Origin of the sequence: Nitrosospira sp. Nsp1 (assembly GCF_900100985.1) — a bacterium.
GTDB lineage: Bacteria > Pseudomonadota > Gammaproteobacteria > Burkholderiales > Nitrosomonadaceae > Nitrosospira.
In genome coordinates this window covers 1-55,510 of sequence record NZ_FMUF01000010.1, presented here as the reverse complement: position 1 = coordinate 55,510, position 55,510 = coordinate 1, and the positions used below count along the sequence as shown (strand labels likewise).

Sequence of the window (55,510 nt, the reverse complement as noted above, 5' to 3'; positions counted from 1 at the left end):
CAATCTGTACATTCCCAATACCGGAGTTGACCACCGCGCTCTCAAGAAAAACCCCTTATTCCTGATGCATGAGTTCGGGCATTGCATGAAGCTGCTATGGACGGACAAGCTCGGACAGATTTCACTGGCCGTCACTACGCTGTTCTGGGGAGCCGGAGCAACCCTGCAATTTATTGTGTTGAAATGGGCCGATATCGCGCTCGGTTATCCATTAAGCAAAGCCGCACAATTACAAGGCGTGGTCGCCGTAGGGATCGCGGTAGGCGCTGTCATCGCGGCACGGTTGGTGTCGCTCCGGCAGTCGGTAAAAGTGATTCCTCTTGGCATCGCCATGGGGATCGTCGTAACAGCCATGGTTCTGGCGCGCGACCTGTGGATTGCGGTTCCACTTTTAATGCTGATCGGCGGACTTGCCGGATTTTTTGTCGTGCCGATGAATGCCCTGCTGCAACACCGCGGACACATTCTGATGGGTGCAGGCCACTCCATAGCGGTTCAGAATTTCAACGAGAATCTTAGTATTCTCACCATGCTGGCCGTGTATGCGATGCTGGTGAGTTTCGACGTCCATGTTTACACCGTTATTGTTCTGTTCGGCCTGCTCGTGGCTGTAATCATGACCCTGATACGTCAGTGGCATTTGCGTAACCAGAGCATTGAAGATTCATTACATCTGATCGGTGCAAATAAAGGGCACTAGCTGCCTGTCGGACTTGGAGAATCGCAGCGAAAAAGTGACTGAGTGAGGGCCAGACACTTTTGCAACCGATTTCCTTTAAGTCGGACAGACTGCCAGGGAATCCAGGCTTGCTAAGTGGCTTGCCTAAGGGGCTTGCCTAGGAGCTTCCCAGCGCATCAATATTTTTTTGCTATAAAATAACCGGCCTGTCGGACAGTTCATTTTCACCGCCTTTCCGCTCCGCAGGGAAATGCGTCTGCAAGTGATTGCCGATAGCCCGGATTCCCGCAATTACCCCTGGTTCGAATTGACCTCGACGAAAAGCATCTTCCATTTCGCGACAGATCTTTTCCCACTCCTCAGTATCGACCTTGCTGCTGATTCCACGGTCCGCAACGATTTCAACATCGCGATCCGCGAGCAATAAATAAATAAGCACACCATTGTTATCCTCTGTATCCCAGACACGAAGTTGGGCAAATGCCTCTATGGCTCGTTCACGTGCCGACTGATCTCTAAGTAGAGGCCACGTATTCAATGCTGCCTCCACCGCAAAAAGTATCTCTCCGTCATGGCTGACTTCAGTTCGGCTGATGGCTTGTTCGATAGCGATCAGCACAGCATCCGGAAATACGCGCCGCACTGCCAGAGAACCGGTAAAACAATGCCGCAGTATGCGTGCAAGATTCATCTACCATCTCCCTGATGCGCCACCGCCGCCAAAACCGCCCCCGCCACCACCAAAGCCGCCGCCCCCGAATCCACCGCCACCCCTGCCTCCCATACCGCCGCCCGGCCAGCCGCCGCGGCCTCCTCTGAAGACTCCTCCGCCAGGGCTGCCGAACAAGCTTACGAAAAACGCAAAGATAGCCGCAATGATGCCGATGACTATCGAAGAAAAAAGCAGCCAGCCCAAAAATCCTGCCGAAGCGCTTACGATGCCGGCGCCGATGAAGCGCCCAAAGAAGGACTGCAATACTTTTGCAACGACGATGAGCATGATAAAAAGGGGAATAATATTATCCATCACGGCATTCCCCGAGGGAGCACGTTCGCCGCCTCTGGCTTGCGGCGGCGGCAACGGTTCTCCTTCGACCACGCTCATCATTTGCTCGACACCGGCATCGATACCGGCGGCAAAATTGCCCTGCTTGAATTCAGGAACAATCACTTCGTCGACGATGCGCTTTGCCAGCGCGTCCGGCAGCACGCCTTCCAGGCCATAGCCCACTTCTATACGCACCGTCCTGTCCTGTTTGGCGATCAGCAGGAGTGCGCCGTCATCGATACCTTTTCGTCCAAGTTTCCACGCCTCGGCAACGCGAATCGAATATTGCTCGATAGTTTCAGGCTGAGTGGTGGGAACGATCAACACCGCAATCTGACTGCCTTTTCTGGCTTCAAACGCAGCCAGCCTCTGTTCCAGTTGCGCGGTCTCATTCGCCGCCAGTGTACTGGTCAGATCGGTAACGCGGGATTTAAGCGCGGGAACGGCCACTTCTGCCATCGACAAAGAAACGGAAAAGAGCAGCGCGAAGAATATAAGAGCTTTTTTTCCGGTTTGTCTCATAAAGAAAAGTTGAGGCGTGGTTCCAAGTTCCAGGGTCGGGTTTATGGATTTCCGCGAAAAATCTGTTTTCCCGTTATGGCTTGCTGAAATCCACCTTGGGCGCAACCGAGATTTCTTTCTCGTTTTCAACGGCGAAGCTAGGCTTCACTTTGAACCCGAATACCATTGCCGTAAGGTTGCTGGGGAACGAACGCACGGTGATGTTGTATTCCTGGACCGCCTTGATGTAGCGGTTACGAGCCACGGTGATACGATTCTCGGTGCCTTCCAGTTGTGCCTGCAATTCACGAAAATTGGCGTCCGATTTAAGTTGCGGATAGTTCTCCGCTACCACAAGCAAGCGCGACAGGGCACTTGTCAGTTCCCCCTGGACACTCTGAAACTTCGCAAACGCCTCCGGGTCGTTGATAAGCTCCGGTGTAGCCTGGACGCTTCCAACCTTGGAGCGGGCGTTCGTTACGCCCAGCAGCACATCTTTTTCCTGCGCGGCGAAACCCTTCACTACGTTTACAAGATTGGGTACCAGGTCAGCGCGACGTTGATACTGATTCAGAACTTCCGCCCAGCCTGCTTTGATCTGCTCATCGGTAGACTGCAAGGTATTATAGCCACAGCCGCTCAAGGTAACGGCAAGAAGCAATGTCAAAGACCGCAGAAAATTAGCCATGGAATTCTTCCTGAAAAAAGCGTTGCTTCACATAGGTGGTAAATGGGGATTAATTATCCTAATGCAAGGGACCTCTGAATAAGTCCTCCATTGAGCGCTCATTTACCAACTGAGCGCAAAACGACGCGGACCGGAGCGCTGACGTTACCGAACTGCAAAGTAGGTCGGGCTCTGCCCGACATCCGTTTTTGATCGTCGGGCAGAGCCCGACCTACTCCTCCGACCATTCGCGTCGTTGCTCCCTTGCCTTGCGGGACGCGGCGCCACGAAGCCGCAGCCGCCCTCCTGTTCTGACAAATCGTGTGACTTATTCAGAGGTTCCCAAAGTCCCCATTGTACGTCTGGCGAAACACAAATCCTCCCACGCCTTCGCTTTGGCGGGCAATGTCCTCAGCAGGTAGGCGGGGTGATAGGTGACAATAACGGGAATACCCGAATGCTGGTGCAGTCTGCCGCGAAGGCTGCCGAGACTGGCATCGGTGTGCAGCAAATTCTCCGCCGCGACTTTCCCCAGCGCAATGATAAGCCTGGGCTTGATCAATTCGATTTGCCGCGCGAGATACGGTTCACATTGATGCGCCTCATGCGAGGTGGGGGCTCTGTTGTCGGGAGGGCGGCATTTTACGATATTGGCGATGTAAACATTCTGGCCGCGCTTCAGATCAATTGCCGCTAACATGTTGTCCAGCAACTTACCGGCCTGCCCAACAAATGGCTCTCCGGTAGCGTCCTCCTGCGCACCGGGCCCTTCACCCACATACAGCCAGTCGGCGTTTCTGTCACCTATGCCGAATACCGTGCGCGTGCGGGATTGAGACAACGGGCAGGCAATACAACCTTCAACGCTGGCCTTGAGTTCATCCCAGCCCATCCGCGAAATTTGCGTGCGTCTGTCTTCCTTTGCATCAACGTGGAGACCGGGAATCGGCTCACCGGTGGCCTCGGCTTTCTCAGCAGAAGCGCGACCGTGCATCTCGGTCCTGGTACGCCACAGTGGCGCCAAACCCAGTTCTCTGAGTATGTCCTTGCGCCTGGTTCGCCCGGCAGCCGTCATAACACCAGTTCCATAACCAATGAATCTTCACGCCCACCCATCGCAGGGTAATAATCCCTGCGTTTGGCGATCTGCGTGAACCCGATCCGTTTATATAGCCGGGCAGCGATATGATTGGATTCCCGCACATCGAGGAACATCGTCAACGCATGCTGTTCCCTCGCGATATGGATGAAATGCCGCAGCAATCTTTCACCCCAGCCCTTCCCTTGCGCGCCTGCTGCAATGCTAAGGGTCAGCAGATGCGCTTCCTGCGCTCCAATTGTCATCACGCCGTATCCAAAGACGTCTCCTTCCTGTTCCAATACAAGGGAATGATAACCGGCCTGGAGCGAATCGCTGAAATTACCGCGTGTCCAGGGAAACAGAAAAACCTCACGTTCGAGTGCTACCACCATATCCAGATCTGCCGGAACCATCCGTCTTATCTGCGGCATCTCCTGGAATTGCGCACTCATCGCTCCTTCTCCTTCAAAGCTACTTTATTGCGGATGTAGAGTGGTGCAGCATCGGCAGGGTCGATACCCAACCCCTTTCTGAATTCTGCCGCAGCCAACTGAACTATGGCGCGGGCATTCGGCCTGAGGCCACTGATAACGTGATCGATAGATCCTTGGTAACGGCTGCGCAGTATTTCCCCATACATATCAAAACCGCTGCCGCAACCTGTCCAGTCGTCTCCCGAAACCAGGGGCGCATTGTGTGGCAAGCACAGCGCCGGTTCACTCACCGATAGCCACCCGTCTGCTGTTCTCTTATACACGGCATGATATATCTCGCTCATGCGGGCGTCGAGCGCGGCAATTACGCCGGCAACTGTTCCTTTTTCCCCGGCGTCCTGCGCCAATGCTTCCAACGTGCATATACCGATTACCGGCAGGTCTGCGCCAAGGGCCAGACCTTGGGTTACGCCGCACGCAATGCGCAAACCGGTGAAAGACCCCGGCCCCGAGCCGAAAGCAATACCGTCCAGTTGCCTCAGCGTCAACCCGGCCTCGTCCAGCGTGCGCCTCACCATGGGTAGAATCAGTTCGGAGTGACGCTGTTCCGCAAGAACCTCCTGGTTCAGGATCTCGCTATCCCGCAATAGCGCAACCGAGCAATATTCGGTAGATGTATCGAGAGCGAGAATTTTCAAGGTAAAATTGAACGAATATTTAAGTATTATACGAATGCAAGATTCTGCCGACGGAAACTTCTGTTGAAATCGGGTTGTCAATTGATGAGCAACCCTTTACTCGGTTTTACTTGGTTGTACCTGGTTTTACTTTACCACCATCGCACGGAGGAGTCATGAGCATCACGTGGATTTTGGTCGCAAACGCAAGCGCTGCATATCTTTACGCAAATTACGGACCTAAAAAAGGACTACAGAAACTCAAGGAATTCAGACATGATGCCAGCAGGGAAAAGGGGCAGCATCTGGTTTCCGACCGCCCCGGACACAACAAGAGCCACGGCAACGGCTGCGGCTCCTATATCTCCTCCACCCATCCAAAACAACATGAAGCGCGAACCTTTGCCTGCCAGCTAGCCAGGGAACTGGAGCATGGCCGCACCACCAACAGCTATCAGCGCCTGATCCTGGTTGTGTCAACCCCGTTCATGGGCCTGATCAACAGCAATATGGGAAGCCACGTACGAAATTTGGTAAGCGATACTTTTGAAAAGGACTACACCAAGGCTAGCGAGAAATATCTGACAAGACATCTGGAAAGCTGCATTTATCTTTGATCATAGAGGAACTGAAGGAACCCATGGCGTCGGGTTAGGTGATACTAACCCGATCCGCTCTTTTATATTCCTACTCCGCTGACATATTCGATAGTTTCCAGCCTGATAAAGAAGCTCTACTGGAAGTAGAGCCCAATAAGCAAAGTACATTTCGCTGCATGAATTTCTTCAGCAGTAATGCCATGCCTGATATGCTGCCAAAATCAGAGTTTGTTCAGAAACCTCCCAAGGGCCAGCAGCCAATCGGCGTATAAACCGAGCCGTTGGTAGCCTGTTCCGATTTAACCAGCATCCATTCCCGCACCCGCCAGGCTATCGGCTTGGCCAATTCAGGCAATGCCGGGCAGAAGGCATTCCTCATCAGGGTTATGTGCGGCGCATAAGCTCGCTGCTCCAATGGAAACCCGGCTGTGGAGATTGCATCCCGTAGCGCACCCTCCAGATTGACAAGCTCGTGGGGAACCTTGCCTGGCGCAATATAAACAATGTGGTTATGTTTCCAGTAGCGAACCTCATCAATAACCAAATCAAAAGCAGGCAACACGGATTGCTTGACGCTATCCGCCACATCGCGTAGCACTTCCAGCCTGTCGGGGTATACTTTTCCCACAAATACCAGCGTGAGATGAATATTTTCCGCTTTTATTTTCCTTCCGCTGCAGAGCGATTCCAGCCGCAGTTGTTTTGTCAGCCCAGCCAGTTGCTTTTGCGTATCGTTGTCCGGCCATATTGCAAAAAAAATGCGATGGGCTCTTCCCGCGCGCCCGGTATTGTCTTCAGTTATCGGCATTGTCCAAGGCGATCAGGCATACTGCCTCCGCCTCTATTCCCTCGCCCCTTCCAACCGGGCCCAAGCGCTCGGCGGTTTTAGCCTTGACGTTGATATCCTCTGGTTGCATCCGAAGGTCATGTGCAATGTTGCTCAACATAGCCGGAATATACGGTGCCATCCTGGGTGCCTGAGCTATGATGGTGGCATCAATGTTCACGACTTTGTAACCGCGTTCCGTCAGCAAACCATAGACGTTATGCAATAGCACGCGGCTATCGATGTTTTTGTAGCGCGGGTCGGTATCCGAAAAATGCCTGCCGATGTCGCCCAACCCTGCCGCGCCCAGGAGCGCGTCACATATCGCATGCAGCAGCACGTCTGCGTCCGAATGTCCGAGAAGGCCCTTCTCGTACGGGATGGTCACGCCGCCAATGATAAGCTTGCGGCCGTCAACCAATTGATGTACATCGAATCCTTGCCCGATTCTTAACTTCTTCACCCTTTTACCTCTCTTCAGCTCTATAAATTTCTCTTTCTCCACCACTACCTGGCGGGCAAACAGTACAAATGTCAGTGGTGTTCTGGACTGGATTCGGGCCAGACCCGGAATGACGAAATAAATTTATGCTATTTTCTCACCGGAGATGGGATTAATAGCTCGTATGGGTAAACAGAACACTCTGATCTTCCCATTCAAAAATTTTTCAGTATCAGTTCCGCCAACGCCAGATCCTGCGGATAAGTCACTTTCAGATTGCGCGCATCGCTCAGGACCAGCTTGGGTTTCAAGCCGAGCGCTTCAACCGCGCCCGCGTCGTCCGTCATGGTCATGCCGCCTGTCCTGCTTAAGGCTTCCACCAGTAGTCCGTGACGAAACATCTGTGGTGTTTGGGCCTGCCATAAATTCTCTCTCGATTCGGTACGCTCAACCCGGCCACCGCCATCGCTGCGCTTCAGCGTGTCCGCCACCGGCACCGCAAGCAGTCCTCCTACCTCATCATTAGCCAGTTCATCCATCAATTTGTCGAGTTGTGTGTTACTTAAACAAGGCCGTGCCGCATCGTGCACCAACACCCAGTCGTCATTTTTCATGGCAGAGTCTTCCCCTGCCGCTTTCAAACCATTCAGCACGGTTTCCGCACGGGTCGTGCCGCCGCACTCGAGCACGACCAATTTGTCGGAAAATTCCGACCAGTCATGCCGCATCCATTCTCTATCGGCGGGTGCAAGGATCACAAACACGGAAGTGATTCGTGAAGACCCGCACAACGTCTTTAATGTGTGATGGATCATCGACTTGCCTGCCAACCGCAAATACTGTTTGGGAAGCTCATCACCCATGCGTGAACCGGAACCTGCTGCGGGAATTAGCGCAAAAAAATTTGTCATTTTTGATGGAAGCAGCTCAGACTGATCTAATGGGTGTGATGGAAGATAAAATATGTGGATCAAACATCGCCGAAGATTTGAGGCCGATTGGTCAAAATCCCATGGAGTCAAATCCTATAAAACAGGCTGTAAGTAGCACTTCGCCCGAATCATGGCCCCGCGTGATTCGAGGGCTGAAGGAAAAAACCACTGAATATGTTCGCTAACGTACCGAATGCCCTGCCCCAGCAAAGGACCATAAAAAGGACGAGGTGACCATAAGCTCGACCATGACTCATTGTCAACTCTTTTTCAGCAGATTTCGGGCAACAAACGTCAGCAAGCTTCCATTCATACTTTTGCAATAAAATCGGCTGAATTATCTCAGGCGCATTCTACACAAGATAGCGCGAGTTTTCTCACAAAAAATGCGTTTGTCTTATTTTTTCAACCACGTCGCAAGGTTGACCTACAGATAGACCGTGCGCGATAGTCATCTGGATTCACGAGCCGGTTGATCCCGATGCCACCTGTAAAATCTTACAGCTATCCCGGAACTTAATCTTGCCTTCTAATAGCTATATCGTAGAGCTTGAAGTACAGGGTGGTTACGAACGGGCCTTGGCATCATGATGAAACAGGTTAACTAGCAGTCTCTCAGCTTTTAGGGGAAATATGATTGGACAGTCACCCGCTTTCGTAAGGATTACTCAGCTTATTGAGAAAATCGCGCGTTGCGATGCACCCGTTGTTATTGAAGGCGAAACCGGCACCGGGAAAGAATTGGTCGCGCGGGCTATTCACGATAGGGGAACCAGGGCCGGCTATCCATTTGTTCCGATCAATTGCGGAGCCATCCCCGACACATTGATCGAGAATGAGCTATTTGGCCACGAGCGCGGTGCTTATACAGGCGCCCAATCGAAGCGTCTCGGCCTCATCGCTCATGCACAATCTGGAACGCTCTTCCTGGATGAAATCGATGCACTATCTCCAAAAGCGCAAGTTACCCTATTGCGATTTTTTCAGGATCAGCAATATTCTCCGCTGGGCGGCGGTATCGCGCACGCTGCAAATGTGAGAGTGATCGTTGCCAGTAACAGAAACTTGACCCAACTGGCGGAGAAGGGTGAATTCCGGCTTGATCTGCTGTTCCGTCTCAAAATCATGCACCTTACCCTGCCGCCGCTGCGAGAGCGCCAGGGCGACGCCGCGCTTTTAGCAATCCACTTTCTGCATGCGTGCGCAGCGCGCTTTAGCTGCGGCGAAAAAACACTTCACCCCGAGACGATTGCCTGGTTTGATAACTATGGTTGGCCGGGCAATATCCGCGAACTGGAAAACCTCATTTATCGCGAGTGTTTGCTCGCCGATGGGTTAACTATTAATATCGCGCCACTAGCGTCCGCAGTTGTGGAGCGTCGGGCTGGGTTTGACCGGCGCCGCCCGAACTTCATCTATTTAAATTTCGCTGAGGCCAAAAATCATGCGATTGCAAAATTTGAACAATATTACCTCGCTCAAGCCCTGACCAAGGCGGGCGGTAATGTAAGCAAGGCTGCGAGTCTGGTAGGGAAAGACCGACGCGCATTTGGAAAGCTGCTAAAGAAACATCGTATAGATAAGAATATTCATTGCGTTTAACGTTACCTCCTCTGCTTCCAGCATTTTTCTGGACTGTTCATCGAAGCTGCCTTAGACATACCCATACCGAATAGCTCAGCAATATATACGGCCAAACTGATCGTATCGTTGTGATTCAAATTTAGCTCCTTTCGTTAAATTTCCCCCGCCATCGTGCAATGTTGGGATGCTCCAGCCAAAGGCTGAGCAACGCCCATGCCTGCGCCTCCAAGTCACAAGAATATTAAATCATGGGTCGATTTCAACCCGCTATGGGTACGTTTTCACCCATGGCATATATACCGTTGATTTAACTTGATTTCTGCCCGATAGAAGCCGGTTTCCGCCCGCAGCAAACCATTTCACTTGAAAAAATATGACCCATACCTGAGTAATTTATTTTCTCAACTTATTGAATATTCTGCATTTTAATTAATGATGAGGCTGGGCATGGATATTGCTGAGAAAAACTATGTGGTCGGAATATCAGCGATTTTATCAAAAGGATAAATCGTCGGCTTGCTCGCTCGCTAATGGCAAATGCTTTGGCGCTGATCGCCATGCGTGAACCGAAACCACCGAAACCGCTACAGGGTTAACACTAAATATTTGCGGCTTATTAATAAATTTAAGCCTGGAGTGGATTTCGGATGATGAACGATAAGGCACGTCCGACTATATGAGCATGATAAAAAAATTACAACGTAGTGCAGTGGCGCACGGATTTTCTGCCTCACACAAAACATCATGACCAAAATTTTGCGGTAGGAAACTCACCAGGACTCATTGCCAACTTCTAATCGTCAAGCGTAGTACTCAAGCTCTTGGCGAAATATTTTTAACCTGGAGCTGATTAAGTACCCATGGGCACACAGCACATCACGACTTTTCCTGATGTGCGAAAAAAAATCGCCCACTATCCACCCCCGGAAAAGAATGAAAGTTTATCGATGGAAGCCATGGAAATCAGAGCACATCTGCATACCTTCGATAGCGGCCTTATTCGCCACCGTGATAGCTTTATTGAACTCAGCGCCCAATGTTCATGCGGCGGAACGCTGCGTGCCTTCAATTGGGTTAGTCGTGTCAGCGCAAGGGGCTGTTGAACTGCGCCGTGTCAGTGAAACTCGCTGGCAACCAGCGAAACTCAACAATTTGCTTTGCCCGGGCGATACCGTCCGCGTTCGCGAGCGTGGTCGCGCAGCTCTGCGGCTTCGCAACGAAAGCACGCTCCGACTCGATCAGAAGACCACTGTTACACTTTCCGAGGCGGGCCATGATAAGACCGCACTGCTGGAATTACTCACTGGCTCGCTCTACGTCATTACGCGCACCCCCAAGCCATTCAGGGTGAGAACGCCCATTCTCGTTGCCGATGTTAAAGGAACGGAGTTTTTTCTCGAAACCGATCAGGATAGCGCTACGCTGATGATCTATGAAGGCAAAGTTTCCGCCAGCAACGAGCACGGCGGCATTAGCCTTGCCAATAACGAAGCGGCGATCATCCCCAGAGATCAGGCGCCACACAAAGAAGAAATCGTCCGCCCGGCTGACGCCGTTCAATGGGCTTTGTATTATCCAACCATCGTTGGTTATCGGATTGATGAGGCAAACACCGGGGAGTCGTCGCCAGCGTTGCTTGCATCCATTGAACTTTACCAGCAAGGCAAGCTGAGTGAAGCGCTGGCTGCGCTCGATAACGTGTCGCAGAGCGAGCGTTCTCCGCGCTTTCTGACTTATCACGCAGGCCTTCTGCTATCCGTCGGGCGGGCCGATGAGGCACGAGCGGATATCGAACAAACGCTTAAACTTGAACCCGGCAATAGTGACGCCTATGCGCTGCAAGCCATCATTGCCGTGGTACAAAACGATAAGGACCCGGCCCTGACCTTAGCCAATAAGGCAGTCGAGCTGGATCAGACCTCCTCCGCTGCCAGGCTGGCGCTTTCCTACGCGCAACAAGCCCACTTCAGAATCGAAGCTGCTCTCCAAAGCGTCCAACAAGCCGCGGAGATTGATCCGCAGAACGCGCTTATCTGGGCGCGACTGGCTGAATTACACATGTCCACTGGCTATCTGGACCGCGCCTTGGAAGCTGCACAACGCGCGGTGGATTTGAACCCCAATCTCTCAAAGACGCGTACGGTACTAGGATTTGCCCATCTGACTCAAATCGACACCGAAGCAGCCAAGGCAGCCTTCACCCAAGCCATAGAACTCGATCAGACCGATCCCATGCCGAGGCTGGGCATGGGTCTGGCGAAGATACGCGAGGGCGATCTCGAGGAAGGCCGTATCGAGCTAGAAATTGCAGCCAGCCTCGATCCGGCAAATTCGTTAATCCGCAGCTATCTGGGCAAAGCGTATTTCGAAGAGAAGCGCTATAAGCTTGCAGAGACGCAATTCGATCTAGCCAAGGCGCTCGATGCAAAGGATCCTACGCCGTGGTTTTATGATGCGATCCAGAAACAGACGCAGAATCAGCCAGTGCAGGCATTATGGGATTTACAGAAATCCATTGAGTTAAACAATAACCGGGCAGTGTATCGCTCGAAGCTGCTGTTAGATCGGGATCAGGCGGCGCGGAGCTCCAGCCTAGCACGTATTTACGACAATCTAGGTTTCGAAAAGCGCGCACTCATGGAGACGGCAAAATCCTTGAGCCTCGATCCCGCCAGCCATTCGTCCCATCGCTTCCTTTCAGATACTTACGCCGATATTCCACGGTACGACATCGCCCGTGTAAGCGAGTTGCTTCAGGCTCAGCTCCTGCAACCTATTAATGTCAATCCCGTTCAACCTCGCCTGGCTGTAGCTGACCTCAATATCATCACGGGCACCGGTCCGGCAGTGGCAGGTTTCAACGAATTTGCCCCATTGGTTGAGCGCAACAAACCCCAGCTCGTTGCTTCGGGCATCTTTGGCAGCCACAGCACCATAGGGGATGAAGCCGTGCTCTCGGCACTCTATGGACGCGCTTCCGTCAGTGTCGGTCAGTTTCATTACAATACTAAAGGGTTTCGCGATAACAATGATCAAAAGCATAACGTTTACAACGCATTTATTCAGTACGCGGTGACCCCGAGGTTTAATGTTCAGGCAGAGGTGCGAACACGCCAGACTGAACACGGCGATTTATTGCAGGATTTCAAGGTCCGCAACCCCGATACCACGATGGAGCACAGTCGGCGACAACTTCATCAGGACTGGGCACGAATAGGAGCAAGATACTCATTATCACCGAAGCAGGATTTTATTGTTTCTGGAATCTATACTGATCGAAAGGAGAATGTATCAGAAGTGGATCCTTCGCCCGGTGGTCTTACTGTTAATAACCCACGGCGGGATCGTGGATATCAAGCTGAAGTTCAGTACTTGCTACGAGAAGATCAGTTCAACGTGACTGCCGGCGGCGGAACTTATCGATTCGATGTAGAAAGGGAAGAAACCTTTGGCCCCTGTCCCCCTGGCGATACCTGCGATACCTTATTTCCAAATGTTAAGAGCAAGAGAGATAACGCTTACATCTATGCAAACCTCAATCTCCCAAAAAATATAAATGCAACACTTGGCTTAGGTTACGATTTCTTTAAATATGACCTCGATAGGGAGGATTTTCGAAGATTGAGTTTTGAACCTGAGGATGGGGGTGATAAAAGTTTTAGCTTTCATAAAGTAAGTCCAAAAATTGGCGTACAGTGGGATATTGTTGATAATCTACGTCTGAGACTTGCCTGGTTCGAAACGGTCAAGCCTGCCCTAGCTGCCAATCAGACCCTTGAGCCTACTCAAGTGGCCGGTTTTAATCAAATGTTTGATGATGTTAATGGAACCAGGGCTCGACGGATGGGGCTGGGCCTAGATGCGCGTATTGCAAATAAGCTATACAGTGGATTTGAAGTATCGGCACGCGACCTTGACGTTCCGAAATTGCGGACATTTTTGTCTTTAAGCGAAATCGTAAAGCAAAAAGAGAAACTCTACCGTGCCTATCTCTATTTTCTTCCCCATCCATATTGGGCAATCAGGGGGGAATTTCAGTTTGAGAAATTTACCCAAAATCCCGATAAAGCTGGCGACGATCCTTATCGAATGGAAACGTTAAGCCTGCCTGTTAGCCTCAATTATTTCGACCCTTCCGGAATATTTATGAAACTGATGACAACGTATGTCCGGCAAAAGGTGGCGCGATTGGATTCCGCAAATGCCGGGGTGAATGGCTTCACGTTACTCGATACTGCGATTGGCTACAGACTTCCTAAACGAAGAGGTATTCTCAGTCTCGAAGGCAGAAATCTTTTGAACGAAGATTTCTTTTATAGAAATATAAACTTGCAACATCCCGAGCAACAATTATACAACTTGCGTTATTCCCCCGACCGCACTTTTTTTTTACGGCTTACTTTGAACTTTTAAGGAGATTAAGAAATGACGAGCAAAGAAACGTTGCCATCTCTTGAAACGACCGTGTATGAGGTTTTTACAGGAACAGTCAAACTTACTACCTTGGAGGCGCTAGGTATACAGGACGTATTAATTGTGGTCACCGACAATACAATTAATCATCAGAAGCATATGCTTCAAATCCAGGGATCCATAGAAGAGCAACCTCGACCGGGAGGCAAAGTAGAGTATGCGCTTCGCATTTCGTCAGCTGACGGGACGCCAGAAATTGGACCACCCTTGCCAGGAAAACGAAAAAAACGAAACGAAGTATGCGAATACGAAGGTTGCGACTGGCTCGTACGATCTGAGCGACATTCAGGGGGAGATTGGATAGAAAAAACGAGAAGGTGTATAGGCGACTCGCCTTGTCCTTACAATAAGATAGTAAGGCAGCCCTGAACAATTCGATTTTTAGGAATAGACCATTGTACAGCGGCAGATGGCTACGCCACCTGCCGCTCGTTGCCACTACATTCATACTAGAATCAGGTTGAGAAGAAGCGAAGAATTTCCTCAAAATCATCCGCAGGTTGTTGCCCGCATAACAGGAGATTGAAGACGAGACGGGGTCTAACTCCCCTCACTCATTCCTGCACAACCAGTTCACCTAATCTTATCACTGCTGATCGCAGCGGCGTTGGCATGGTGCGAAATGGACACGCCTAATATCGGTGCGAACATTTGTGTGAGATAGAATTGTGAGCACTCAACAATATCATAGGTAAATCTGTAGCCATTTTAAGGTGCAAAAACGCAAAACAAAAAACCAGATCGCGGCTCTACTTCTCCGCATTACCGACTCTATTCGCCGCCACATGTTTCTTTCGTATCCCTTCCCCTCGGGCGCGCAATGATGCCGCTTCTTTAAAACGCCCCATCTTATTAAGCAGATCAGCATAGCCTTCCAATGTATTCGCTACATCAAGATGGTCGGATCCAAGCGCTTTTTCCCAAATCTCCAGTGAGCGCTGATATGACGGCTCAGCCTTGGCATATCGTCCCTGGTTATAGTAGAGGGTTGCCAGATTGTTGAGGCTAACCGCCACATGAGGATGATCGGGGCCAAGAGCTTTTTCCCAAATCTTCAGTGAACGCAGATACAACGGCTCGGCCTTGGCGTATTGGCCTTGCTCCTGGTAGAGTTCCGCCAGATTGTTAAGATTTGCTGCCACATGGGGATGATCGGGGCCGAGTATGTTTTCCAGGATCTTCAGTGAACGCAGATACAACGGCTCGGCCTTGGCATATTGACCTTGAGCGTAGTAGACGGTAGCCAAATTGTTGAGGCTTGCGGCCATATCGGGATGGTCGGGGCCCAGGGTCTTTTCCCGAATCTTGAGTGAGCGCAGATACAAGGGTTCCGCCTTGGCGTATTGGCCTTGGGCAAAGTAGAACCCGGCCAGGTTGCTGAGGTTCGCCGCTACATGAGGGTGGTCGGGGCCGAGGACTTTTTCAAAAATCGCCAGTGAACGCAGATATAACGGTTCCGCCTTGGCGTATTTGCCTTGGTCGTAGTAAAGCTTGGCAAGGTTGTTGAGCCTCACCGCCACATGGGTACTCTCGGGACCGAGAGTCTTTTCCCCAATTTTAAGTGAGCGCTGGTACAAGGGTTCGGCCTTGGCGTATTGGCCTTGCGTGTAATAGAGGGTTGCCAGATTGTTCAGGCACACCGCCAGATCGGGGTGGTCGGGGCCCAGGGACTTTTCCAGAATTTTAATTGAACGTTGAAGCAAGGGCTCGACCTTGGCATATAAGCCCAGATCGTGATAGAGCCCCGCCAGATTGTTCAGGCTGACGGCCACGTCGGGATGATTGGGGCCGAGGGTTTTTTCTCGAATGGCCAACGCCTTTTCATAAAACGATAGCGCTTCCGGATAGCGCCCCATTTCATGGTTGATTCTGCCCGCTTTGTTGACATAGTCGGCATTATCCGGCTGAAGTCGCGCGGCTTCGAGGTAATATCTGCGCGCCTTGATGTAGTCAATTTTGCTCAAGGCCAGTTCACCTAGCTGGAATGCAGCTTCTGCGGCGCGCTTCGTATCGGTTCCCAGTGCTTGCTCGAACAATTGCTCCGCCTTCGCCGTATCTCCTTTGACGAGCGACTCGCGGGCCTGTGTAAGAACCTCTTCCGGAACGTCTGGCGCAATGTCCTGCAAGCTTTGGTCTGCGTTGGCCAGGGTTGCGTTGTATTTCGCGCTGGCTTCTTCAGGAAACCGCAGGTCGGCTTCTGCTTTCTTGATCTTGAGCTCAAGCGCGGTGATTTTTTCCTGGTCTGCCTGTTTTTCCTTCGCGAACTCCAGGCTCAGTTCTGTAATCGCCTCATCCTTTAGCTTCCGGCGCCATTCCTCGAATTCCGTGGGGGATAGACCGATGTTTATATCGCCCCCAGCGGTGACATTTACGTCGCCCCCGGCGGCAATGCTTCCTTGCTTCGCTACGATAGTCGGGCCCGAGATTGGCGTGGGTTCCTTATCGGAAAAGTGGACGTAAAGCGTCCAGATACCAGCCGCCAGCGCCGTAATGCCTCCGCCGATGAACTTCCAGGTACGTTGGTTCGTTTCGCTGGTTACCGCAGCTTGCCATCCCTGGGACTCTCTGGGTGCGGCTTCAGCAACCAGCTTAGCCGCGACACCCGCCTTTTCTATTGCTTCGATCACGCGACCCGCATCGTAATCGAACCGGGATTCGCTGATCTCGATCGCGTTTCGTCCAGCGAGTGCAGCAATATCTGACGGCAGTTGTTCAGTCTTTGGAACCTCCGCGCCGCCTATAAGAATAGGTATAACCAGTTTCTTTTGATTGAGCGCTTCGCGAACCTCCGCCCTGACGGAATCTTCTGGATATTCGAGCCGGCGTTGGCCTGCCGCATTTTTAACGTTAACCCAATTTTTACCGATGACGGCAACGAGGACATCGCATTGCGAGATTCGCTCTTCAATTACCTTCGCAAACTCGGCACCGGGCGCAATGGCATCCAGATCGCGGAAGACCTGTTCTTTACCGAAATGATGGGCTAAACGATCATATAATCGACCAGCGGAAGCAGCGCTGTCGTCTCGCCGATAACTGATGAAAATGCCAGCCATTAAATTCCCCATCGTTGACGACGACCGGTTTCAGGCGCCCTGGTATGCACGCGCTATAGGATTCGACCGGGCGTTAAGCGGACAAAATACAAGCAAGAAATTCCAGTGAGACGCTGATTATTAAATTCATAGTAGATCGGGCTCTGCCCGACAACGTTTTTGATCGTCGGGCAGAGCCCGACCTACCGCGCTTGTCAATAAATTTGCTCCAGACCTGGTACGCCAACCCTGGAATGACGAAAATTCCTCGCATTTGCCTCGGAATGAACGGGTTCAAATATCCGATGTCATGATAGTATCCGCCCGGACAAAAAACAAAAAACCCCGCAATAGCGGGGCGAGTATCGATTCCATGAATTGGCCTGAAACTTCCTACAGATTACAGAAAGTCAGTTCAAACTCTACATCTTCTTCATATATTCTGGTTTTCTGCCTTGAACCCGAGATGACGAAACGAATGTTAAGCGCATATTTATTGGCACTGATTTCGGGTACGCACGGCAGACTCTCGTCTACCTTCAGGCACAGCATATGCGCTACTCGCGCCGACCCCATCTGCTGATATACACCCCGGTGAGCGGTGTGCCGGATTGTCTTGCCACTGTTTCGCAACAGGTGTAATACGATGCTGAAGCCATTTTCCAGCGGCAACATCGGTGCAAGCCATTCGTTAAGATCGCTGCGCCGCACCGCAGGATCCTGATGCAGCCAATAGTGATAAGAAGGCAAGTCGAATTCGCATGCGCCTCCTGGTATTCCGACACGCTGCTTGATGCTCATCAGCCACTCATTGTCCCGCATGTGTTCACCGATTTTCCCCGACATGCCCAGCATGCTTTGGGAGGCGGCCTGTATATTGGTTAACACTTGATTAAGCGCGCCTTCTGAAATGTCCGGCCTTCTGCGCAGCACCTCCAACGCGTGCTTCTGCCGCTCCAGTTCCTGCAGCAGATCCGATTTCATATCGGCACGGCTCGTTACATCCAGTATTTCAAACAGGGTAACGAGCGCGGAGTGGTGTTGAAAAGCGTCCTTTTTTGCAGAAAAGAAAGCTATCTTGTCAAACAGGTCCTCAAGCCGCAGCAAGGTGCGGATGCGCTCATTAAGAGGTTGCTCGTAACAAATCACGACGATGGTCTGAAAGGGAGAATGGAACGGACAGGGTACGTGATATCGTGCTGGAAAACAGAATTCTAAATCAAATAGCGTGCAATAAACGTAAAATGCCGGTAGAACTCAACTTTTATTTGCCAAAGCGAGATATTTCTGGTGTAACGCGTTTACCTGTCGCTCCAGATGCGCCATATCCGCGTCGTTGATGATTACATCATCCGCTTGTTGTAATCTTTCCTTACGTGAAAGCTGCGCGGACATGATTGCGCGTATAGCACGCTCGTCGAGCCCGGTTCGAGTCGTCGCGCGGACGATTTGATCATGCTCACTGCAATCCACCACCAGGATGCGCCGGATCAACTCGTGGTATGTGCCAGTTTCAAGCAGCAGCGGGACCACTATCATCGCATATGGGGCACAGCAATGCGCGATACGGCGAACCACCTCGACGCGTATAAGTGGATGGAGGATAGCCTCAAGCGTGTGACGAGCGTCGCTGTCCGAGAATACCAGGCTGCGCATTTCTTCCCGTTTGAGTGCGCCGTCCGCAGTGATGAATTCTTCCGTAAAGGCGTGCCGAATATCAGCAATTGCCGCACCCCGCGATTGGGTAAGCTCACGCGCAATCGCATCGGTATCGACCACATCAATACCCAGGGCGGCAAAGAATTTCGCAGCGCTCGTTTTACCACTGCCGATGCCGCCGGTTAAGCCGATGATCAAGGACATGGGCTAGAATAGGTCTAAATAGATACGATTAATCTGGTTACCCCAGAACATAGCCACGAAACCTGCACTAGCCAGGTAAGGACCAAACGGAATGCGAGCATGACGCTCCTGCTTTGCCAGCAGTATCAACCCGACACTGCCTATGGTACCCACAATTGAGGAAAACAGAATCACCAGCGGCAGCATTTGCCACCCGAACCACGCCCCAATGACGGCAAGCAGCTTGAAATCACCATAACCCATGCCTTCCTTACCGGTGATGAGTTTATAACTCCAATATACCAGCCACAACACAAGATAACCGGCAACCGCACCGATAACCGCGGAATAAATATCGGTGAAGCCATTGTCCAGATTGACCAGCAACCCTCCCCATAAAAGCGGCGAGGTAATGGCGTCCGGAAGCAATTGAGTATCCATGTCGATAAACGTCAGTGCGATCATCGCCCAAGCGAACATCAAGGCGGTAAAAGCGGCAAAACCATAACCGAAATGCCAAGCTATAAAGCCACTGATAAAGCCGGTGAATACTTCGATAGCGGGATAGCGTCCCGAAATGGAAGCCCGGCATTGGGAGCAACGCCCTCTCAACACCAGATAACTTATCAACGGAATATTTTCGAGTACCGTGATTTTATGCCCGCAATCAGGGCAGGCGGAACGAGGCACGACAATATTAAAAGGCGGCAGCGCCTCCCCCTCCTCACGCAGATACCCGCCCAGTTGGGCACAGTGCTGCCGCCATTCGAGCTCCAGCATTTTAGGGAGCCGGTAAATGACCACATTCAAAAAACTGCCCATTGCCAAGCCAACGATGGAGCAGCATGATATGAAAAAAGCGGGTGAGTTTTGCAACAGGTAAAGAAATGACATTCAGGCGACAGAATACTATCCTGTATAAAGATCTGGCGATTCCCGCTCAATTGGCGCTACAGTGAGGAATATCCGCACTACCTTGACCACTCGATCCTGAGTCTGGATGATTTCCATCGGATAACCGGCGATTTTAAGACTGGTACCTGCTTCGGGAATATCCTGGAAGTGTTCCAGAATGAGGCCGTTGAGTGTTTTCGGCCCTCCCAGCGGCAGCGTGAGCCCAAGCTTGCGGTTGAGATCACGCAGCAGGCTGCTTCCTTCCACTATTACACTGCCATCTTCCTGTTTCAGGAATGCACCTACTTGCGAAGGTGAGTGTGTAGTAAATTCGCCAATGATTTCTTCGATGATGTCTTCCAACGTCACCAACCCCATCCATTCGCCGTACTCGTCCACAATGAGGCCAACCCGTTCCCGGTTTTCCTGGAATAGTTGCAGTTGCGAAAACAGGGGTGTGCCGGATGGGATGAAGTAAGGCTCACGCATGATTTTTTCGAGTGTTGCGGCGGAGATTTCGTCACTTCTCATCTGATTCAGCACCTTGCGCACGTGAATGATACCGGCAACGTTATCCAGCGTGCCCCTGTATACCGGCAAACGGGTGTGATAACAGGTGAGTAACTGATCGTGAATGGTCTCATCGTCCGCGTCGAGGTCTATCGCCTCGATCTGGCCGCGAGGCACCATGACATCGTCCACGGTTACGGTTTCGAGATCGAACAGGTTAAGCAACACGCTCTGGTGCTTCTTTCGGATGAAGTGTCCCGCTTCCAGCACCAGGGTTTTGAGCTCTTCCAGGCTGAGTTTCTGTGTCGCGTTATCCGCCCTGGGTTTTATGCGCAGGATAGTCAATAGCGTCTGCACGAACAGATTGACGAACCAGACTACAGGATAAAATAGCTTCAGCAACGGCGTCAGCACGTAGCTCGAAGCCAGCGCGATACGCTCCGGGTGAGCAGCCGCGATGACCTTGGGCGTAATCTCGCTGAATACCAGGATGGCAAAAGTGACGCCTACCGTTCCCAGAAGCAGAGCCAGATCGCTCTGACCAAAGGAAGCGGAAACAATCACGGCCACCACAGTCGCAGCAGCGGCATTCAGCAGGTTGTTGCCAAGCAGGATTACCCCCAGCAACCTGTCGGTATTCAATAGTAACTGGGTGGTGAGGCGCGCGCCCCGATGTCCCTGTTTCGCGAGATGCTTCAACCGGTAACGGTTGATCGCCATCATGCTGGTTTCGGAAAGGGAAAAAAATGCAGATAAAATCAATAGAACAGCCAGTGCTATCAGTAGCACATACAACGGCATGTCTTCCAAGAGAAACGCCTTTATGCAAGTTGATAAAATTCAGATGCGGAAGAAAGCAGCCAGCCACAACTTCGGGCGGCTTTTGCCGACTTCCGGATCGGCACGTTTACCGCCAACGGCATACGCTTTCTGCATATAAGTACCGTTAGCGCTGCAATATCACTTCCAGTACGAATTTGCTGCCGAGATAGGCCAGCAGCAGAATAATGAATCCCGCCAGCGTCCAGCGAATCGCGATGCGCCCGCGCCAGCCATAAAACTGCCTGCCCGCCAGCAGGGCCGCGAACACCCCCCAGGAAATAAAACCAAACAGATTCTTGTGGGTGAATTTGATTGGCTGGCTGAATATCTCCTCTGAAAATACGACACCGCTGATGAGGGTCAGCGTGAGCAGTATGAATCCTACCCAGATGACGCGGAACAGCAACGTTTCCATCGTAAGAAGCGGGGGTAGATTCGTCAGCACTGAAGGCATTGCCGGTTGGTGCAGGCGACGCTCCACCACTGCCATCAACAACGCATGGAGCGCGGCAATGGTAAGAAGGCTGTATGCCAGCATTGCGATGGAAATGTGCGCCTTGAAAGCGGGTAGTTCAGTATTGGCCAAAGGGCGCAGGGAAGGAAAAACCAGCGGGAGCAGTACTGCCACCGCAGCCACCGGCGCGATCAGGGTTTGCAATCCTTCAAGGCGGTTGAAAAAGCCGGATACCCAGTAGATCATGGCGGTAAGCCAAACGATGGCGGAAACTGCGCTGCCCACCCCGAAGCTCAACCCGATGCCTGCAAACACGGATTCATAAAGCGTATAGCCGTGCAGCACCAGTGGTGCGAGAATGGCATAGCGCTCCCATCCCGGCGCTATGATATCGCCGCCTCTGGATTTTGCGGGCGCATTCCACCGGGTGCGCCAGAAGTGCCAACCGATCAGTCCATACAGCAGGGAGGCGACGAGATAGGCTAGAATACCTGACATTTATATAGCGGATTAAATTGGGACTGCCAGTTAGTCTACACCAAATTTTCTTGAGAGGCATTTTGCATGTTCGACAATCTTACCAGCCGGCTTTCCGGAGTCATCAAGACCCTGCGGGGTGAAGCGCGACTGACCGAAACCAATATACAGGAAGCGTTGCGTGAAGCGCGCATGGCATTGCTGGAGGCCGACGTAGCCTTGCCGGTGATCAAGGAGTTCATTGCACGCGTCAAGGAAAAGGCGGTCGGCAAGGAGGTAGTAGGCAGTCTTTCGCCAGGGCAGGCGCTGGTGGGGGTGGTGCATCAGGAATTGATCGCTCTCATGGGAGGCGAAACCGCCGATATCAATCTATCTACCGTGCCGCCGGCGGTCATCCTCATGGCCGGACTTCAAGGCGCAGGCAAGACCACCAGTAGCGGCAAATTGGCAAAGTGGTTGATGGAGCAAAAAAAGAAAAAAGTATTGCTTGTTTCGTGTGACACGTACCGCCCCGCCGCCATCCATCAATTGGAGCTGCTGGCCCGGCAGACGGGCGCGGCGTTCTTCCCGGTTCAAGCGGGACAACAGCCGAAAGAAATCGCTGCTGCCGCACTGGATTTTGCCCGCAGGCACTTCCACGATGTAATGATTGTGGATACCGCCGGGCGGTTAGCCATCGACGAAGCGATGATGGAAGAAATTCGCGGATTGGAAACGCTGCTGAATCCTATCGAAACGTTGTTTGTAGTGGATGCAATGCAGGGCCAGGACGCGGTCAACACAGCCAGGGCATTTGCCGAGGCGTTGCCGCTGACCGGCGTGATCCTTACGAAACTCGATGGCGATGCGCGCGGAGGCGCGGCACTGTCGGTGCTTCACGTTACTGGAAAACCAATCAAATTTGCCGGCGTAGGCGAAAAATTAACGGGGTTGGAGGCATTCCACCCTGATCGCATGGCTTCACGCATTCTCGGCATGGGCGATGTGCTGGGATTGATCGAGGAAGCCCAGCGCGGCGTAGATCAGCACGAGGCCGAAAAACTCGCTAAAAAAATGAAATCGGGCAAAAGCTTCGATCTGAACGATTTCAAGATGCAATTTCAGCAAATGAGAAATATGGGTGGCATGGGTGCCGTCATGGATAAACTGCCTGCACAATTGAGTCAGGCCGCCCAAAACGTAAAAATTGACGATAAAACCATGGGCCGCACCGAAGGCATCATTAATGCCATGACACCCCAGGAACGGGTCAAGCCTGAAATTTTGAAAGCATCACGCAAACGCCGGATCGCAGCGGGAGCGGGCGTTACCGTACAGGAAGTGAACCGCTTGCTGTCTCAATTCGAGCAAGCGCAGAAGATGATGAAAATGATGAGCAAAGGGGGGATGACAAAAATGCTTAGAAGCATGAAAGGAATGCTTCCAGGCATGCGTTAAAAGCAAGTCAGGTGCAGGCGTAGAGTCCGGCAACCGAGATCGATTTATTCGGCTACCGGCATTTTATCGAGGCCCATGACCCGCTCACCTGCCTTTATATTCCTCGTCGAAAACCAGCCAAGATTCGTTTCGATAGCATATTTCGCGGCACCAGCGGAACCGTGCGCCGTTGCCGTGCGGGGCGTCATGTCCTCGATGTTGAGTATTACCCCCTTTACATCCAGAAAAGCGACGCTCAGCGGAATATCCGTGTTCATCATCCACATGCTGTGGCGCCCGGCCTCGGGGAATACAAACAACATTCCATCATTGCCATCCATCGATTGCCGGGACATCAACCCTTGTGAACGGGTGATTTGAGTGTGCGCGACTTCGACGCGAAGAGTATGACCGGAAATCTTGAGCTGGCGTACCGGCATTTCCGCGCTGACCGGTGCCGATAGAAGAAAAACAAAGAAAATCGCAAGAATGCGCCAACCTGAACCCGGCAATTGGATAGGGTCGAGTTTGCGGTTTTTAGGGTGCAGCGAACTCGCCAGGAAAGTGAAAGTCGGGTGGAGCAAAAATTGTTTGTTAAGCATGGCACCAAGCTGAAAAATGAGGAGTCAACTGCTGGTAGGTTTAATGTTTGCCGGTACTGCCAAACCCGTTTGTTCCCCGATGACTTTGCGTAAAATCATCTACCACATTGAAATCGACTTGTACCACCGGCACCACGACCAGTTGCGCGATCCGCTCCAGCGGATTCAATAGAAAAGGCACCTGTCCACGGTTCCAGCATGAAACGAATACCTGACCCTGGTAATCGGAATCGATCAGCCCAACCAGGTTCCCCATCACTATGCCATGCTTGTGGCCTAGCCCCGAACGGGGAAGCACCATGGCGGCAAGTCCTGGATCCGCAAGATGAATAGCGATGCCGGTGGGGATGAGGTGGGCCTCGCCAGGTGCGATCGTCATCACATGTTCCGTGCAGGCCCGCAGATCAAGCCCAGCGGAGCCGGGAGTAGCATAGGCCGGCAATTGGTGCTTCAGACGTAAGTCGAGAATCTTGATGTCTATCTTCAGCATGGCAATCTCGGGATCTTTTTCACGATTTTTGTTTTTCCTGCAGCAATGAAATATGTTTGATCAAGCGCCGTGCCTGCTCCATTTTCTGCGCTCGCGGTAAATGATGCCTGCCTGCGTCGTCAAATAGAGTCAATGTACAATCCTCAGAGCCAATCGCTTCCTGGACCAGGTTTGCGGCGAGAAGCGGCAGCTTTTTCTTGCGTCGCTTGATTTCGGCATTCTCCTCAAGATTTTCTGTCTCGGCGGCAAAACCTACACAGAAAGGCGGATCGGCAAGCCCTGCTGCATATTCAAGAATATCAGGATTGGGTATCAGTTCGAGCGTGATGTTATTGCTGGTTTTCTTTGTCTTCTGCTTACTGGTGCTTTTGGCGCGATAGTCGGCTACTGCCGCGACACTTATAAAAATGTCGATATCTGAAATTTCATTTTCCACGGCCCCAAGCATGTCTTGCGCACTCGTTATCCGGGTGACCTTTGCGGCCGGAGGTGCATCAAGGCAAACAGGACCGGAAATGAGAATGACCTCCGCCCCGGCTTCAAGTGCTGCGCGCGCGATTGCATAGCCCATTTTCCCGGAACTTAGATTGGTGATTCCCCTGACCGCATCAATAGCCTCGTATGTAGGCCCGGCAGTGATGAGCACGCGCTTGCCTTGCAACAGCCTGGGCTGGAAAAAAGAATGCAGTGTTTCAGCGAGTTCGCGCGCTTCAAGCATACGACCCAAGCCGGTCTCCCCACATGCCTGGGCACCACTGGCGGGGCCGAGTATTGTTACATTATCCTGCCGCAGCGTAGCCAGGTTCCGTTGCGTTGCAGGATTTTCCCACATTTGCCGGTTCATGGCCGGCGCAATCAGCAAGGGGCAATCGCGCGCAAGGCACAATGTCGATAACAGGTCATCAGCAAGACCATTGGCGAGTTTGGCGATAAAATCGGCGCTGGCAGGCGCGACGAGTATCGCATCCACGTTGCGCGAAAGATCAATATGAGCCATGCTGTTGGCAATGCTCGCGTCCCACAGTTCAGTAAACACCGGCTTACCGGTTAATGCCTGCAACGTTGCCGTACCGACGAAATGGCAGGCAGATTGGGTCATTACCGCCTGCACGTCCACGCCGTCATGTATCAGGAGACGCGCCAGCTCCGCAGCCTTGTATGCGGCCACCCCGCCGGTCAACCCCAAAAGCAGGTGTCTGGTTCTTTGTAAGGCCGTGTCAGTCATAATCACAGGATCATTTTTAGCAGGAAGGCAGTTTAACCTAAAAACAGCATCTCATTGCAGAGGACGGCTCTCACCGCTACGATGATTTTGGATTTCTTACCTGACCTTCGCACTTTTATTTGGCACCACTACCATGGCAATTTCCGACTGGCCTGAATCCGAGCGTCCACGCGAAAAACTTCTGAAAAATGGACCCACACATCTTTCCGATGCGGAACTCCTGGCGATATTCCTGCGCACGGGTATGGCCGGAAAAAGCGCAGTGGATCTGGCGCGAGAACTGCTCCAGTGCTTCAACGGGCTGACAGGGCTGTTTGCCGCGGATCAAAATGCTTTTTGCCAGGTAAGAGGAATGGGCCCGGCCAAGTATTCTCAATTACAGGCAGTGATGGAAATGGCGCGACGTGCGCTGGAAGAAAAACTGAAGAGCGGCGATGCCATGAGCTCGCCAAAATCAGTACGCGATTATTTGCGCCTCAGTCTTCAGGGTAAAAAGCACGAGGTCTTCGTGGCTATTTTTCTCGATGCTCAGAATCGCACCATTGCGACCGAAGAGTTGTTCAAGGGGACCCTCACCCAAACCAGCGTATACCCGCGCGAGGTGGTAAAACGGGCGCTGTATCATAACTCAGCCGCCATTATCTTCGCCCACAATCATCCTTCCGGTGTTGCAGAGCCGAGCCAGGCTGACGAAATCCTGACTCAATCTCTAAAACAGGCCCTTGCTTTGATAGACGTGAAGGTCCTCGATCATTTTATCGTTGGCGCAGGCACGGCCATGTCGTTTGCTGAGCGTGGATTGATATGATCCTAAATCCGGCAGTTGACCACTCATTTGTAAACTAAACACTATAGTTGGAAAAGAATTTTTCGTACCCCATGAGCTTCACCTTTTTGGTGAGTTCGCTACGGAGTGGATTGAACAGTTTTTGCGGCACAGCGCTGCGTTGCAACTCCTTGGAATGGAATGACCATTCCGCGTCGTTGCGCCTTGCTCTGTACCTCAAAAACTGCTCACTCCACCCCGTCCAACTGCCGGATTTAGGATAATTTGAGGAAATTCATGAAATCGGGATATAATATCGGTTTTTCCGATTTTGGGAGTGGATCACCATGGCACAAGTATGTGAAGTTACCGGAAAGAAGCCTATGACCGGCCACCACGTTTCCCATGCGAACAACAAGACCAAACGGCGCTTTTTGCCCAATTTGCAGCGCCGCCGGTTCTGGGTTGAGAGCGAGCATCGCTGGATCAGCCTGCGCCTGTCTAATGTAGCGCTCCGTACAATAGACAAGAATGGCATTGACGCGGTGCTGGCTAGAATGCGCGCACGCGGGGACAACATTTAAAAGTCGGGAAACGGCATTCAGGCTTGGGAATATAAGGACATTATCATGAGAGAAAAAATAAAGCTCGAATCTTCGGCCGGAACCGGTCATTTCTACACCACCACCAAGAATAAGCGCACCAAGCCGGAGAAAATCGAAATTTCAAAATTCGACCCGGTCGTACGCAAGCACGTCAAATACAAGGAAACCAAACTTAAGTAATATTATATTATCGCGAAGGTTGTGCCGTAAATCTTCCAGGATATATTAAAAACGCACTAAAACAAAAAACCCGCCAGCAGCGGGTTTTTTGTTTTTGCTATATGCTTGCAGCGCTTGTCACATTTGGCTTAGGCGGCGTAGCAGCGTAGCCTGCGAGAGAAATTTTCCAGCACTTCAATACCGCTTTCTTCGGCGCGGTGGCACCAATCCTCCAGCTGCTTGACCAACTCATCCTTGGAGGAGGTCGAGCGCTGCCACACTGCCATAAGCTCCTCACGCATTTTATATACCTTGTCAAGCGTGCTGGTCTTGCTCAGCACCAGGTTCAGCTTTACCCGTTCGTCTTCCTGCAGGGTCTTGGAGTCGGCAAGAACCCAACGTTTAAGGGTAGAACGATCTACGCCGAGGTTCGCAGTCCCGTCCTTCAGATGATCAATTTCCTTTGCCAACGTATGCTTGAGGAACTGAGCATATTTTGCCAGCACTTCGTAACGATGAGAAATAACAGCTTGCAGCGTGTCAATATCGCAAGTTGTCTTGGCGGTATCCAAGCGCAATTTGGGTGCGACCTTCTTCACCTGAGCCAGCCCCATCGATTTCAGAATGCATATATACATCCAGCCGATGTCGAACTCATACCACTTGTTGGATAAACGCGCAGAAGTGGCATAGGCGTGATGATTATTATGCAACTCCTCTCCGCCAATGAGAATCCCCCAAGGTACGATATTGCGGCTGGCATCTTCCGCCTGGAAGGTGCGATAACCCCAGTAGTGCCCCACACCATTGATGATGCCAGCAGCCATGATGGGAGCCCATGCCATCTGTATCGCCCAGATCGTCAGCCCGATGGGACCGAATAGAATAAGATTGATGATCAGCATCAGTGCAATACCCTTGGCGCTATGCTTGGAGTAGACATTGCGCTCCAGCCAGTCGTCCGGCGTACCATGGCCATATCTTTCCAGCGTTTCCAGATTCTTTGCTTCTTTCCGATAGAGCTCGGATCCTTCTCTCAGCACTTTACTGATGCCGAGCACTTGCGGACTGTGGGGGTCGGCCGCGGTCTCGCACTTGGCGTGATGCTTGCGGTGTATTGCCGTCCACTCCTTGGTCACCATGCCGGTGGTAAGCCACAACCAGAAGCGAAAGAAATGGCTGGGCAGCGGATGCAACTCAAGCGAACGGTGCGCCTGATGGCGGTGCAGGTATATCGTGATACCGGCAATCGTAATATGGGTAAGACCCAGGATGACCGCGATATACCCCCACCACGGCAAGTCGATAAGACCTAAAGTCATAGATGTGTGACCTTTTAAGATAACTGCTGAAAAGAATGGATATTACGGGGAGAAAGGATACGGCAATTTAAAACTAAATGGGCATTTAGTCAAGGAATTGTTCAGTCTTGGTGCGGGTTGCCGCAGATATGGAGAGAGGCGGGGTAGCCTTTTCGCGCACGGCGGGGCACGGTCTTACAGCCAAAGTAGCGGTAGCGGTTTTGGCGCCGCTAAGCCGCTTACTCGGGATGAACACTCACTTACCGCACCCCTGCCCTTCATGAGAATTGTTTTTCAGGAATAACTGTTCGAAGTCGACCTGGAGAAAATCGATTTTTCCCATGCTGGCATCAACCGCCAAACGTTTCATATTTATTTGCAGCCATACTTAACGGGAGCCAGCAAGCTGTATAAGCCTATCGACCACATTATCCACCGGCTGGTAAGAGGAATGTCTGCCAGGTAAACGAGATAGGACCCGTGACGGGTTGGATAATAATTGTCGCGCCTAAAGATAAGCATGCGGGATGTGCGTTATCGTACTGAGCGATTTTTGCCAAAGCCCTATTATTCGAGGGTGGACATCAAAGACATCAAACACTGCAAAAGGTTCAGGCAAGCGCGCCGGCAATCCTTCCGCTAATCTGAATGGTTGATTGGTTCGAGCTCTTTGGCTTCTCAGCTAATCCGGTCGAAATCTTTGTGTGCGCAACTGCCATTTATTCTTGCTTCGCCGCAACATCGGCGCTATTGCCATAACGGATGTGATGTTGCTTTGTCCTTATCGATTCAGCGTTGAAAACCCGAAACAGGAAAGGAGCATCACATGAATGACTCTTTGATTACCCTGGAGCCGAGAGCTGAGCCAGGCCTTGTCAACATCATCGTCGACACGCCGAAAGGCAGCCGCAACAAATTCAAGTATGACGAGAAAACGCGGTGCTTCCGCTTGAGCCGGATTCTCCCGGTTGGCGCCATTTTCCCTTTTGATTTTGGCTCTATTCCAATGACAAGTGCAGAAGATGGCGACGCGCTCGACGTGCTTGTGATCGGCGACGCCCCAAGCTTTCCGGGATGCCTCCTGACAGGCAAACTGATCGGCACGATATCCGGTGAGCAGACGGAAAAAAAGAAAACGATACGCAATGATCGGCTTCTCGCCGTGCCGGTCACCCCGGCAAATCTCCCCCTGTTCGAGCACATTGATGACTTGCCCAGCGCCTTGATAACTGAAATAGAGCATTTTTTCATATCGTATAACCGTATGCAGGGGCGTGAATACAAGCCCATTAAACGTGGGGGCCCGAAAGTGGCAGAAGAAACGTTAATCAACGCCGAGCGGCGCTACAAGCGCGAGCAGAAACAATGAAATCCGCAAATCGGTCCGTCCTCTCCGAGACAGCGGGTCATCCGGCCGACAAACTGCTGCGCACATCAATAGGCGAAGCGCTGGAGCGCCTGCAAGCACCTCAACCGATCTCGGACGAAGCCATTCACGACGCACGGAAAGCGTTAAAAAAGGCACGGGCCGATCTTCGGCTGTTGCAGGACGGAATGAGCAAAGCAACTTACCAGGCGGAAAACGCCAACCTGCGGGATGCAGGACGTTTTCTATCGCCGTTGCGTGATGCCAGATCGTTGATCGAAGCCTTCGACGCTCTCCATGATCGATATATCGATGAATTGCAAGGGGTTGAGCTTGCTCCGCTCCAAAAAATATTACGGGGCAACCTGGCCAAGGCGCGACGCCACCTCCATCCCCGGGGCAAATCAGCCGATCTGGAAAACTGTATACGTTTACTTGAGGGCAGCCTCGACCTGGCAAAACAAGGGAATTTCTCGTCTATCGATTCCTCGACCATCGGCCCAGGATTGCAGCGTATCTATGGAAAGGGTCGCAAAGCGTATGATGAAGCGAAAACCGTTCCCACTACAGAAGCGCTTCATGAATGGCGAAAGCAAGTCAAGTATCTGCTTAACGCGATGGATGGGCTTCATTCTTCAAAAAGAGACCGGGAAGGAGGCAAGGTGGTAAAAATCCTGAAACGAGCTGACCGGCTTGCTGACTATCTAGGGGACGATCACGAGCTCGCCATGCTGGCGCAGGAAACCGCACGCAGCGCCTACGCCTCGATTGATGGCGATGTGATAAAGAGATTGGACGCGCTCATAGAGCCTCGTCGCGCGAAACTGCAAAAGCGCGCCTTCAGATTGGGAAAGAAGCTCTATGACGAGAAACCCGAAAAATTTACAAAGCAGACAGGCGTTAGCGTTCGCTCAACTTCTGGCTGATATCGCGCGTCCAATCGCGCTTTGGTATTTTCGCGCTCCTCTGGACATTCATTATATGCAAGGCTGACAAGAGTCCGGTAACCGCGGCGGATCATGAAATCGAAAGCGCCCTTCGCCAGGTAACTCATGAGCGAGATCCTCACCATGCCATTATCAGCGAAGAATACGGGAGATACAGGGCAGCAATGACAGCTGGATTCTCGACCCTAACCGATTGGAATGGTCGCCCGCCCGGTTTGAATTCAGATGGATGCATCGTAGCGGCAGCGAACAAACTTCTATTGGATGCAGCCGTCAACTCATTGATGTGCTTGCAATATCCCGGAAGCCTGTTTCTATTTCTCTTTTCCTGAGGATCATTTCTTCCTGCTGCCCCCAACGTTCATATGCGTCCCCTAAGTGCGATGCCGCACCGAAAACGAGAAAGCCCGGGAGTAACGTCTTATTGTTATTTAGCTCAACATCAGGAGCAATCATGAAACGCTATTCAATATTTGTGGCTCGGCCCCTGGTACTCGCCAGTGCGTTTTTCCTGGCGCCGGGGTTTGCTTATGCTCAGGTTACACCGGGACCAGGGGGTTCCATCGTTGGGCAACCGCCCGGACAAAACAACAATATTATCGGACAGCCAGTTCCGGGTCAGAGTAGCCCCCCTCCATATCCACCCGTGTCAGGGAGTCAATCTGACTCAAGGATAATTACGGGCACTGATCCAGTGAAGGACAAATTGAATCGGGCGAATAGAGAAGCCGCCGATATAGATCGGGACGGCAGGATAAGTCCGGAGGAAGCTTCAAGGATCCCGCCCGGTACTCCCGTGATCAAATAGGCCGCCTGCCAGCGTTTATTAACTGGTCACCCGTTTTTTTCCCGGAAAACGTTATGAAGGAGAATTCGGATGCATGCGCTTACCTATCACGGAAGTTATGACGTTCGGGTGGATACCGTACCTGATCCGATACTTCAGGAACCGGACGATGTCGTTCTCAAAATTACGGCGACCGCAATCTGCGGCTCGGATTTACATCTGTATCGAGGAAAAATACCTGAGCTCAAGGATGGCGACATCCTGGGCCACGAATTTATGGGGGTGGTTGTCGATGCCGGATCCGAGGTGGCGGCGCTACAGAAAGGTGATCGGGTAGTTGTGCCGTTTGTCATCGCCTGTGGCGAATGTTTCTTCTGCGAGAAACAGTTATTTTCAGCATGCGAGACAACCAATCCGGATCGCAGCGCAATCATGAACAAGAAGAACGTGCGCTCAGGTGCGGCGCTCTTTGGTTATACTCATCTGTATGGAGGTGTACCCGGCGGTCAGGCGGAATATGTGCGCGTACCAAAGGCCAACGTCGGCCCGATCAAAGTTCCCCAAACGCTGGCCGACGAACAAGTCCTATTCTTGAGCGATATTCTGCCGACCGGTTATCAAGCCGTACTTAACGCCGATATCGGCCCGGGATCAAGTGTTGCTATCTTTGGCGCCGGCCCTGTCGGTTTGATGGCAGCCGCCTGCGCTCGCATGTTGGGTGCGGACAAAATTTTCATGGTCGACCATCACCCGTACCGGCTCGAATTCGCCCGTGAAACATATGGCATTTTTCCCATCGATTTTGATGAAGTCGACCCTGCTGAAGTCATTATCGAGAATACCTCATTCAGGGGTGTCGATGCCGCTATCGATGCAATAGGTTTTGAAGCGAAAGGCAGCACGCTCGAAACCGTAATGACCAATCTCAAGCTTGAAGGCAGCAGTGGAGTCGCACTACGCCAATGTATTGCAGCCGTACGCCGTGGGGGTACGGTCAGCGTGCCTGGGGTTTATACCGGCTTCATACATGGATTTCTGTTTGGCGACGCTTTTGAGAAAGGCTTGATACTCAAGATGGGCCAGACTCACGTACAGCGTTTCCTGCCTGAACTGTTAGATCATATCGAATCGGGGAAATTGCACCCTGATGTCATTATCAGTCATCGCATGCCCCTTGCCCAAGCGGCCGCTGCCTACAAGATTTTCGACAGGAAAGAGGACGATTGCCGCAAGGTTGTTCTCACGCCTTAGTATCAATCAATTAATCAAACACCACCTGGTTTTCAGGCTCCCACATGCATCATCACCCCACAGTTAGCGCTTCTACCATTCCGCTGCTCTACATGGTCTCCGCTCAAACAATATACATAAACACGGCCGTATCCGCGCTCAAGAGCATGGGCTTTGCTGTGGCTCTATAAATGCCGCCACATCGAAAGGGCGAATGTACGTTATCGCACAGTAGCGCTCTCTAAAAACCTTGATCATTGCACTGTTGAGTACGCACAGCCGGTATACATAAGAGCGATGCCGATATCGGACACCAGCTGAATCGAATCTTGATCGGCGTCTCAACCGCGAAGCTTATGCAGTGTATTCAATGAACGCGACCTGATAGTGAAACATCGCATTCTATTGGCTAATCAGGCTATGCAAGTCTGGACCACATCAATGGCGCAGGGCAACTCAAGCCCCGTTCACTCAAGGAGCCGTAAATGACGACCATTATTGTTTTTTCCCACCTTCGCTGGGATTCTGCGTATCAACGGCCCCAACATCTTCTGTCAGGATTAGCGGAAAATTACAAGATCGTTTTTATTGAAGAACCGGTTTTCCATGAACATGACAGCTTCCTTGAAACATCCATTCCCGGACCAAACATAATTGTACTCAAACCTCATACGCCGGTCACGGCATCTGGTTTTCATGATGAGCAATTGCCGCATTTAATCAAACTGATGCGTCAATTTGTCGGCATCGACGAAGAACATCTAGCCTGGTTTTACACGCCAATGGCATTACCGCTACTGCAGGAGCTAAACCCTTCTCTCGTAGTCTATGACTGCATGGATGAACTCGCCGCTTTCAAAAATCCCCCAAAACAGATGCTTCAACGGGAAAATGCATTACTGAAAGTAGCCGATCTTGTTTTCACCGCAGGCCCCAGTCTTCATCGGGCAAAGCAGGGGCGTCATGCAAATGTTCATTACTTTCCTAACAGCGTTGATTTGGTACATTTCAAACAGGCTCTCGATCGCACCCACGTGCACCCCGCACATGAAGATATTCCGGGACCGAGACTTGGCTATTATGGTGTGATTGATGAGCGAATTGATACAGAACTCATCGGCCGCATCGCCGATGCGCATCCGCAATGGCAGATCGTCCTTGCTGGACCGGTGGTAAAAATAGATCCGGCCACATTACCGCGGCGGCATAATATTCATTATCTGGGACAACAGCCTTATAAGGCGTTACCACAATTTCTGGCTGGCTGGAACGTGTGTTTGCTGCCATTCGCAATAACCGAATCGAGCCACTTTATCAATCCCACGAATACGCTCGAATACATGGCGGCCGAGTTGCCCATCGTAAGTACGCCTGTCGTTGATATTGTAGATCTTTATGGAAATGTGGTGTCTATTGCGCACTCCTCGCGCGCTTTTATCAAGGCATGCGAAACTGCATTACTGACAACCCCGGAAGAACATAACCAGGATATCGTCAAGATGAAAGAAATGGTGTCGGAAACCTCGTGGAGCACTACGGTAGAAAAAATGCACGAGCTGATGCAGCTTACGCGCGAGCAAAAAGAAGAGTCAAGCAGCGCTAACCGCCACAGCCTGAACCGGGCTTATCCTGTAGGCGCGCAGTTCAACCAGCGCTGGCAAATAAAAAGCGCGTAGCCCAGCTTGGACATTCTAGCGGGTGGAGCATCGGGAAATGCTGACGTTTATCGAAATAAGCGGTTATCCTGATTTATATGTACGCATTCGCACAGGCTGTTGAGGGGTCGCTGCATGGGCTCCGACAGCTCTGCGAGGGGTTGCATCAGCAGCTTTCGCCTCCTTGTTTGATTACGCCAATTTGTATATCTGGTAGGCAGGATTAGGCGAACCGGGCACTAGCTCGAAGTTATCCAGGATGTACTGATGGATTAGCGGATGTGTATTACGGAAACGCAATTCCTCTCGCCCATCGAGCGGCAGATCGTATATCAAAATAAAACCGGGATTAGCGGCCCGGATGCGTTCAATCTCCAGCTGCTGGAAAACTTCATTTCGCGGAAACAGGGCATAGATCTCCCACATAGGAGATTTGCTTGCCAGCAATGGATAGGCTCCCGGCCAGAAAGGGACAGCAACAAAGCTCCGGCCATGTGGCGCATATTCGTCGGCCAGTTTTCGAAGCAGGTGGATATCGCTCGCTGTGTCTGGAGCGACGTTCAGCTCGCTGCCGGAAACTTCGATATTCACGCAGTGCTTGCTGGCGCCACATTGCCAGCCTGGATGAAGGACAAGCATCACCCACAGGCTTGCTCCACCCAGCAGGAATACCGAAGGCCACTTGATCCTGGCGGGCTGTGCAGCCAGTAACGCCAGACAGCCCATCAATAATGGAAAAATACCTTGCGCAAGATGACCGACATCAGCGCGGGAATAAGCATAATGTGCGTAAGGCAACGCCAGAAATGCGGTTGCAACCAGCACTGGCGCAACCGGTTTTTGACGGAATTTTTGCCAGACCACCCACGCAATTGCAAGGATACCAAACGCGATTGTCCCGATAAAAAACAGACCGACCAGTACTCCACGAATTGCTTCACCGACAGATGCTGAGCCGAATGGCACCATCCAGGGCCAGGGAACCGGCAAAGGAAGATTAGTGGCCTTGACTTCGAACAGGAAGCGGATGCTTTCCCAAAAGGCCATGGCGAAACCAGGCACTAGCAGCGCCATGAGAAGCACAGGGGAAAAACCGACGATTACGCCAGCAGCCCAGAGCATAAACCCCCTGATAAACCCGGGCTGATCCACTCGTTCGATTGTTAGCCAGGCCATGACGCCGAGACTGCCAAAAACGCCATATACACCGTGATTGCGGCCAAAGACAGCTACCAGCCCTATACACATGCCAGCCAAAAAATAACGCATGCTTGTTGGATTGCGAACCAGGAAGACCAATGCACCGATCAGCAGAATGGACAGTGAAATATCGAACAGCTTATGGCGCGGAAACATCCATAGCGCCAGCGTGACTGCTGCAAGCAACAGGTAGGCGAAGCTCTGGTTTTTGGTACTTCGAGCGATCAGAAGCAGGCCGGCGAATAATCCAATCACTTGAAAAAACGCCACCGCGCCACGCAAAGCCATAATGCCGTTGTCGCCCCACAAGCCCATGAGAACGGCAGACCAGTAATAACGACCCGGATCGTAGGACATGAAATCCCGGAGGGGCACCTCGCCCAGCATTACGCGCTGAGCGCCGTACCAAAGATAACCTTCATCCCACAGGCTGAAGCCCTTATGCCCTTGCCATAAGAAGAGAGCAAATACGACAAAACTGGAAAGAGCCAGTATTGACGATGCTTGAAGTGTTTTGTGCCTGCTTCCTTGATGCTTGCTAAACATTGATGTCTACAGACCCAAGACCGGGGGAAACAGACAATTATTATTGCATATTTTTATCCTTGCTCATCCCCATCCTGCTCCGCCCTTGTCCGTCCGCTGAGGGCTTTTTGCAAGATGTTATGCAGCAAGCCCCCGGTCGCGGCGCAATCCTGGTTGCATAACTGCCGATGTCATATTCTTCAGAAAGGTTCCGAAAGATTTTTGGAAGGCGCTAAGAAAATTAAGCGGCGCTTAGCTCAGCAAGCGCCAGGTGATGTGCGCGGTTACCCACGTTATCCGAATTGGGTGATAACCGGCATCCCGGATTTTACTTTCGAAAGAGAAAACCAGACGACACCGATTGCACCCGCATGAAGCGATATGCCAGGAGCAATTTTCATAGACTGCATTTGTATTTCAGCCCAGCCCTTGTCCATGCCTGGAGCTGGTGGGTACTTCCGCGCGCCTGATTTCACGATCTTTTTTCAAGGCGGGGCCAGCTTTGTCGCGGTATTTATCATCCATTTTTTGTTGTCTCTTATCCTGGTCACCATCCAGCTTGGCCGGCACCTGTTCGCGCATCTCACGATCCTTGTCCGAGACCGGCACTTTCTCGTCCGCCGCAACGCCAAAGCTGGAAACAGCCATGAAACAGGCAATAATGGAAACGGAAATAGCTTTGATCATTTTTATATCTCCTATTCTGACCTTAAACCTCAGGTTTATAACGGCCATGAATTAAAAGGGGCGGAACAGGCGTCAGAGGGCAGCGCCTTCTTAATACTCCCTTTTATCTCCATCATTGGTTGAGTCCGCGCCGGGCTTGGCCTCGTTTTTCATGTCGTCCTTGCTTCCTCTGCGATCCCCTTTTTTTGTTGCAGCGTCGCTTTTATGGGGCTCACCCTTTTTGATAATGCCGTATTCCTGCCCTGTGGGCGTTTCCCCTCGCTTGTATTGATCACCCAAAGATTGCCCAGGCACGGGGCTATCCATTGGCCCCTGCTGGGCATGAACTAAATTCGGTGCGGAAAAGGCCAGCATCAACCCGGCGATGCTTAATGCCAGCCCAGCCAAAGGTCGAGAATGCGGCGACGCCTTTTCTGATGTTGAACGATAGTTCATGACTTGCTCCTTGATCTCTCCAGCAATATTGCTGTGTGCCAACGATACGTCATGTTCCCCCGCCTATTCAGTGCGCTACCGCACGGGAGGGGCCTAAGGTGGCGGCTCCTCGCCCGTACCCTGGCATTTTATTTCCCACACGAGGCGCGAGGATATTACCGCCCCAATCTGGTTGAAGGTGGGAACCGATTCTTCAGAGATGAGCGTATATTCCGACAGGCACAGATTCCTGGCATCGATATCCAGCCATTCGGCAGCCTGCTGCCTTGATTCTGGATTGCCATCATATAAGCTTGTAAGGGAATAAACGCTTGAACCGTCTTCGGTTCTGACAGGTTCATGATCGCCTGCTGTCGAAGCGCAACCAGTCAGAACAGGAATCAGGAACAGGAAGATTTTCAGTGGGTTCAAAATTGTGAGTATTGGAGGTTATTTATATTTCCCACTTACTCAACATAGGCTTCCAGACCCAGGATATGCAATAGGCCAAATGGACTATTCAAATGAGAACGCGAAGAATCACCGCTATCTATGAAGGGCGTCGGATGCGAGAGTATGAACTTGTGGTCGGGCATGAACTAGTGCGGTATTTTGCAAAGTGTAATAGCACCGATAATCGATACGCAACCACCCGTGAGAAATCAAGATGCTTCCATGTATAAGCACCCTGGGTTTACTTCTTGGCCAAGCGAGCACTGTTTGGTCATTTAGTGATATTATTTGATCGACCTCGATTAATAATGCCTCTGAAATGATCACCTGCAGACTATCCGCCATCCTTGGAGCCAAGCGGCTTAAAGTCGCCGATGTTTGCCGCGCAACGGGTATTGCCCGAGCCACGCTGGACAGATACTACTATGACCGCGTAAACAGCTTTGATCGCGCGGTGCTGGAAAAGCTTTGCAGATTTTTACAGGTGAAACCAGGGGACTTGCTCATGATGATCGAGCAGAAAGATTTGTTTGAGACTTGGGTTGCAAATGCTCCTGTTGCTGCTGCGTTACCCACCGGAGATAAAGCATGATAGAGCGTGAAGTAAAACTTCTTCTTGATGTTAACGCGGTAAAACAGGTGCAGGTACATTACGCAGTTATGTCCGACGGCTATATGGTCGTGATTGACGGCAATCCCCTGGAAACAGGAAGGCGTGAAACCCGCCAATTCAAGACACTTGATGCAGCGGCTAAATTGCTCTTCAAGATCGGGATTGCGAATTTTTCGGTTAAGCTCAAGACGAGCTGAAGTACAGTGATTCAGAAAATCATATCAGGTGGGCAGACGGGTGCCGATCGCGCCGCGCTTGATTGGGCTATAGCGAACGATATCGGACATGGCGGCTGGTGCCCAGCTGGGTGGCGCGCAGAAGATGGGTTGGTCCCGGATTTGTATTGCTTGCGCGAAACGCAGCAGCGCAACTACCGGCAGCGTACCCAATGGAACGTGCGCGACAGTGATGCCACGCTGATCATCACGCCAGCGGCAGAACTCACCGGTGGATCACTGCTTACACAGGAATGGGCTCAGAAAATTAATCGGCCATGCCTACATGTTTATCGCTGCAATGAGTGGCGTGAATGGATCAGGATTTTCTTCGGAACAAACTCGACTTCAATATTGAATGTGGCAGGACCGCGTAGTTCAGGCGCGGCAGGAATTCAACCCAGATAATCCATTAGGCGGCTCTGCGAGCCTACGCGAGTGCTGGCGGTCAGTTTGCGGTCATTTTCGCCGCCATTTTTGCCACCTGCGCGGCATCCATAGACCAAGCTATGGACTTCTCCCAACCGGCAAAACTGTCTCGCAACCTGCCTCGCCATCATCTCGCGTCCTAATGGATTATCTGGGTTAAACATTTTGTTCATGAAGTGCTGGATGAAATGTTAGCGAATTCATCTGACAGAAAACGTTCTTATGACATCAAGCCAAAGATAACCATCAAATAATTGGGGTTTTTTATTTCGCATTTGGGATAATAAGAAATAACCCGTGGTTTCATTCGCGCCGACATGGGACGTAAAATCTTTCTCCAACCGAGCCAGCACACCTATGAAGACCCCGAACAGAATCAAGCCACTCGTTGAAGAAGGGTTGGTGGACATGGTGGTCCGCCAGCTCATGAGCGGCAAAGAGGCCATCATCTACGTGGTTAAGTGTGGTGGAGATATACGCTGTGCAAAGGTATACAAGGAGGCGCATCAACGCAGCTTCCGGCAAGCCGCTTCCTACAAGGAAGGCCGCAAGGTGAAGAATAGCCGGCAAGCGCGTGCCATGGAGAAAGGTTCGCGATACGGACGCAAGATGCAGGAAGAAGTGTGGCAAAACGCCGAGGTCGATGCGTTATACCGTCTTGGCGCCGCCGGCGTGCGAGTGCCACAGCCTTATGGCTGTTTTGAAGGCGTGCTGCTAATGGAACTGGTGACGGACGCGGAAGGTAACGCGGCACCCCGCCTCCACGATGTGGAGCTCAATGAAGAACTGGCGCTGGACTATCATGCAAAACTGCTCTACCAGGTTGTTCTCATGCTGTGTGCCGGGGTCATTCATGGCGACCTGTCTGAATATAATATCCTGATCGACCGCGACGGACCCGTCATTATCGACCTGCCTCAGGCTGTTGATGCAGCGGGTAATAATAATGCCAGCGCGATGCTCGAGCGCGACGTCGCCAACCTGACGACATTTTTTAGCACCTTTGCGCCCCAGCTTGCCACTACCCAGTACGGCAAGGAAATCTGGGCTCTGTATCAGTCCGGGTTGCTTCGCCCCGACACGCCGCTGACGGGCCGTATCGAGGTTGATGACCGGCCTGCGGACGTTCGCGAAGTCTTGCGGGAGATCGAGCAGGTAAAAAAAGAAGAGGAGACGCGACTTCGGTTTCTGCAAGAGAGGGCGATGTCGAAATAGCGCTACCTTCCCTCGATTTTCTTCTTCCACGAGGTGTGGTCCACGCTACCAAACTGATCAGCAGGAACCGCATCGGGAATTTGAGCCGAACGTCGCCGTCTCCGATTGTGGAATAGCCAAGTATACCCGGAGCTAACCACTGCCATCTATGCTTGTGTTTCATGTAGCGCAGCACATACACGCTCGTTCTTGATGCTATTTGAACCTGCTTCCGTCAGGGCGTTATCCAACATATCCCATCATGGCTTATCGAGTAAGCCATGACACACTTCTCCACCCATCTGGCGAGACTGGCATACTGGCTCTCCTCCCGATGAGGGATCAAACTCGCCCGAAGGTTGCTGGTTGCTGGTTGCAATTCCCGATCTCTGGCCTTGAAAGCTCACCAAGAAACCGGGATACTATTATTGCTTATATGGCTTCTTGTCCATTACTTCCTGATCTCTGTATTCGTATTTCTCTCCCGGCGATAAATCCTTGGGAAACTGTTCTTTCGTGACCTCAGAGGTTGAGCTTGGCTGCTTCCCATACTTGTCTCCATCCTTCTTATCTTGAGAAGAGCTTGGTTTAGCCATTGTTTCCTTGTTCTTGTCAGATCCATCCGATCCAGCGACTGCGCTAAAGCTGCAAACAGCCGTGAAGGCGGTGAGAATAACGGTCGATATAAGTTTTTTCATTTCAAGCTCCCAGGAAGTAGTTGCGGTGGTAGATAAAAGTATGTGCTTCAACATGCTTGAGTAGAAACAATACGCATACCCCTCGGTGTTATCGGTACGCTACCGCACGGTAGCGGATTGTGGCGACACAAATGTCAAGCGCAATTGAAATTGCTTGACGAACTTGACGAATTTGATCGGTGGTGTAAACTGATATTTCGTCAGGAGGAAATCAACATGCCAACCAAAACCATGCAACAAGGACAGGAAAGTCTCGATCAGATAGTGAGCGATTTGTTCCCTAAGGAAGCGACCAAATTCTCGCGCGCGCTGAATATTCACATGGTTAACCTGGTCAATGAAATAGTTCAGGAGGTAGTAGCTGACACGCTTCAACGTACAGGAGCAACTGCCACCGACAAGTTCTCATTGCCCGGGCATCAGACACATACTTCCAAACTCGGCACAGCGATTGACTGGACAACACTCCGGCCCGCAGGTGGAGGTGTTGCCGCAGCCGAGAAGGAAGGTAGTCGTTTCAAGCAGGAAACCTGGTCCAGCGATGAAATGCTGACATCTGATGAAGCAGCGAGCCGGATGAGCATGAGCCGTGAAGCACTTAACAACCGGCGAAAATCAGGGCAGGCTTTAGCGCTTGAGGCGGGAAAGCGCGGCTATCGCTATCCTTCGTGGCAGTTTGAAGATGCGCTTATCCCGGCCATGCCCGATGTCTTGAAAGCACTGTCGCCTCTTGATCCCTGGGCGCAGTATCTGTTTTTCAAGCAACCTGAGCCTTTGCTGAAAGGTGAAGCGCCGTTGAATTTGCTTCGCGAAGGAAAGCTGGACGAGGTGACGCGAGTGGCTCGCCTTCTGGCGGCGGAAGCGGATTGATGAAGGCCCTGCCAGCATCTTTTCCTGTCACGTTGCCGCTACATACTTTTACAGAGGCGGCTTTTTTTCGGATCTGTAAAACCATGTATTCAAGCAGCGAACCCAGCTTTCGTGCGGCAGGTACTTATCGTTTTGATTCGCCGGATCGAAGCTTTGGCACCCTTTACTGTGCTCGCAACTTTAAAACGTGTTTTTTTGAGACGATTGTTCGCGATCGTCCCGATCTAAAAATCCCCGCCGCTGACTACAACAATCGATCGGCGGTACAACTGCTACTGGACACCCTTACGCTAAGGCTCGTTGCCATTCACGGTGACGGGGCCCAAACACTTAGGCTTAACCTGGCAGAACTTGCAGGCACCGATTACACTTACCCGCAGGCGTTAGCAAAAGCCATCCATGACCACGTGAGTGAGCCGCATGGTATGGTATACCGCTCGCGTTTCGATGATGATGCCTTGGCAATGGTATTATTTGAGCGTGCCAAACCGCATGTTCGGATCTTTCCGGACAGTACGCCAGTTGCATTATCAGATGCGAAGGAACTTGGTGACGCAATTCGCAATACCGTTCCTTTCATTCTTGTCTGACCTATTCTTACAAAATTGGCAGGTACATTATGATGAACAACAGAAAAGCTCATAAAGGCAGTTGTTTTTGCGGCGCGGTCCAGTTCACGGTCCGCGGTGAACCAGTTGCAATGGGTTATTGCCATTGCGAGTCGTGTCGAAGCTGGTCGGCAGGCCCTGTCAATGCCTTCACTTTATGGGAACCCGAAGCGGTGCAGATCACACTCGGGGCAGAAAATATCGGCATTTACAACAAGACGCCGCGCAGTTATCGCAAATGGTGTAAGACCTGCGGGGGTCACATCTTCACAGAGCACCCAGGCATGGGACTTACGGATGTGTATGCAGCAGTCATTCCGGACTTTCCGTACCGCCCCGGCGTTCATGTGCACTACCAGGAGAAAGTACTACGCATCGAGGACGGGTTACCGAAGATGAAGGACCTCCCGAAGGAAATGGGTGGCTCGGGTATCAGCATCGAGGAATAACACGGCTGGCGCTTCAAGCTTCATCAACCAACAGGCGTTCCAGCCGACCAGCCACTCGAAAAAAATGGCGATAGACCCCCACCGCTCCCTTCAGCGTTGTCAAAGAGTAGGCGGCATCATGCCGCGATGAAATATCCACGCAACACCATAAGCGATCGGGGCGATAATCCCGAACAAGGCAATTGCATAAAGTAACGCCAGTTTACCCATTCCCCTGAGTTTGCTGAAATCGGTTATGACGCCGATGCTGAGGAACGTCATCATGAACATCATGGTACGCATGGACCCTTCCACCGGGGTCGCAGCTTCATGCAGAGTTTTGGCAATTTCCGGCCCGGTGGAAGCAATGGCGATATATGAAAACCACACCAGGAGGTAGCCCAATACGAATTTGGGGAACCGGTGCCAGATTTCCATGAGTCCAACTTTGGATTGCCCAGGTTGACGTTCCACTTTGTATACCCATACAAGCGCCAATACAAAAGCCCAAACGCCAATAAACATATCGATCCAGATTTTAGTGGTCAGCGAAGCCATTAAAATCCAGCCTTCTTTCCATACCACACCCAGATTGGCCTCGGCATTTGCCCGCATCAATTCATCGAGCATCGCCCCGGCGGCGGCATCCGCGCCATCGGTTTTAACCGTCAATCCCAGAGCAGACCCATTGACGATGGGTTGGTTTGGGGCTATTGCGGTATAAAGACCTGGCAGGACGATAAGCTCGAACATGGCGAAGATCACAACCAGTATCGAGACGACGACAGGAATAACCGGGCGAGCGCGGATGGCACCGGCGGTGGCAATGGCAGCCGATACGCCGCAAATGGAAATACCGGAAGCAAGTACGGCCGAAGCATCGCGTGATAGATGGAACACCCTGCGGCCAAGAGCATAGACAATTGGCCAGAACAACATGTACGCAACAAAGGTAGCCGCAACACCGGTCATGACCAGTTCGGTAATGAAACCGGCCGCCTCGATGGACATGACACCAATTTTAATACCCAGAAACACGATTGCTGTTTTGATAAACCATTCCGGTTTCGCAGCTTCGCTGAGAAACGCGGCACTGCCCTTGAAAAAATTTCCGATAATCAGCCCAATCAAGAGGGCCAGCAGGTAAGAGAATCCACCTCCGAGAGACAATCCCCAGGATAAGCCGAATTTGGCAAACTCATTAACCGATACCTTGAAATGGGCTTCCTGTCCAACGACCCATATTGCCCAGGTCATCACAAAAAGCACGGTCCATCCGGCAAGGAACCGTTTCAGATCGAATTTCATCGCCCACGCCGCCACACAAGTCAGCGTGGTGAACACCAGATAGGTTACCAGCCATGAAAGTGTCGGATGCCAGCCTAGTTTGCCGCTGGATTTCAATACACCCTCAAGAGAAAAATCTCCCCATACCCAGGTGTTGGGTTTCGCCATCCAGCCGGTCAGGTCCAATCCCCAGAGTGAACCGACGCTTGCCAGGAACATGGTGAGCCCCAGCCAGACAGCCCACCAATCTTCTGTTCTCGCCATGCCGGAATACCATTTTCTATTCATTTCACTTATTTTCAGCCCCGGTTTGCTGCACTTTCAGTATGGGTGATTTCAAATCCAGCCGGATGTAGCGGTTGAAGTAATGAGAGGCGTACTGCCGTATCCAGGTCGGGATGCAGTTATAGTCAAAAACCATGAATACGGTAACGTGAATATTTTCGGGAAATAATTGCCTATCCAGCAGACATCGGGTCAGTTCCTGGTCCAACTCGCGCAAAGTCTGTCCGCATGCTTCGAAACTTTGATGGTATGCGATCCAGTTGACGCCATCATGTACCAACCGGACCTCCAGATCGGCTTTCATCCGTTATCCGGGAAGCAGGAACAAGTCTACTAAAACACCCAGGATTACAAGTCCCGCAATACCGATGCCTATGCTCCACAAGCAGAGCTGGGTTTCCCACTTTTCCCAAGGTTCAGGTTCGCCCAGAATCGATTGATTGGATAGCAACTTGCCGACATTTTCAAAAGATTGATCGGCAATCTCATTTTTTTTATCATTTGTTGTCATGGTGTTTCTTCTCTATAAGGACTCCTTTTTATTCTAACGCAGGTCAGGAAGAATGCCGATAGCGTCAGAAAAGAGCTATCCATAGTATCGCTCGAGCGGCGGGCGAAAGAGAAGCCTGTATCAGGTGGGTGCCAATAAGCTTGCGTAGACGGCGGAGTAAAAAATGTCAGACAAGCCTGACCCTATAGATTTTTGTCAGATAAGCGCATTATCTTATGATCAATGAGTCTGACCCTGTAGATTTTAGATTTATGCAGTTGCCGGATACGGCAGGGCAGCGTAGCGACAAATCCGAACAACGTGGTGACAGGAGGGGCGATTCTTGCGGGTCTAGACATCAACCTCAGCAAAAATAGGAGCCTGAGCCACGGTGTGATGGCGGTGGCTTTCGCGAGGTTTGAAAGGTTAAACTCAAAATTTGCCTATTCTTATTCTTGACTTATATCTTATTCTTATATTATTCTTATCATGTCTTAATTAAGAAAGGAAGTATGTCATGGAATCCATTGAAATTGATGATGATGTGTTTGCGCATTTGCAAAAATATGCCCGACCATTTGTTGATACACCGAATTCAACCCTTCGTCGTCTGCTTGATATTGATCATGAAATTGATATAGTAAATCAAAAAAATCTTGATGCTGAATTAGAAGAATCCACAGCCCAAAATTCTGAGAGCAGCGGAACTATACCTTTGAGCCGATGGCCTTTTGAAGAATTGAAAGCTCACAAGCTTGTGGGCAATGCGCGATCCAAAGCTCCAAAGTCCGACTTGGCTCTATTGATTAAAGAGAATTTTCTACAAAACGGGCAGAATTTGTACCTCATTGACTATCAGGGAAATCGGGTGCAGAAATTTTCTGCCATTATTTCTGAGAATAATCTGATCTATAACGGTCAGCGATACTCTATGAGCAATCTTGCTCAAGAGTTACTTCTCCAGCTAGGTTTCAGGAGTAATTCCGTTCGTGGCCCCGCGCATTGGGTGACCGACGAAGGGAGTTCAGTCAAGGATATTTGGCAGAAATATCTTGATCAGAAAGTGAGGAAATGAAATTGCTGGCAACAAAAATGTTTCAAATTTGTACCACGCTTATTTATTGCTCTCTCCACTTTCCAGCATAGCCATTTGCAATCGACCTATACGAAAATAGGAAGGGCGTGAATCTATGGGGTCGGATTCGATTGATGCAGGAATTGCTCTGACCACTTACATAAGCCGAGCTGGACATGCGCTGCTGGCACATTTCCCCAGTTCGCGGTGTAGCTGGGCGAGACAATCAAGCTACGGTTTGCAACGTATCACCACTTTCCAAAGTGAGCAGCAGCTTTTTTGTTCCGAGTCCTCCCGCAAATCCCGTGAGATCGCCAGATGTACCTATTACGCGATGACAGGGGGCAATAATTGAGATCGGGTTTTTTCCACTTGCTGCACCAACTGCTCGAGCGGCCTTTGCGTTGCCAATTTGTATCGCAATTTCGCGGTAGCTGCGGGTTTCTCCAAAAGGAATAGTCAGCAGCGCCTCCCAAACCTTTCTTTGAAATTCGGTCCCGACGAAGTTGAGCTCAAGCTCAAAACAGTTTCTTTTCCCTGCGAAATACTCATTCAGTTGCCGTTCCGTCTCTGCCAGAATCGGACTATCTTTCTCTTCGTGCATCGGGCCAAGGCGTACCCGATTTGGTTTATCGTGTTCCCACAAGATTGCAGAGAGCTTCGATCCGTTTGAAACAAGCTTTAATTTGCCAATGGGCGAGTCCACGATCTTGTATACATATGACATATACCGCCTCCGTATTGAAAAAGTGCCATTTACAGCGATTCATGACGATTTTTCGTCCTTTGCAAGATACACATTCACTATATATCCATGTTCAAAAGCAAGAAACGTGTTTCTTGCTTTTGAACTTTTATTATGTAGAGCGGCCACAGTACCAGATTTTCGAGTCTCACTATCTCACTCGCTGGTCAAGGTCGATCCCGGGCCTTTAAGGTAGCCATACCCTTCACGATAAACCAGCTCTCGAAAAATGAGAGAAAATGGATAGACCACCCAGTTGTGTTTATGTAGTTTTTATTTATAAAAATCCTTGATCCTAAATTCGGTAGTTTGACGAGGTGGAGTGAACGGTTTTTGGGGTGCAGGATGAGGCGCAACGACGCGGAATGCGACCGCGCAGGGCGGAGCAGCACCTTCCGCAGGATAGGTGCGACCACGAAACGGGATGCCGGGTCTCTCGCACGACGCTTCAGAGCACCATTCCATTCCAAGAAGTTGCAATTCAGCGCCGTGCCGCCCCGTCAATCATTTCTCTTAGGACGATGCACTCGGAAGACTTCGATTTCTCCTCGGCGGACGGGCGAACTTAGCCTGTGCTGCCCGCTGCAAATGCAGAAAGGATGAACTCTATCCAGGATAATGCGGAATGCGGGATCAGTCTCTCACCGAAATGCTGTAAGAACCCGTGCCGGTTGGGCTGTAGTGCCTGACCTGGGCATAGTAAACGCCAGACGCAAGGTTGACGGCAATCCTTGAATTGGTTCCGGGACCGCTATCATCATCCTGGGTGATGAATGTGGCCGGATTATCGGGACCAAATAATGTCAGGAAGCAGTCGGTGCTGCCTGCGGTTTCGATTGTATGGGTGCCGGAATTCATTACCGTGAATGTATACATATCCCGCTCATTCGCAGCAGAGATCGTTCCCTGCACTGCCGGACCGTTTACCTGAATGGTTGGGATACCGGGCTGGGGTGCCGATCCGCTTACTGAGATACTATAGCTCCCGACCGATGAGCCGCTGTAGTGCCGCACGCGTACATAATAGGTACCCGCCGACAGATTTCTTTCAATCCGCGAATTCGCGCCTGGTCCGCTGTCGTCATCCTCAGCAATGATTGCCGCCATGTCGTTGGGGCCATACAGGGACGTCACCACATCGGTTGAACCTTGCGTCCCAATGACATGACTTCCTGGCGTAGTCACGACGAAACTATATATATCAATTTCTCCTGCCTGCCCTATCGAGGCCGAGGTAGCCGGCGCGCCCACGGTAAGGGGCACGACCTCTGGAGACACCACTCCCTCATCGTCATACGTATAACCGAGCACATGATGATCGAGAACGCTTAGCGGCGTAGGCGGTGACGTTTCATTGTCCCACGGCGGCATCGGATCGTCCCGGCCGTGACCCGCCACTACATTGGGGGTACCGCTGGGCGGCAAATAAATTGCCGCAGGATTTTCCCTTTGCCATTCCGCCCATAGCCGATCGATATTGCAATGGTGCAGCCAGAACACCGGGTCATTGGGAGATGACATAGCCATCATCGACCCACCAACCCACATGTGCCCCGGATTGTGAATGACCGCTTCCAGCCGATTCCGGAAACTCGTGTTAGTGCTGCTATTGGAGTTCCATGGTGCGGAATCATATGGAACCACATTCAAGGTGGCGCTGACACCTTGTTGAGTCGGCAGCGACCCCATTGCGCCAAAAGCGCGCGTAAGGAAAGTGGTTGCATCGCCGGGATCACGGACCGTAAGCGTCCATTCTCCGGTTGAAAATGCAAAGGGGCCTGTGGTAACTTGCCGGCTGGCGCCCGTTCCATTGCCACCCATGAAATTTGAGGCCCAAAGCGAGGCTCCAGCCGTCCTGTCGACTGTCCAGTCCCAGTAGGGTATGGAAACACTTGAATCGACCTGCTGGAGAGCAAGCTCGAACCGGCGAAGATACTCCCGGTGCCACGGCAAAAAAGCCGGGCCCCCGTGCGCAGGGTCGTTGGGGCTGGCCATAAAGGCGGCGCGATGTTGAGCAACGAATACGTCGTAGTCGCCGTTTGCCTTCAGCGCCTTCACCGCTGCAACGAATGCTGCTTTCTCGGGGGCTGTCAGGCTGGACTGATTTTTTCGGATTCCCATGTTATTCCCCCGTTTCCCTGTAATCGATAATCTTCTTGGCTAAATCGGCTGACGAGGGTTGGGGGTCGAAGGCGAAGCCGGATGCCCTATACCCTCCGCCTGCATCGCGCACCGTGAAGATTCGCTCCCCATCGATGTATAGTTCAGTCCCCTCAGCGCCCGCTTCGTCTTCTCTGATCCCTGCCGTAGCTCTCGCGGTAGAAGCCTCCGCTCCGGTTCGAAGGATAATCTCCCGGCCCTTATAGGTTTCACGTTGCTCCGCCATTTTTCCCCCTCTCAAATATGAGTTCCAAACCAAATCAAAAACCCAGCACGTCACATGAGCTGGTTATTTTTAATATAGATCATCTCATTGAAAATGTCAGGAAAGCGGATGCGCCGAATTGCGCCAAATCAAATATAACCGGAAAATATTCCAGGAAATATAACGTTACGCTACTAAAGTTACCGAAAAGGAGACCACAATATGGAAAAAGTCCGCGATGCGAATATTTTGAAACGATTAAATGTTAAATTCTGTAACACATGACAATACAAACGAATACGACCAGGGTAGATACTTCACCGATCCGACTGGTGATTCACGGGGGCGCCGGTACCATCACGCGCAGCAAGCTGACAAAGGAACTCGAGCAGGCTTATACGCAGGTACTTGCGCAATCGCTGACCGCCGGCTACGCAGTGCTTGACGCAGGCGGCAGCAGTATCGATGCCGTGATTGCAGCGATCGTAGTAATGGAAGATTCGCCGTTATTCAACGCCGGCAAAGGCGCAGTGTTCAGTAATGCGGGGCGCATTGAATTGGATGCATCGATCATGGATGGTTCCACACGCATGGCGGGTTCTGTCGCCGCGGTGACGACAATACGCAACCCCATCCGCGCTGCCCACGCCGTGATGACGAAAAGCGCGCATGTGATGCTGATGGGCCAGGGCGCCGATGCCTTTGCCGCCGAGATGGGCCTGGAGATCGTTGATCCTTCCTATTTCTACACTCAATTCCGCTGGAATCAGTTGCAAAAAGCCATTGCCGAAGAACGCCTGATGCAGGACCATGACGTGGTTCCCAATACGCCGCAGCCCCAGATGGACGAAAAGGTGGATGAAAAGCGTGGAACGGTGGGGGCCGTAGCGCTGGATCGTCATGGCAATCTCGCCGCCGGCACATCGACCGGTGGAATTACCAACAAGCGCTTCGGGCGCGTAGGGGATTCATCCGTCATCGGCGCCGGAACCTACGCGGACAATCGCTCGATTGCGGTATCCGCGACCGGCACCGGAGAAATATTCATTCGTACCGTAGCTGCATTCAACACGGCGGCACAGGTACGGTTACAGCAAATTCCGATTATCGAGGCGGCGGATAATACGCTGGCGGAAATCGCTGCCATCGGCGGTGATGGCGGTTTGATCGTGCTGGATGCAAAAGGTAATCATGCAATGCGTTTCAACACCAGGGGCATGTACCGTGGCACTATCGGTAGCGACGGCATTGTGCGGGTGGGTATGTTCGCTGCCAACGATAAAGCAGTATCCATGCCCAGCTTACATCGTACTCGCTAGACGGGCTCGCCTAGGCGATCAGGCCATAGGCAATCTTCTCAACAGCTTTTGTGGATGACAGAGTCCCAGAACTGAAGATTGATTTTATCGCCACTTTATCCGGACTGGAATTCCACCCTTGGGCCGCAGGGTTACCGCCATCTCAACCTCTACTTCATCCGTATCAAGCAACTGTAGATCACAGTGCTGAACTATCATGCTGAGCAAGAGCTGGCTTTCCAATAATGCAAAATGACTACCGATGCAGATGCGCTCGCCTACCCCGAAAGGCATGAACGAAAACCTGCGATTCTCAGGTATTAAAAACCGTTCAGGGTCGAACTGCTCCGGTCGTGGCCAAAAGTCAGCGTGATGATGAAGATTGAAAATGCTGAATATCGCAAGTCTGCCAGCCTTCAAAAAATAGCCATCAACCTCGGTATCCTTATTGACTCTACGCAGCATAATGCCGGCAGGTGGACGGAAACGCATCGATTCATTGAGTACCGCTCTCGTATAAACAAGCTGCTGCAGATCTGCCGCACCCGGTATTTTTCCTTGCAGCAGACCATCAAGTTCCTGACGCAGTTTAGCGAGCACATCTGGATGCCGGGCCAGTAAATATAAGGTCCAACTCAACAAATTCGCGGTGGTTTCGTGACCTGCACCAAAAATGGTGATGACTTCATCCCGAAGCTGCCTGTCGGTCATCTTTTCACCGGTGTTGTCATCGCTTGCTTTTAACAGCATATCCAGCAAGTCGTTGTGCGTGGATGGTGCAGCGCGGCGTTGATCGATGATTCCGTATATGACACCATCGATTATTCCCAATGCCTGTTTGAATTTTTGATTGGCCGGGGTCGGTACATACAACGGGAGCATCAAAGGATTCACGATGGTTTTAGCGGCGTACCTGAGCAAGGTATCCAGAGATGGGGATATCAGTTCTATTTTGTCGAGGACGCTGGTACTGAACATGGTCTGGGTGATCCCCTCCAGCGTCAACTGCGTCATTTCCCTGGACAGGTTAATCTCCGCACCTTCACCCAGCTTCCGCCATCTATCCAGCATATTGCTGCCAGCGGTGACGATTTGCGGCAACAGCGTGGTTATATTACTTCTCTGAAAAACCGGTTGCATCAACCGCCGTTGCCTTTGCCATAAATCGCCCTGGCTTGTTACTAATCCCTGCCCCAAAACCAATGCCAGGCCAGTTGGTTTTCCGGCATCGTGGATTTTTACAAAAACATCGCTTTGCTTGATCAGGGCTTGTTCAAACAGTTTCGGGTGACCGAATAGATAAATTTGGCGGGCAGCTAATCTGAAGCTGACCAGGTCACCGTAATCTCGCTGCCAGTCACAAAGGGCTTGAAACGGATTCGCGATCATCTGGCTTAAATTGCCCAGCAGAAAATCGCCTTTGACCTGTGGAACTGTTTTGTTATGCGGCATCGTCAATACAATTAGAAGTTTTCATCATGAGTTCATCAGCATTCAATGCTGCGCGTACACGGATCAGATGCAACAAGTCAAACAAAAGCAAATTCACTATCTGTTCTTGTCCAGTTTTCGCTAATGGGCCCTGACCGGGTGCTGCCGATCAAACGATCCATCCACTTGACCTTGTTACCGGGATTCAAGATGAATTATTTTGAACATCATTGATCAAACGTTAGGGTGAGCGCATGATCAGCCTGCGCTACCGATAAGCCGTCATTAGACTGTTACCATTAAAGTTGTTTTTTTACTAATACTTCCCGCTATGCTTTATCTGATATTGGTCTGTTTTATCGCTCTCCTGGTTGTCGGGCCTTCCTACTGGGTCAAACATACCATGGAAAAATATAGTGAACCGGCTGATCGCTATTCATTCACGGGAGCACAACTGGCTCGCAAGTTGCTGGATAAGGCCAATTTACAACATATCACGGTCGAGGTAACTGAATTGGGCGACCACTATGATCCGTTAAAAAAAGTGGTCCGTCTCACACCGGATAAATTCAACGGCCGCTCACTGACAGCCATAACGGTTGCAGCGCATGAAGTCGGCCATGCGATCCAGCATCAGGATAACTACCCGCCTCTTGCCTTGCGTACCAGGTTGGTGCAATGGGCTGCACCTGCGGAGAAACTGGGTGCCGGAATCCTGATGCTGTCTCCCGTGATTATGGCGCTATTGCGCTCTCCCTCGGCGGGATTGCTATTTCTTGTAGGCGGCATCCTGACACTGGGAAGCGCGACGCTTGTGCACGCGCTAACCTTGCCGATGGAATTGAATGCGAGCTTTGCCCGGGCCCTGCCAATTTTGGAGCGAGAGCGTTATCTGATCGATGGGGACATGCCGCATGCCCGGCGACTGCTCAAGGCCGCGGCATGGACTTATGTTGCGGCTTCCCTGATGACACTCCTTAATATGGCTCGTTGGTTGGCGATTTTACGTCGATAGTTGAAGTTAAAATATGCGGGATGTTAACGTCAGAACGAGCGATCAACCGAGGAATCCAAATTTCTCTATTGGTGAATAATGAGGTCTGACCTTGAGCTATCCCCACAAATTCAGGCATCCAATAAGCTTTCAATATAGGGATTGATCGTTGTTAGCGATTGCCAGATTTGATTGGGTAATAATCGAAACGCCGGTTGTCGCAGGAGCAAACGCGCGAGAAAGATCACCGAATAAGGATCACGTTTGCTGGACGAATTCACACGCACCTGTTTAGCGATCGGCTGATTCTTTCCGGCAATACCGATACACCAAAGGAGGAAGGCAGCCAGTGCAGCAATCAGCAGCATGTCGTGGTAGCGATCGAATCCGGCGGTCTGCTCGATATCCTGACCCATCCGAACCAGGTGAAGTATCCCCGACAGCGAATTTTGGTCGTTGCTGCGGACAACTACGTCTACCTGGCGCCGTTTGCCGAGGAAGAAGACTACCTCTTCCTCAAGACCATCATCTTGAGTCGCAAAGCGACAAGGGATTATTTGAACCAAGGTGAGCCTGATGCCGAAGATTGATGCGTACGAGCAGGAAGTTCTCGATGCTTTCGAGAAAGGGCAACTCAAATCGGTTGCAACCAAGGCAGAGCTTGCCAGGCTCAAGGCAGCGGCTCGTGCCACCGCTATCAAGGATCGGTGGGTAAATATTCGCCTTTCGTCGGGTGATCTGAGTGATATTCAGGTGAAGGCGCTTGAGGAAGGTATTCCGTATCAAACGCTCATCGCCAGTGTATTGCACAAGTACGTTACCGGCCGTCTCGCGGAACGTCCCGCGCCGAGTACCGAGCAAGCGTCCAGTCGTATACCGAAGCGGCGTACTCCACCCGCTGGTTGATGGTTCGCTCTTTATCTCAGGCGCCCAGCCCTTCCATAGAGCGGAACCGCTTCGGCCGGCGGCTTGCGCGAGCCGCTCATGAGCAAGGGTACCGATGGGTAGAGTAGAGAACAGACTCTCGCCTGCCCTCCCTCATCAAACCGTGCATGCGGTTTTCCCGCACACAGCTTTCCGATGTTCTTCACGCCAAGGCATGCGCTGTTTTCCAGCCCGCCGTTGTCGGAACTTTGAATTCACCTAGTACAAGTTGATGAACAACAGTGGAGCGAAAACCAATAGTGGCGGCGAAACGATGCAGCCGGTCATTACGTTGACCGGCTGCATAGGCTGGACCATTCGTTTCACAGAGATCATCTTCGATGATCCGCCATATTTGGCGATGCAGGCCGCCCCTGAATTTCCGGGCGGCAATGGCAGTCTGACCAAGGCCGGCATCATTTGGGATCCGTTCGCGTTGATCGAATCGGTCAGGCGACCGGGAGCACATCAGGTGCTGACCTGCGAATGTGGTTATGCACCTGATGCTGACTTGCAGGAGCCCGTCCTGGTCAGCCACCCGGACATGAATAGCGTAATCTGGGAACTCGATATTCCGGGTCTGCGCCCGGCTCTGGATGATGCATTCGACAGGGACCGGGCAAGCTTTTTGCGACTGGTCTTTGCGCGTGATCAGTACGAGGCCGATATCAGGGCACTGTTGCGCGGCTTGCAGCACGCCAGCAATACCTCTTTCGTGACCGAAGCGCTGGATTCGCGGATTATTGGACTGACGCACCTGCGCTCAACTTGCGCAGCTTGCGATTCAATTTGCGTGAAAACGCTGGAACCCGACTCGCAGGGGTTGGCACTGGAACGTTTGATGGAACTGGACGCGGACGGCCCCTGGCTGCGGGAGCCGATGTGGCCCGCTGGAACGCTCATTGAATTCGGCTTTTTCCAATGCGGCGACGGGCATGGCCTGATCCGGGTGAATGGTGAACTGTCTGGTCCGGTCTGGCCTGGGCGGTATCTCACGCGCTGGAATGTTCTCGATGCGTTCAGGGCTTGGCTTTCCCACACACGACGTGCTTTTGCACTGGACTCGTTATTCCCATTGCCGCTGGGAATCGGTAAAAACGAGCTTGTCCTGCTTCGGGAGTCGGATCGACCGTGCTGCCATGATGCGGGCAGGCGATTGGCCGCAGTCATGCAAGCAAGCCTCGAAGAAGGTGAAACGGCGCCGGATGTGACAGTGCACTATTGCGAATGTCCGCTCTACGCCGCAGAATCCGGGTCATTTTCGGCTGAAGTGGATGAACATAACTGAGTTCAGCGATCACTCTATCGACCTGTTGTCCGCATCACATCGAAGTCCGCCTATCGGCCATGGAAGCCGAATACAGCGTGCGGGTGCTCTACGCCCGTGAGTCGGGCAGCCGGGGCTGGGGGGGCGCGACATCTGGTTCAAGAGCACATTCGGCGGTGAGCATTTTTTCAGCCTTATTTTACCCAACCCTCCGTTCAACCTTCGGTTCGGTTTTGATCAAATGTTAATCTGGCCGCGTCATACCCGTTTCGAGTTCGGTGTTATCAATGACCCAGACTGCACTCCGGGTGACACCATGACCGGTTACTTGGACCGATGTGCCGACCCCGAATCCGCAGGCCACCTCGCTTATGGCAATTAACAAGACCTGACCCAATACTGTTCGGATAAATAAATATCAGTTACACTTTAGCCATTGTCCTCATGGGAGCGGAGATGGCACGAACCAAAGCAGTTCTGGGAGCTGGG

General features: G+C 51.6%; 59 protein-coding genes (1 of these 59 cut by a window edge). 26 read left to right on the top strand and 33 right to left on the bottom strand.

Features of this window, described 5'->3' with window-relative positions:
• Positions 1 to 700: the 3' portion of a lysophospholipid transporter LplT gene (gene lplT / locus BLP78_RS08135; protein WP_090458293.1), read on the top strand. 575 nt of this gene lie to the left of the window's left edge; 700 of the gene's 1,275 nt are visible here — the last part of the coding sequence; its start codon lies off the left edge, out of view; its stop codon occupies positions 698 to 700.
• A gap of 169 nt (positions 701 to 869) precedes the next feature.
• On the opposite strand, the gene BLP78_RS08130 is transcribed toward lplT, so the two are convergent.
• The 6 genes from BLP78_RS08130 to tsaB form a co-directional block, all read right to left on the bottom strand.
• The gene (locus tag BLP78_RS08130) at positions 870 to 1,370 is read right to left on the bottom strand and encodes a TPM domain-containing protein (protein ID WP_090458291.1); all 501 of its coding nucleotides are present in this window, start codon (positions 1,368 to 1,370) and stop codon (positions 870 to 872) included.
• Positions 1,371 to 2,186, bottom strand: coding sequence for a TPM domain-containing protein (locus BLP78_RS08125; RefSeq protein WP_256330172.1), 816 nt, complete (start codon positions 2,184 to 2,186; stop codon positions 1,371 to 1,373).
• A 136-nt stretch (positions 2,187 to 2,322) separates the two neighbouring features.
• Positions 2,323 to 2,916 carry a LemA family protein gene (locus tag BLP78_RS08120; protein ID WP_090458286.1) on the bottom strand — a complete coding sequence of 198 codons (594 nt, stop codon included), beginning with the start codon at positions 2,914 to 2,916 and terminating at the stop codon, positions 2,323 to 2,325.
• A 307-nt stretch (positions 2,917 to 3,223) separates the two neighbouring features.
• Positions 3,224 to 3,970 carry a uracil-DNA glycosylase gene (locus BLP78_RS08115; RefSeq protein ID WP_090458285.1) on the bottom strand — a complete coding sequence of 249 codons (747 nt, stop codon included), beginning with the start codon at positions 3,968 to 3,970 and terminating at the stop codon, positions 3,224 to 3,226.
• Complete coding sequence (gene rimI, locus BLP78_RS08110; RefSeq protein WP_090458282.1) at positions 3,967 to 4,428, bottom strand: ribosomal protein S18-alanine N-acetyltransferase; 462 nt, start codon at positions 4,426 to 4,428, stop codon at positions 3,967 to 3,969. Before rimI ends, BLP78_RS08115 begins: the two co-directional genes overlap by 4 nt.
• Positions 4,425 to 5,108, bottom strand: coding sequence for a tRNA (adenosine(37)-N6)-threonylcarbamoyltransferase complex dimerization subunit type 1 TsaB (gene tsaB / locus BLP78_RS08105; protein ID WP_090458280.1), 684 nt, complete (start codon positions 5,106 to 5,108; stop codon positions 4,425 to 4,427). Before tsaB ends, rimI begins: the two co-directional genes overlap by 4 nt.
• A 155-nt stretch (positions 5,109 to 5,263) precedes the next feature.
• On the opposite strand from tsaB, the gene BLP78_RS08100 reads away from it, so the two are divergent.
• Positions 5,264 to 5,704 carry a host attachment protein gene (locus BLP78_RS08100; protein ID WP_090458278.1) on the top strand — a complete coding sequence of 147 codons (441 nt, stop codon included), beginning with the start codon at positions 5,264 to 5,266 and terminating at the stop codon, positions 5,702 to 5,704.
• A 214-nt stretch (positions 5,705 to 5,918) separates the two neighbouring features.
• On the opposite strand, the gene thpR is transcribed toward BLP78_RS08100, so the two are convergent.
• The 3 genes from thpR to ispD all read right to left on the bottom strand — a co-directional run bounded on the left by thpR (position 5,919) and on the right by ispD (position 7,865).
• Positions 5,919 to 6,494: an RNA 2',3'-cyclic phosphodiesterase gene (gene thpR, locus BLP78_RS08095; protein WP_090458277.1), complete on the bottom strand. Its 576-nt coding sequence runs from the start codon at positions 6,492 to 6,494 to the stop codon at positions 5,919 to 5,921.
• Positions 6,481 to 6,975, bottom strand: coding sequence for a 2-C-methyl-D-erythritol 2,4-cyclodiphosphate synthase (gene ispF / locus BLP78_RS08090; RefSeq protein ID WP_090458275.1), 495 nt, complete (start codon positions 6,973 to 6,975; stop codon positions 6,481 to 6,483). Before ispF ends, thpR begins: the two co-directional genes overlap by 14 nt.
• 194 nt (positions 6,976 to 7,169) lie before the next feature.
• Positions 7,170 to 7,865: a 2-C-methyl-D-erythritol 4-phosphate cytidylyltransferase gene (gene ispD / locus BLP78_RS08085; RefSeq protein ID WP_090458273.1), complete on the bottom strand. Its 696-nt coding sequence runs from the start codon at positions 7,863 to 7,865 to the stop codon at positions 7,170 to 7,172.
• Positions 7,866 to 8,519: 654 nt separating this feature from the next.
• On the opposite strand from ispD, the gene BLP78_RS08075 reads away from it, so the two are divergent.
• A complete protein-coding gene (locus BLP78_RS08075) occupies positions 8,520 to 9,488 on the top strand; it encodes a sigma 54-interacting transcriptional regulator (RefSeq protein ID WP_090458270.1) in 969 nt (322 codons plus the stop codon).
• A 990-nt stretch (positions 9,489 to 10,478) separates the two neighbouring features.
• A complete protein-coding gene (locus BLP78_RS08070; RefSeq protein ID WP_371128869.1) occupies positions 10,479 to 13,883 on the top strand; it encodes a TonB-dependent receptor domain-containing protein in 3,405 nt (1,134 codons plus the stop codon).
• 809 nt (positions 13,884 to 14,692) lie between these two features.
• On the opposite strand, the gene BLP78_RS08065 is transcribed toward BLP78_RS08070, so the two are convergent.
• From BLP78_RS08065 to BLP78_RS08040, 6 genes are all read right to left on the bottom strand, one after another.
• On the bottom strand, positions 14,693 to 16,999 hold the full coding sequence (locus BLP78_RS08065; protein WP_176752820.1) for a tetratricopeptide repeat protein: 2,307 nt from the start codon (positions 16,997 to 16,999) through the stop codon (positions 14,693 to 14,695).
• Positions 17,000 to 17,371: 372 nt separating this feature from the next.
• Complete coding sequence (gene zapD, locus BLP78_RS08060) at positions 17,372 to 18,127, bottom strand: cell division protein ZapD (protein ID WP_090458265.1); 756 nt, start codon at positions 18,125 to 18,127, stop codon at positions 17,372 to 17,374.
• Between the two features lie 108 nt (positions 18,128 to 18,235).
• Positions 18,236 to 18,841, bottom strand: coding sequence for a dephospho-CoA kinase (gene coaE / locus BLP78_RS08055; protein ID WP_090458263.1), 606 nt, complete (start codon positions 18,839 to 18,841; stop codon positions 18,236 to 18,238).
• A 3-nt stretch (positions 18,842 to 18,844) separates the two neighbouring features.
• Positions 18,845 to 19,714 (bottom strand): prepilin peptidase, encoded by an 870-nt coding sequence (locus BLP78_RS08050; protein WP_090458261.1) that lies wholly within the window; start codon positions 19,712 to 19,714, stop codon positions 18,845 to 18,847.
• A 15-nt stretch (positions 19,715 to 19,729) separates the two neighbouring features.
• Entirely contained in the window at positions 19,730 to 21,025 is a 1,296-nt protein-coding gene (locus BLP78_RS08045; RefSeq protein ID WP_176752822.1) for an HlyC/CorC family transporter, read from the bottom strand.
• Between the two features lie 145 nt (positions 21,026 to 21,170).
• Positions 21,171 to 21,998 carry a cytochrome C assembly family protein gene (locus BLP78_RS08040; RefSeq protein WP_090458257.1) on the bottom strand — a complete coding sequence of 276 codons (828 nt, stop codon included), beginning with the start codon at positions 21,996 to 21,998 and terminating at the stop codon, positions 21,171 to 21,173.
• A 66-nt stretch (positions 21,999 to 22,064) separates the two neighbouring features.
• Between BLP78_RS08040 and ffh the strand changes: the two genes are divergently transcribed.
• A complete protein-coding gene (ffh, locus tag BLP78_RS08035; protein WP_090458255.1) occupies positions 22,065 to 23,414 on the top strand; it encodes a signal recognition particle protein in 1,350 nt (449 codons plus the stop codon).
• 44 nt (positions 23,415 to 23,458) lie between these two features.
• On the opposite strand, the gene BLP78_RS08030 is transcribed toward ffh, so the two are convergent.
• From BLP78_RS08030 to coaBC, 3 genes are read right to left on the bottom strand one after another with little or no spacing between them, the layout of a single operon-like run.
• Positions 23,459 to 23,995 carry a DUF192 domain-containing protein gene (locus BLP78_RS08030; RefSeq protein ID WP_256330171.1) on the bottom strand — a complete coding sequence of 179 codons (537 nt, stop codon included), beginning with the start codon at positions 23,993 to 23,995 and terminating at the stop codon, positions 23,459 to 23,461.
• A gap of 40 nt (positions 23,996 to 24,035) precedes the next feature.
• The gene (gene dut, locus BLP78_RS08025; RefSeq protein ID WP_090458254.1) at positions 24,036 to 24,485 is read right to left on the bottom strand and encodes a dUTP diphosphatase; all 450 of its coding nucleotides are present in this window, start codon (positions 24,483 to 24,485) and stop codon (positions 24,036 to 24,038) included.
• A 19-nt stretch (positions 24,486 to 24,504) separates the two neighbouring features.
• Positions 24,505 to 25,710 (bottom strand): bifunctional phosphopantothenoylcysteine decarboxylase/phosphopantothenate--cysteine ligase CoaBC, encoded by a 1,206-nt coding sequence (coaBC, locus tag BLP78_RS08020; RefSeq protein ID WP_090458252.1) that lies wholly within the window; start codon positions 25,708 to 25,710, stop codon positions 24,505 to 24,507.
• Positions 25,711 to 25,843: 133 nt separating this feature from the next.
• Between coaBC and radC the strand changes: the two genes are divergently transcribed.
• The 3 genes from radC (at position 25,844) to rpmG (ending at position 27,261) form a co-directional block, all read left to right on the top strand.
• Positions 25,844 to 26,518 (top strand): RadC family protein, encoded by a 675-nt coding sequence (radC, locus tag BLP78_RS08015; RefSeq protein ID WP_090458251.1) that lies wholly within the window; start codon positions 25,844 to 25,846, stop codon positions 26,516 to 26,518.
• A gap of 305 nt (positions 26,519 to 26,823) precedes the next feature.
• On the top strand, positions 26,824 to 27,060 hold the full coding sequence (gene rpmB / locus BLP78_RS08010) for a 50S ribosomal protein L28 (RefSeq protein ID WP_090458249.1): 237 nt from the start codon (positions 26,824 to 26,826) through the stop codon (positions 27,058 to 27,060).
• 45 nt (positions 27,061 to 27,105) lie between these two features.
• Positions 27,106 to 27,261 carry a 50S ribosomal protein L33 gene (gene rpmG, locus BLP78_RS08005; protein ID WP_025041122.1) on the top strand — a complete coding sequence of 52 codons (156 nt, stop codon included), beginning with the start codon at positions 27,106 to 27,108 and terminating at the stop codon, positions 27,259 to 27,261.
• Between the two features lie 128 nt (positions 27,262 to 27,389).
• On the opposite strand, the gene BLP78_RS08000 is transcribed toward rpmG, so the two are convergent.
• Positions 27,390 to 28,562, bottom strand: coding sequence for a DesA family fatty acid desaturase (locus BLP78_RS08000; RefSeq protein WP_090458247.1), 1,173 nt, complete (start codon positions 28,560 to 28,562; stop codon positions 27,390 to 27,392).
• 805 nt (positions 28,563 to 29,367) lie between these two features.
• Here BLP78_RS08000 and BLP78_RS07995 point away from each other — a divergent pair.
• Both BLP78_RS07995 and BLP78_RS07990 read left to right on the top strand, forming a co-directional pair.
• A complete protein-coding gene (locus BLP78_RS07995) occupies positions 29,368 to 29,910 on the top strand; it encodes an inorganic diphosphatase (RefSeq protein ID WP_090458246.1) in 543 nt (180 codons plus the stop codon).
• Positions 29,907 to 30,833 carry a CHAD domain-containing protein gene (locus tag BLP78_RS07990; protein ID WP_090458245.1) on the top strand — a complete coding sequence of 309 codons (927 nt, stop codon included), beginning with the start codon at positions 29,907 to 29,909 and terminating at the stop codon, positions 30,831 to 30,833. The genes BLP78_RS07995 and BLP78_RS07990 overlap by 4 nt, the downstream gene beginning before the upstream one ends.
• Positions 30,834 to 31,127: 294 nt before the next feature.
• Here BLP78_RS07990 and BLP78_RS07985 read toward each other — a convergent pair whose 3' ends face one another.
• On the bottom strand, positions 31,128 to 31,310 hold the full coding sequence (locus BLP78_RS07985; RefSeq protein WP_090458243.1) for a hypothetical protein: 183 nt from the start codon (positions 31,308 to 31,310) through the stop codon (positions 31,128 to 31,130).
• 421 nt (positions 31,311 to 31,731) lie between these two features.
• Between BLP78_RS07985 and BLP78_RS07975 the strand changes: the two genes are divergently transcribed.
• Both BLP78_RS07975 and BLP78_RS07970 read left to right on the top strand, forming a co-directional pair.
• Positions 31,732 to 32,892 carry a zinc-dependent alcohol dehydrogenase gene (locus BLP78_RS07975; protein WP_090458239.1) on the top strand — a complete coding sequence of 387 codons (1,161 nt, stop codon included), beginning with the start codon at positions 31,732 to 31,734 and terminating at the stop codon, positions 32,890 to 32,892.
• 464 nt (positions 32,893 to 33,356) lie between these two features.
• A complete protein-coding gene (locus BLP78_RS07970) occupies positions 33,357 to 34,547 on the top strand; it encodes a glycosyltransferase (protein WP_090458237.1) in 1,191 nt (396 codons plus the stop codon).
• 171 nt (positions 34,548 to 34,718) lie between these two features.
• On the opposite strand, the gene BLP78_RS07965 is transcribed toward BLP78_RS07970, so the two are convergent.
• The 4 genes from BLP78_RS07965 to BLP78_RS07945 all read right to left on the bottom strand — a co-directional run bounded on the left by BLP78_RS07965 (position 34,719) and on the right by BLP78_RS07945 (position 37,784).
• Positions 34,719 to 36,272, bottom strand: a complete 1,554-nt coding sequence (locus BLP78_RS07965) for a hypothetical protein (protein ID WP_090458235.1) — start codon at positions 36,270 to 36,272, stop codon at positions 34,719 to 34,721.
• Between the two features lie 396 nt (positions 36,273 to 36,668).
• A complete protein-coding gene (locus BLP78_RS07955) occupies positions 36,669 to 36,938 on the bottom strand; it encodes a hypothetical protein (protein ID WP_090458232.1) in 270 nt (89 codons plus the stop codon).
• Between the two features lie 90 nt (positions 36,939 to 37,028).
• On the bottom strand, positions 37,029 to 37,373 hold the full coding sequence (locus tag BLP78_RS07950) for a hypothetical protein (RefSeq protein WP_090458230.1): 345 nt from the start codon (positions 37,371 to 37,373) through the stop codon (positions 37,029 to 37,031).
• A 93-nt stretch (positions 37,374 to 37,466) separates the two neighbouring features.
• Positions 37,467 to 37,784: a hypothetical protein gene (locus BLP78_RS07945; protein ID WP_090458229.1), complete on the bottom strand. Its 318-nt coding sequence runs from the start codon at positions 37,782 to 37,784 to the stop codon at positions 37,467 to 37,469.
• A gap of 340 nt (positions 37,785 to 38,124) precedes the next feature.
• Here BLP78_RS07945 and BLP78_RS07940 point away from each other — a divergent pair, with 340 nt between their 5' ends.
• The 4 genes from BLP78_RS07940 (at position 38,125) to BLP78_RS07925 (ending at position 40,277) form a co-directional block, all read left to right on the top strand.
• Positions 38,125 to 38,397 (top strand): helix-turn-helix domain-containing protein, encoded by a 273-nt coding sequence (locus BLP78_RS07940; RefSeq protein WP_090458227.1) that lies wholly within the window; start codon positions 38,125 to 38,127, stop codon positions 38,395 to 38,397.
• Entirely contained in the window at positions 38,394 to 38,615 is a 222-nt protein-coding gene (locus BLP78_RS07935) for a hypothetical protein (protein ID WP_090458225.1), read from the top strand. Before BLP78_RS07940 ends, BLP78_RS07935 begins: the two co-directional genes overlap by 4 nt.
• 6 nt (positions 38,616 to 38,621) lie before the next feature.
• Positions 38,622 to 39,041, top strand: coding sequence for a putative molybdenum carrier protein (locus BLP78_RS07930; protein WP_090458223.1), 420 nt, complete (start codon positions 38,622 to 38,624; stop codon positions 39,039 to 39,041).
• A 378-nt stretch (positions 39,042 to 39,419) separates the two neighbouring features.
• Positions 39,420 to 40,277 carry a PA4780 family RIO1-like protein kinase gene (locus BLP78_RS07925; RefSeq protein WP_090458221.1) on the top strand — a complete coding sequence of 286 codons (858 nt, stop codon included), beginning with the start codon at positions 39,420 to 39,422 and terminating at the stop codon, positions 40,275 to 40,277.
• Positions 40,278 to 40,681: 404 nt separating this feature from the next.
• Here BLP78_RS07925 and BLP78_RS07920 read toward each other — a convergent pair whose 3' ends face one another.
• Entirely contained in the window at positions 40,682 to 40,954 is a 273-nt protein-coding gene (locus BLP78_RS07920; protein ID WP_090458219.1) for a hypothetical protein, read from the bottom strand.
• A 216-nt stretch (positions 40,955 to 41,170) separates the two neighbouring features.
• Here BLP78_RS07920 and BLP78_RS07915 point away from each other — a divergent pair, with 216 nt between their 5' ends.
• From BLP78_RS07915 to BLP78_RS07905, 3 genes are read left to right on the top strand one after another with little or no spacing between them, the layout of a single operon-like run.
• On the top strand, positions 41,171 to 41,824 hold the full coding sequence (locus BLP78_RS07915; protein ID WP_143002919.1) for a hypothetical protein: 654 nt from the start codon (positions 41,171 to 41,173) through the stop codon (positions 41,822 to 41,824).
• On the top strand, positions 41,824 to 42,414 hold the full coding sequence (locus BLP78_RS07910; protein ID WP_090458214.1) for an RES family NAD+ phosphorylase: 591 nt from the start codon (positions 41,824 to 41,826) through the stop codon (positions 42,412 to 42,414). The genes BLP78_RS07915 and BLP78_RS07910 overlap by 1 nt, the downstream gene beginning before the upstream one ends.
• A gap of 29 nt (positions 42,415 to 42,443) precedes the next feature.
• The gene (locus BLP78_RS07905) at positions 42,444 to 42,881 is read left to right on the top strand and encodes a GFA family protein (protein ID WP_256330170.1); all 438 of its coding nucleotides are present in this window, start codon (positions 42,444 to 42,446) and stop codon (positions 42,879 to 42,881) included.
• Between the two features lie 99 nt (positions 42,882 to 42,980).
• On the opposite strand, the gene BLP78_RS07900 is transcribed toward BLP78_RS07905, so the two are convergent.
• The 3 genes from BLP78_RS07900 to BLP78_RS07890 are packed head-to-tail and all read right to left on the bottom strand — an operon-like array spanning position 42,981 to position 44,943.
• A complete protein-coding gene (locus BLP78_RS07900) occupies positions 42,981 to 44,435 on the bottom strand; it encodes a putative sulfate exporter family transporter (protein WP_256330169.1) in 1,455 nt (484 codons plus the stop codon).
• 1 nt (position 44,436) lies between these two features.
• Positions 44,437 to 44,736 (bottom strand): DUF5395 domain-containing protein, encoded by a 300-nt coding sequence (locus BLP78_RS07895; protein ID WP_090458210.1) that lies wholly within the window; start codon positions 44,734 to 44,736, stop codon positions 44,437 to 44,439.
• Positions 44,737 to 44,739: 3 nt separating this feature from the next.
• Positions 44,740 to 44,943: a hypothetical protein gene (locus tag BLP78_RS07890; RefSeq protein WP_090458208.1), complete on the bottom strand. Its 204-nt coding sequence runs from the start codon at positions 44,941 to 44,943 to the stop codon at positions 44,740 to 44,742.
• Positions 44,944 to 45,439: 496 nt separating this feature from the next.
• Here BLP78_RS07890 and BLP78_RS07885 point away from each other — a divergent pair, with 496 nt between their 5' ends.
• Positions 45,440 to 45,997 (top strand): hypothetical protein, encoded by a 558-nt coding sequence (locus tag BLP78_RS07885; RefSeq protein ID WP_090458207.1) that lies wholly within the window; start codon positions 45,440 to 45,442, stop codon positions 45,995 to 45,997.
• A 226-nt stretch (positions 45,998 to 46,223) separates the two neighbouring features.
• On the opposite strand, the gene BLP78_RS07880 is transcribed toward BLP78_RS07885, so the two are convergent.
• The 3 genes from BLP78_RS07880 to BLP78_RS07870 form a co-directional block, all read right to left on the bottom strand.
• Positions 46,224 to 46,724 carry a methylated-DNA--[protein]-cysteine S-methyltransferase gene (locus BLP78_RS07880; protein ID WP_090458206.1) on the bottom strand — a complete coding sequence of 167 codons (501 nt, stop codon included), beginning with the start codon at positions 46,722 to 46,724 and terminating at the stop codon, positions 46,224 to 46,226.
• A 651-nt stretch (positions 46,725 to 47,375) separates the two neighbouring features.
• Complete coding sequence (locus BLP78_RS07875; RefSeq protein ID WP_090458204.1) at positions 47,376 to 48,863, bottom strand: DVUA0089 family protein; 1,488 nt, start codon at positions 48,861 to 48,863, stop codon at positions 47,376 to 47,378.
• Position 48,864: 1 nt separating this feature from the next.
• The gene (locus BLP78_RS07870; protein ID WP_090458202.1) at positions 48,865 to 49,128 is read right to left on the bottom strand and encodes a hypothetical protein; all 264 of its coding nucleotides are present in this window, start codon (positions 49,126 to 49,128) and stop codon (positions 48,865 to 48,867) included.
• A 260-nt stretch (positions 49,129 to 49,388) separates the two neighbouring features.
• On the opposite strand from BLP78_RS07870, the gene BLP78_RS07865 reads away from it, so the two are divergent.
• On the top strand, positions 49,389 to 50,426 hold the full coding sequence (locus BLP78_RS07865; RefSeq protein WP_090458200.1) for an isoaspartyl peptidase/L-asparaginase family protein: 1,038 nt from the start codon (positions 49,389 to 49,391) through the stop codon (positions 50,424 to 50,426).
• 84 nt (positions 50,427 to 50,510) lie between these two features.
• Here the strand turns inward: BLP78_RS07865 and BLP78_RS07860 are convergent, their stop codons facing one another.
• On the bottom strand, positions 50,511 to 51,857 hold the full coding sequence (locus tag BLP78_RS07860; RefSeq protein WP_090458199.1) for a cytochrome P450: 1,347 nt from the start codon (positions 51,855 to 51,857) through the stop codon (positions 50,511 to 50,513).
• Between the two features lie 310 nt (positions 51,858 to 52,167).
• Here BLP78_RS07860 and BLP78_RS07855 point away from each other — a divergent pair, with 310 nt between their 5' ends.
• Positions 52,168 to 52,851, top strand: coding sequence for a zinc metallopeptidase (locus BLP78_RS07855; protein ID WP_090458197.1), 684 nt, complete (start codon positions 52,168 to 52,170; stop codon positions 52,849 to 52,851).
• Positions 52,852 to 52,961: 110 nt separating this feature from the next.
• Here BLP78_RS07855 and BLP78_RS15560 read toward each other — a convergent pair whose 3' ends face one another.
• Complete coding sequence (locus tag BLP78_RS15560) at positions 52,962 to 53,198, bottom strand: hypothetical protein (RefSeq protein WP_176752819.1); 237 nt, start codon at positions 53,196 to 53,198, stop codon at positions 52,962 to 52,964.
• A gap of 3 nt (positions 53,199 to 53,201) precedes the next feature.
• Between BLP78_RS15560 and BLP78_RS07850 the strand changes: the two genes are divergently transcribed.
• The 4 genes from BLP78_RS07850 to BLP78_RS16255 all read left to right on the top strand — a co-directional run bounded on the left by BLP78_RS07850 (position 53,202) and on the right by BLP78_RS16255 (position 55,269).
• Entirely contained in the window at positions 53,202 to 53,420 is a 219-nt protein-coding gene (locus BLP78_RS07850) for a toxin (protein WP_256330167.1), read from the top strand.
• Entirely contained in the window at positions 53,407 to 53,736 is a 330-nt protein-coding gene (locus BLP78_RS07845) for a hypothetical protein (protein ID WP_090458195.1), read from the top strand. Before BLP78_RS07850 ends, BLP78_RS07845 begins: the two co-directional genes overlap by 14 nt.
• Positions 53,737 to 53,986: 250 nt before the next feature.
• Positions 53,987 to 55,042: a hypothetical protein gene (locus tag BLP78_RS07840; protein ID WP_090458193.1), complete on the top strand. Its 1,056-nt coding sequence runs from the start codon at positions 53,987 to 53,989 to the stop codon at positions 55,040 to 55,042.
• A 59-nt stretch (positions 55,043 to 55,101) separates the two neighbouring features.
• Positions 55,102 to 55,269 (top strand): nucleotidyltransferase domain-containing protein, encoded by a 168-nt coding sequence (locus tag BLP78_RS16255; RefSeq protein ID WP_143002917.1) that lies wholly within the window; start codon positions 55,102 to 55,104, stop codon positions 55,267 to 55,269.
• Positions 55,270 to 55,510 lie beyond the last annotated feature (241 nt).

What these genes read in the sequence shown, in the direction of transcription:
- BLP78_RS08130 (WP_090458291.1), bottom strand. Translation starts at nt 1,370, where the DNA reads ATGAATCTTGCACGCATACTGCGGCATTGTTTTACCGGTTCTCTGGCA.
- BLP78_RS08125 (WP_256330172.1), bottom strand. Translation starts at nt 2,186, where the DNA reads ATGGCAGAAGTGGCCGTTCCCGCGCTTAAATCCCGCGTTACCGATCTG.
- BLP78_RS08120 (WP_090458286.1), bottom strand. Translation starts at nt 2,916, where the DNA reads ATGGCTAATTTTCTGCGGTCTTTGACATTGCTTCTTGCCGTTACCTTG.
- BLP78_RS08115 (WP_090458285.1), bottom strand. Translation starts at nt 3,970, where the DNA reads ATGACGGCTGCCGGGCGAACCAGGCGCAAGGACATACTCAGAGAACTG.
- rimI (WP_090458282.1), bottom strand. Translation starts at nt 4,428, where the DNA reads ATGAGTGCGCAATTCCAGGAGATGCCGCAGATAAGACGGATGGTTCCG.
- BLP78_RS08100 (WP_090458278.1), top strand. Translation starts at nt 5,264, where the DNA reads ATGAGCATCACGTGGATTTTGGTCGCAAACGCAAGCGCTGCATATCTT.
- thpR (WP_090458277.1), bottom strand. Translation starts at nt 6,494, where the DNA reads ATGCCGATAACTGAAGACAATACCGGGCGCGCGGGAAGAGCCCATCGC.
- ispD (WP_090458273.1), bottom strand. Translation starts at nt 7,865, where the DNA reads ATGACAAATTTTTTTGCGCTAATTCCCGCAGCAGGTTCCGGTTCACGC.
- BLP78_RS08075 (WP_090458270.1), top strand. Translation starts at nt 8,520, where the DNA reads ATGATTGGACAGTCACCCGCTTTCGTAAGGATTACTCAGCTTATTGAG.
- BLP78_RS08065 (WP_176752820.1), bottom strand. Translation starts at nt 16,999, where the DNA reads ATGGCTGGCATTTTCATCAGTTATCGGCGAGACGACAGCGCTGCTTCC.
- coaE (WP_090458263.1), bottom strand. Translation starts at nt 18,841, where the DNA reads ATGTCCTTGATCATCGGCTTAACCGGCGGCATCGGCAGTGGTAAAACG.
- BLP78_RS08050 (WP_090458261.1), bottom strand. Translation starts at nt 19,714, where the DNA reads ATGTCATTTCTTTACCTGTTGCAAAACTCACCCGCTTTTTTCATATCA.
- BLP78_RS08045 (WP_176752822.1), bottom strand. Translation starts at nt 21,025, where the DNA reads ATGCCGTTGTATGTGCTACTGATAGCACTGGCTGTTCTATTGATTTTA.
- BLP78_RS08040 (WP_090458257.1), bottom strand. Translation starts at nt 21,998, where the DNA reads ATGTCAGGTATTCTAGCCTATCTCGTCGCCTCCCTGCTGTATGGACTG.
- ffh (WP_090458255.1), top strand. Translation starts at nt 22,065, where the DNA reads ATGTTCGACAATCTTACCAGCCGGCTTTCCGGAGTCATCAAGACCCTG.
- BLP78_RS08030 (WP_256330171.1), bottom strand. Translation starts at nt 23,995, where the DNA reads ATGCTTAACAAACAATTTTTGCTCCACCCGACTTTCACTTTCCTGGCG.
- dut (WP_090458254.1), bottom strand. Translation starts at nt 24,485, where the DNA reads ATGCTGAAGATAGACATCAAGATTCTCGACTTACGTCTGAAGCACCAA.
- coaBC (WP_090458252.1), bottom strand. Translation starts at nt 25,710, where the DNA reads ATGACTGACACGGCCTTACAAAGAACCAGACACCTGCTTTTGGGGTTG.
- radC (WP_090458251.1), top strand. Translation starts at nt 25,844, where the DNA reads ATGGCAATTTCCGACTGGCCTGAATCCGAGCGTCCACGCGAAAAACTT.
- rpmB (WP_090458249.1), top strand. Translation starts at nt 26,824, where the DNA reads ATGGCACAAGTATGTGAAGTTACCGGAAAGAAGCCTATGACCGGCCAC.
- rpmG (WP_025041122.1), top strand. Translation starts at nt 27,106, where the DNA reads ATGAGAGAAAAAATAAAGCTCGAATCTTCGGCCGGAACCGGTCATTTC.
- BLP78_RS08000 (WP_090458247.1), bottom strand. Translation starts at nt 28,562, where the DNA reads ATGACTTTAGGTCTTATCGACTTGCCGTGGTGGGGGTATATCGCGGTC.
- BLP78_RS07995 (WP_090458246.1), top strand. Translation starts at nt 29,368, where the DNA reads ATGAATGACTCTTTGATTACCCTGGAGCCGAGAGCTGAGCCAGGCCTT.
- BLP78_RS07990 (WP_090458245.1), top strand. Translation starts at nt 29,907, where the DNA reads ATGAAATCCGCAAATCGGTCCGTCCTCTCCGAGACAGCGGGTCATCCG.
- BLP78_RS07985 (WP_090458243.1), bottom strand. Translation starts at nt 31,310, where the DNA reads ATGATTGCTCCTGATGTTGAGCTAAATAACAATAAGACGTTACTCCCG.
- BLP78_RS07975 (WP_090458239.1), top strand. Translation starts at nt 31,732, where the DNA reads ATGCATGCGCTTACCTATCACGGAAGTTATGACGTTCGGGTGGATACC.
- BLP78_RS07970 (WP_090458237.1), top strand. Translation starts at nt 33,357, where the DNA reads ATGACGACCATTATTGTTTTTTCCCACCTTCGCTGGGATTCTGCGTAT.
- BLP78_RS07965 (WP_090458235.1), bottom strand. Translation starts at nt 36,272, where the DNA reads ATGTTTAGCAAGCATCAAGGAAGCAGGCACAAAACACTTCAAGCATCG.
- BLP78_RS07955 (WP_090458232.1), bottom strand. Translation starts at nt 36,938, where the DNA reads ATGATCAAAGCTATTTCCGTTTCCATTATTGCCTGTTTCATGGCTGTT.
- BLP78_RS07950 (WP_090458230.1), bottom strand. Translation starts at nt 37,373, where the DNA reads ATGAACTATCGTTCAACATCAGAAAAGGCGTCGCCGCATTCTCGACCT.
- BLP78_RS07940 (WP_090458227.1), top strand. Translation starts at nt 38,125, where the DNA reads ATGATCACCTGCAGACTATCCGCCATCCTTGGAGCCAAGCGGCTTAAA.
- BLP78_RS07935 (WP_090458225.1), top strand. Translation starts at nt 38,394, where the DNA reads ATGATAGAGCGTGAAGTAAAACTTCTTCTTGATGTTAACGCGGTAAAA.
- BLP78_RS07925 (WP_090458221.1), top strand. Translation starts at nt 39,420, where the DNA reads ATGAAGACCCCGAACAGAATCAAGCCACTCGTTGAAGAAGGGTTGGTG.
- BLP78_RS07920 (WP_090458219.1), bottom strand. Translation starts at nt 40,954, where the DNA reads ATGAAAAAACTTATATCGACCGTTATTCTCACCGCCTTCACGGCTGTT.
- BLP78_RS07915 (WP_143002919.1), top strand. Translation starts at nt 41,171, where the DNA reads ATGCCAACCAAAACCATGCAACAAGGACAGGAAAGTCTCGATCAGATA.
- BLP78_RS07910 (WP_090458214.1), top strand. Translation starts at nt 41,824, where the DNA reads ATGAAGGCCCTGCCAGCATCTTTTCCTGTCACGTTGCCGCTACATACT.
- BLP78_RS07905 (WP_256330170.1), top strand. Translation starts at nt 42,444, where the DNA reads ATGATGAACAACAGAAAAGCTCATAAAGGCAGTTGTTTTTGCGGCGCG.
- BLP78_RS07900 (WP_256330169.1), bottom strand. Translation starts at nt 44,435, where the DNA reads ATGAATAGAAAATGGTATTCCGGCATGGCGAGAACAGAAGATTGGTGG.
- BLP78_RS07895 (WP_090458210.1), bottom strand. Translation starts at nt 44,736, where the DNA reads ATGAAAGCCGATCTGGAGGTCCGGTTGGTACATGATGGCGTCAACTGG.
- BLP78_RS07890 (WP_090458208.1), bottom strand. Translation starts at nt 44,943, where the DNA reads ATGACAACAAATGATAAAAAAAATGAGATTGCCGATCAATCTTTTGAA.
- BLP78_RS07885 (WP_090458207.1), top strand. Translation starts at nt 45,440, where the DNA reads ATGGAATCCATTGAAATTGATGATGATGTGTTTGCGCATTTGCAAAAA.
- BLP78_RS07880 (WP_090458206.1), bottom strand. Translation starts at nt 46,724, where the DNA reads ATGTCATATGTATACAAGATCGTGGACTCGCCCATTGGCAAATTAAAG.
- BLP78_RS07875 (WP_090458204.1), bottom strand. Translation starts at nt 48,863, where the DNA reads ATGGGAATCCGAAAAAATCAGTCCAGCCTGACAGCCCCCGAGAAAGCA.
- BLP78_RS07870 (WP_090458202.1), bottom strand. Translation starts at nt 49,128, where the DNA reads ATGGCGGAGCAACGTGAAACCTATAAGGGCCGGGAGATTATCCTTCGA.
- BLP78_RS07865 (WP_090458200.1), top strand. Translation starts at nt 49,389, where the DNA reads ATGACAATACAAACGAATACGACCAGGGTAGATACTTCACCGATCCGA.
- BLP78_RS07860 (WP_090458199.1), bottom strand. Translation starts at nt 51,857, where the DNA reads ATGCCGCATAACAAAACAGTTCCACAGGTCAAAGGCGATTTTCTGCTG.
- BLP78_RS07855 (WP_090458197.1), top strand. Translation starts at nt 52,168, where the DNA reads ATGCTTTATCTGATATTGGTCTGTTTTATCGCTCTCCTGGTTGTCGGG.
- BLP78_RS15560 (WP_176752819.1), bottom strand. Translation starts at nt 53,198, where the DNA reads ATGCTGCTGATTGCTGCACTGGCTGCCTTCCTCCTTTGGTGTATCGGT.
- BLP78_RS07845 (WP_090458195.1), top strand. Translation starts at nt 53,407, where the DNA reads ATGCCGAAGATTGATGCGTACGAGCAGGAAGTTCTCGATGCTTTCGAG.
- BLP78_RS07840 (WP_090458193.1), top strand. Translation starts at nt 53,987, where the DNA reads ATGAACAACAGTGGAGCGAAAACCAATAGTGGCGGCGAAACGATGCAG.
- BLP78_RS16255 (WP_143002917.1), top strand. Translation starts at nt 55,102, where the DNA reads ATGGAAGCCGAATACAGCGTGCGGGTGCTCTACGCCCGTGAGTCGGGC.